This window comes from Paracoccus sp. L-17 (genome assembly GCF_056857655.1).
In genome coordinates, this window is record NZ_JBSXNM010000044.1 from 56,812 (window position 1) to 112,704 (window position 55,893).

Consider the following 55,893-nt stretch of genomic DNA (forward strand, 5'->3'; position numbering starts at 1 on the left):
GATCACCTGGCCCAGCAGGGCGCGATCGCCCATGATCCGGGCCTCGCCGCCCGTCTCGACCGTCATGGCGTGACCGCTTTCCTCGGCCGCGGGCTCGTAGACCTCGGCCATCGTCGCGGCCAGGCCGGCCAGGTCCACCGGCACAAAGCGCGTCCGCGGGCTGCCGCCCTCGATCTGGGCGATGCGCAGAAGCGAATGGAAGATCGCGACGATGCCGTCGATCTCGGCCTCGGCGCGATCCAGCGCCTCTGGCGCGACGCCGTCGGGCAGGTCGTCGCGAACCCGCGCCAGCTGCACCGACAGGCGCTGGATCGGGGTCTTCAGATCATGGGCGATATCGGCCGATACCTGTCGCAGCGCCTCGGTTGATGCCTGCTGCGCCTCGGCCAGCCGGTCGATGCCGCGTCCGACACGCGACAGATCGTCGGCGGGGCCCGGCATGTCCGGCAGGCGCGCCGACAATTCGCCGCCGCGCAGGCGGTCCAGCGTGTGCTCGATCGCGGCAAGTCGGCGGGCCGAACGCCGCGCGCTGAAGATCCCTGCGGCCAGGACCAGCAGGAGCGTCGGCGCCAGCGTGAAGGACAGGACCTGCCCGAAGACCTCGCGGATCTCGTCGAAGGCATCGGCGGACTGACCCAGGGTCAGGATCCCGCCCGGCACCTCGCGGCTCTTGACGATGTAGCGGCTGGAGAAACCGTCACCGCGATCGGCCGGATCGAATTCCCGCAGCCCCGATCCGGGCACCCTGTCCGGATAATTGCCGACAAGGCCGGCGGCGCGGTCGAAGATCACGATCGTGTTTTCCGGATCGGCCCGCGCCGCAAGCCGTCCGACAGCCTCGGCGATGTCCTTCTGGTCGCCCAGTGCGGACAATTCGTCCAGACTGGCATCCAGCCCGGCTTCGGTGGCGTCCAGCAGCGCCCGGTTGGCCAGCCACCAGGTCGCGGCGAAGGTCAGCAGGCTGATCAGCGTGAACAGCGCCACAAGCCGCAGCGTCATCCGCATCGGGGTCGAGCGCAGGATATCCGCCCATTCGGCCCTCATGCCTCGATCCTGTAGCCGGCGCCGCGCACGGTCTTGATCAGTTCGGTCTCGAAGGGCTTGTCGATCTTGCCGCGCAGCCGCGAGATGTGGCTTTCAACCACATTGGTCTGCGGATCGAAGCTGAGCTCCCACACCGCTTCCAGCAGCATGGTGCGGGTCTGCACGCGGCCCTTTCGGCGCAACAGGCATTCCAGCAGCGCGAATTCGCGCGGCAGCAAATCGATCTCGACCCCGCCGCGCGTGACCTTGCGCCGGATCAGGTCCATTCGCAGATCGCCGGCGGACAGGACCGATTCATCATCGCGCATCTGCGGGCGGCGGGCCAGCGCCGACAGCCGGGCCGACAATTCGCCAAAGGCGAAGGGCTTGACCAGATAATCATCGCCGCCGGCATTCAGTCCCTCGATCCGGTCATCGACGCCGCCAAGTGCGGTCAGGAAAAGCGCGGGCGTCAGGTTCCTGGCCGCGCGCAACGTGCGCACCAGCGACAGCCCGTCCAGATCCGGCAGCATGCGATCGACCACCAGAACGTCGAAATCGTTGGTCTGCGCGGTCAGCAGGCCGTCGCGACCGTTGCGGGACAGGTCGACGACATGACCCTCCTGGCGCAGTCCTGCCAGGATGTAGTCCCCTGTCGTGCGGTCATCCTCGATCACCAGAATCCGCATCCGTCCCTCGCTTCCAGCACCTGGCCGGCCCCCAAGGGAGGGGCCGGCGGGTTCATCGTTTCCGACCGAAGGATCAGTCGGCGTCTTCGTCCTGCCCGTCCTGATCCTCGTCCTGATTGGCGACAACCTTGGTCATCGTCCCGTCGGCCGCCATCGCGAAGTCTTGCGTGGTGCCGTCGGACTTGGCAAGTTCCACCTCGATCACGCCGGACTTGGCGTTGTCGTGGTCGGCGCTGATCGCCATCACCTTGCCGCCGCCGCTCTTCTCGGCCATGGCAACCAGCTGGGCCAGCGGTGCGCCAAGCTGCGCGGGATCGGTGATGTCTTCCTTTTCCGCCTTGTCGCCGTCGCCCTCATCCTTGGTCTGGATGACCTTGCCGGTGCTGGCATCGATCTCGACCGAGACCTGCTTGCCCTTGGCGATGGTATCGACTTCGTAGAAGGCGGTGCCCTTGCTCTGACCGAACTCGGCCGCGACCGCGGTGCCGCCGCCGGCCGCCTCGGCGGCGCCGATGGCTGCGGTGATGTCCTGCGAGGCGCTCAGGAAAGCCTGAACCTCGGCCTGGTCACCGCCGTCATTCTTGGCAAAGGCCGCGCCGCCGGCCAGGGCCGTCGCGGACACCGCACCAGCGGTCAGAAGGGTAAGCAGTTTGCGTGTCATCGTTCTCTTTCCTTTCGGTTCGTCGATTGGCGTGATGCCTTTCGATGAACTCAAGCTGGGAAGCCGGCCTGACCATCAAATCGCCGCGCGATTACATCTGCGTAATGTTGAAAGTCGAACCGCGGTCCGGACAGGCAAACGCCCCGCCGAGGGGATCGGCGGGGCGGGATCGGGCAAGCTTGCGGTCCGGTTTCAGGGGGTCGCGGCGGCTTCGCCGTCGACGGTGTCCGCCGAGGCCGGGACGGTAGCGCCGGACCCGATCGCCAGCCGGGCGGCGACGGCGATGACCAGTCCGATCACCAGCGCGGCGACGGCCATGACGGTTCCCAGCCCGATTGCCGCGGCACCTGCCGCCACCATCAGGATCGCCGCGAGGGTCGATTTCAGTCGTTTCATCCGATGCACTCCTTCCGTTCTTGTTGCTGGACTGAGAGATGGGGGCGTCGGGTGATGCCGGGCTGACGCGCAGATTGCAGATCTGTAACCCGGCGGTTACCGCGTGCCGGGCAAGGCCACGACAACATCCCGCCGCTTGCGCTTGCCCGATCCCACGGCGAGGCGCCATCTTTCCCCATGACATTCTGCGCGAGTTCTGACCTTCTGTTCGCCCGAGCACAGATCATCGGATGATTGGCCCATGCATCAACTGACACTGCGCCAGATCGAGGTTGTCCGCGCCGTCATGCTGACCGGCACGATCACCGGTGCCGCCAGGATGCTGAACGTCTCGGCGCCCGGCATCAGCAGGCTCGTCAAGCATACCGAGGAAACGCTGGGTCTGCGCCTGTTCGAGCGGCGCGGCGGGGTCTATGTCCCGGCGGCCGAGGCAGGCGCGATCTTCGACCAGATCGGCCGGGTCTTTCGCGGGGTCGAGAACCTCAACCGCGCCGTGGCCTCGTTGCAGCGGGGCGAGGCGGTGGATCTGTCCTTCGCCTCGGCCCCATCGGTCGCGCAATTCATCGCCGCCCGCGCCGTCAGGCGGGTCAGGCAGCGCTTTCCCGATCTGTTCATCGACCTGAACATCCTGAAGATCGAGGAAACCATCGATTATCTGATGCTGGATCGCGGTGAATTCGTGATGATGAGCACCGCGATCGAGAATGCGGGCATCACCAACGAGATCGCGGCCCAGGGCCGGCTGGCGGCGATCGTGCCCGAGGGTCACGAACTGGCCGGCCGCGATCAGGTCTCGGTCCACGATCTTGTCCGGTTCCCGATGATCGGGGTCGAGCCGAACGACCCCTATGGATCGGTCTGCACCAGGCCGCTGCGCGATGCCGGTCTGCCGGTGCGCTATTCGATGCGGGGACGCTTTGCGCAGACCGTCGTCAGCCTTGTCCGCCACGGCCTTGGCGTTGCCATCATCGACGAATTCTCGGTCGCGGAACTGTATATGCCGGGCGTCGTGCGGCTGAGGCTGATCGAGGAGGCGCCCATCACCATCTATGTCGTCACCAAGGCCGGCCGGGTTCTGTCCGGCTTTGCCGAATATGCGATCCGGCAGTTGCGACGCGAACTGGAACGCGCCACCGAATCGCGCCCATGGGAACAGAAGAGGGCGCGATGAGGCGCAACCATTAACATCATGTTCACGATCCGCATGAATTGGTATTTGCCGTAAAGGTCGGACCTTGGCATGGTCGGACCATGGAGATCCGGGAAAAGCCCGGAGCAAGGGAGGACATCATGACCAAGACCCTGATCAAATTCACCGCCGTGCTGGCGCTGACCACCGGACTGACCGGCACCGCGGTTCTGGCGCAGGACTATCCCGCCAAGGAAATCCAGGGAATCATTCAATGGGGTGCGGGCGGCTCGACCGATACCGTCATGCGCACCGTCACGCCTCAGGCCGAGAAGGTTCTGGGCGGCAAGGTGGTCATGAAGAACATGACCGGCGGCGTCGGCGCGATCGCCACGAAATACGTCTATGCCCAGAAGGCCGATGGATATACCCTGCTGATGGGCGCGGAAAATCCGTTGCTCTACAAGGTGATGGGCCTCGGCGACATCGATTATTCGGAATTCACGCCGATCAACATCCTGGCCCGCGGCGTGCCGATCCTGGTCGCCAACAACGACGCGCCCTTCGACACCTTCGCCGAGATGGTCGAGTATATCCAGGCCAACCCGAACCAGGTCAAGTTCGGCTCGACCGGTCCGGGCGGCGTGCCGTCCGTGGTCACCGCGCTGCTGCGGTCCAAGACCGAGCTGCCTGTGACCGAGGTTCCCTATGACGGCGACGGCCCGGCGCTGACCGCGCTGCAGGGCGGCGCGGTGGACGTCATGCCGGCCGTGCTGGGCGCGGCCATCGAGGGTATCAGGGGCGGCCGGATGAAGGCCATCTCGCTGATCGATACCAAGCCCGCCGAAGCCCTGCCCGAGGTTCCGGCCCTGGGCGAGACCAATCCCGAATATGCCGATTACCTGCCCTGGGGGCCGTTCTTCGGAGTCTTCGTCAAGAACGGCACCCCCAAGGACGTGGTCGCCAAGCTCGTCGATGCCTATGCCAAGGGCGCCGAAAGCGAGGATTTCGTGAAGCTGATGGGCGATCGCGGCTATGTCATCGAAAGCCTGTCGGGCGATGCGGCAACCCAGTTCCTGTCGAAATGGCAGTCGCTTACCACCTGGCTGATTGCCGATGCCGGGCTGGCCAAGAAGTCGCCCGAGGAATTCGGCATCCCGCGGCCCTGATCTGCGGCTCGCGATGCGATCTTTCCCGGCCCACGCGGCCGGGAAAGTCCCTGCAATGACCTTCGGGAGGATCGGTCATGCACGACAAGCGCCACCGCAGCGCGGGCGAGATCGCCTTCAACGCGGTTCTGTTCATCGTCAGTCTGGTCCTGCTGTGGTCGGCCTATGCCATCGCGGGATTCGAATCGCTCAGCTCGCCCGGTGCGCTGCCGATGGCGGTCGCGCTGGCCATGGTCGTCAGTTCGGGCCTGGTCCTGCTGGATGGCTGGCGCCACACGCAGCGCGACCAGACGGGCTTTCTGAAGGACATCCTGCCGCCCGCGGTCATCGTGATGATGCTGTTCATCGCGGGATATGCCCTGCTGCTGGTCCCGCTGGGCTTTCTGCCGACCTCTTTGCTGTTTCTGACGCTCTCGATCCTGTATCTGCGCCGGGGCGGGCTTATCTTCGCGCTGGGCGTGTCGGCCTTTGCGCTGTTGCTGGTCTATATCGTGTTCCGGCTGATCTTTACCGTTCTGATGCCGTCGGGGATCGTCCCCGAGGCCGAGATGCTGGCCGCCTTCGGCCAATTGTTCGGAGGGGCCCGATAATGGAGGCCCTTGGCTATTTCCTGACCCCCTGGCTGGATCCGAAACTGCTGTTCCTGGTCGCGGCGGGCACCTTCGCGGGTGTCTATGTCGGCGCCATCCCCGGCCTGTCGGTCACCATGGCGGTGTCGATCCTGATCGGCTTTACCTTCACCTGGGACGTCTATCCGGCGCTGTGCCTGATGGTCGGCATCTTCATGGGCGGGGTCTATGGCGGATCGCGCACCGCGATTCTGCTGAACATCCCCGGCGCGCCCTCGGCCATCGCCACGGCGCTGGATGGCTATCCGCTGGCGCAGAAGGGATTGGCGGGCGAGGCGATCGGGATTTCCACAGTGATGTCTTTCGTCGGCGGGCTGATCGGCATCATCGTGCTGGCCGTCGCGGCACCCGCGGTCAGCGATTTCGCGCTGACGTTCCAGCCTCGGGACTTCATGCTGCTGGCGATCCTGGGCATCCTGCTGGTCGGATCACTGTCGGGCGAAAGCCTGGTCAAGGGCATCTTTGCCGGCGCCCTGGGGTTGCTGATCGGCACCGTGGGCATGGATCCGCTGACAGCCGAGGAACGCTTTACCTTCGGGTTCACCCAGCTTTGGGGCGGGATCAGCTTCATCGCCGTGATGATCGGCATGTTCGGCGTCAGCGAGGCGCTGGCGCAGTTGCACCATGTCGACAAGACCGCGGTGAAGCAGACCATCAGCCGCATCGTGCCGACCTGGTCCTCGATCCTGAAATACCTGCCGCTGTCGCTGCAAACCTCGTCCATCGGCGTGATCATCGGCGCCTTGCCCGGCACCGGCGGAGACATCGCGGCGCTGATGGCCTATGACCACGCCAAGCGCGTGACCAAGAACCCCGAAGTGCCCTTCGGCCAAGGCGCGCGCGAGGGTCTGGTCGCCCCCGAGACCGCCAACAACGCGGCCGTCGGCGGTGCCTTCATCCCGATGCTGACGCTGGGCATTCCGGGCGATGCGGTGACCGCGATCATGATCGGGGCGCTGTATATCCACGGCCTCAATCCCGGCCCGATGCTGATGATCGATCAGCCGCAGATGTTCTGGTTCATCACCGGCGCGCTGGTGCTGGCCAACATCTTCATGCTGATCTTCGGGCTGACCGGCATCCGCATCTTTACCAGGATCGTGGAAATGCCGCGCACCGTGCTGCTGCCGCTGATCCTGCTTTTGTCCATCGTCGGTGCCTATGCGGTCAACAACGCGATCACCGATGTCTACTGGATGCTGGCCTTCGGGGTGCTGGGCTATTTCATGAAATCCTATGGCTACCAGCTTGGCCCCGTGATCCTGGGCGTGATCCTGTCGCGGCTGCTGGACGAGAACTGGCGCCGGGCGATCATTTCCGAACAGGGCAGCGTCGCGGGCCTGTTCAGGGGCATCGCGACCAGCCCGCTGTCGCTGGTTCTGGCGGCGATGGTGGTGATGATCTTCGTCAGCCAGACCCCGGTCTGGCGCAGGTTTCGCCGCAAGATCGGTCTGGAAAGGATCGAACACGACCAGGACGCCCCCGGCTCGGGCGCGTAGGGAGGCTGGGAATGAAAACGGGCATTGCGACGGTTTCGATCGCGGGCAACCTGCGCGAAAAGCTGGCCGCCATCGCGGCGGCCGGCTTCGACGGGCTGGAGATTTTCGAACAGGATTTCCTGCAGGATGCGGCCAACCCGCGCGAGGTCGGCCGGATGATCCGCGATCACGGGCTGGAGGTGATGCTGTATCAGCCTTTCCGCGACTTCGAGGGGCTTCCCGCCACGCTGCGCGCCCGCGCCTTCGATCGTGCCCGGCACAAGTTCGACCTGATGGCGGAACTGGGCGCCGAGCTGATGCTGATCTGTTCCTCGGTCCATCCGCAGGCGATGGGCGGGATCGACCGCGCCGCCGATGATCTGGCCGAACTGGCCGAGATCGCCACCCGGCGGGGCCTGCGGATCGGCTACGAGGCGCTGGCCTGGGGCCGTCACGTCAACGACCACCGCGACGCCTGGGAAATCGTGCGCCGGGCCGATCATCCGGCACTGGGCCTGATCCTGGACAGCTTTCACACGCTGGGCCGCAGGATCGACCCGGACACGATCCGCCGCATTCCGGGCGACCGGATCTTTTTCGTCCAGCTTGCCGATGCGCCGATGATCGACATGGACCTGCTGTATTGGTCGCGCCATTTCCGCACCATGCCGGGCGAGGGCGATCTGCCGGTGGTGGATTTCATGCGTGCCGTGACGGCGACCGGCTATGGCGGGCCGCTGTCGCTGGAAATCTTCAATGACCAGTTCCGCGGCGGCAGCCCCGAAGGCATCGCGCGCGACGGCCATCGTTCGCTGATCTGGCTGATGGATCAGGTCCGCCGCGCCGAACCGGCGCTGCATGTCGATCTGCCGCCGATCCCGGAAAACCTCGGCGTCGAGGGCGTCGAGTTCATCGAATTTGCCTCGGACGCGGCAGAGGCCCCGGCGCTGGAAGCGGCGCTGACGCGGATGGGCTTTCACCGCGAAGGCGTGCATCGCAACAAGCGCGTCACCGTCTGGCGGCAGGGCGGCATCCGCATCGTCGTGAATACCGAGGAAACCGGCTTTGCGCACAGTTTTTTCCTGAACCACGGCACTGGCGTCTGCGATATCGGGCTGCGGGTCGAGGATGCGCAGGCCACCGTCGTCCGCGCCGCGGCGCTGGACGCCAGACTGTTCCATCAGCCGCCCGGCCCCGGCGAACTGGACATCCCGGCGATTCGCGGCGTCGGCGGATCGGTGCTGCATTTCATCGACGCGAAAAGCGGCCTCGATGATGTCTGGCGGATCGAATTCCAGGCCACCGGCGACAGCGCGACCGATTTCGGCCTGATCCGCGTCGATCATCTGGCCGAGACGATGAATTACGAGGACATGCTCAGCTGGACGCTGTTCTACACCGCCATCTTCGACATGGACCGCCGGCCGATGATCGACGTGGCCGATCCCGACGGGCTGGTGCGCAGCCAGGCCATCGCATCCCGCGATGGCGCCACGCGGATCACCCTGAACGGCGCCCAATCGCACCGCACGCTGGCCGGCGGTTTTCTGGCCGACAGCATGGGATCGGCCGTGCAGCATATCGCGCTGGCCAGCCGCGACATCCTTGCCAGCGCCCGGGCGATGGCGGGCGCGGGGTTCCAGCCGCTGGAGATCCCGGAAAATTACTACGACGATCTTCAGGCGCGCTATGGGCTGGACGACGACCGCATCGCCCGCCTGCGCCGCTGGAACATCCTCTACGAGGCCGAGGGCGAGGCCGAGTTCTATCAGTTCTACGGGCGCCCGCTGACCGGGGGGCTGTTCTTCGAGATCGTCGAGCGGCGCGGCGGGTATGACGGCTATGGCGCCGCGAACGCGCCCTTCCGCATCGCCGCGCTGAAGCGGCTGTTGCGTGCCAAGGACATGCCGCGTGCGTGATCGGGGCTGCCCCACCGGCCTCGCCCCCGCCGGCGCAGCCCCAACCCCGCCGGCCCCCTGCCAAACCCCGACGGCCCCGCCCCGCCTTTCGGCAATGTGTTCCCGGCACGACCCGATCTTGAACCGATCCTGAAGGACAGGAACCGATGATCTCTGGCCATACCAAATTGATCGCCCATCTTGGCGTGCCGACGGAAAGCTTCAAGGCGCCGATGATCTACAACCCCTGGTTCGAGGCCAGGGGCATCGACACCGTGGTCGTGCCGATGGGATGCGAAACGGCGGACTTTCCGGCCTTCATGCCGCTGCTTGCGCGCCTGCGCAACTTCGTGGGCGCGCTGATCACCATGCCGCACAAGGTCGCGGTCGTGGACCTGCTGGATCAGGTCAGCACCGCCGTGCGCATCTGCGGCGCCTGCAACGCCGTGCGCCGCGACGAGGCGGGCGCCCTGATCGGCGACATGTTCGATGGCGAAGGCTTTGTGCGCGGCGTGCTGCGCAAGGGTCGTGCGGTCGCGGGGGCCTCGGTCCTGGTCGTGGGCACGGGCGGCGTGGGCTCGGCCATCGCCGCCTCGCTGGCGGGCGCGGGTGCGGCGCGTCTGGCGCTGTTCGACATCAATGCCGCCTCAGCCGACCGCCTTGCCGCGAAGCTGCAAGAAGCCTGTCCCGCCCTGCGGGTCGAGACCGGCCGGAACGATCCGGCGGGTTTCGACATCGTCGTGAACGCCACGCCGATGGGCATGGCCGAAGGCGATCCGATGCCGATGCCGGTCGAGCGTCTGTCGCCCCGGACCTTTGTGGGCGAGGTGGTCATGAAACGCGAGGAAACCGCCTTTCTGGCCGCCGCCCGGGCGCGGGGCTGCCTGACCCAGATCGGCACCGACATGCTGTTCGAACAGATCCCCGCCTATCTGGAATTCTTCGGCTATCCGACCACAAGCGCGGACGAATTGCGCAGGCTGGCCAGGATCAGATACTGACTGCCGGGTTGCCTGCCGCAAGCGGGTTCTGTTCAATCCCGCCGGCACGGCAGCCTCAGGAGACAGCGCCATGACCCGATCCGAGGGCGATCGCGTCCTGACCGACAGCGACATCGCGGAACTGATCGCATGGCGGCGCGATCTGCATCGCCGCCCGGAACTGTCCGGCGATGAACGGCAGACCGCCGCGCGGGTGGCGGCGGCGATGCGCCATGCCGGGGCGGACCGGATCGCGACCGGGCTGGGCGGGTTCGGCGTCGCCGCGATCTTCGAGGGTTTGTCCAGGGGCTGCACGGTCATGCTGCGCTGCGAGCTTGACGGGCTGCCGATCCAGGAACAGGGGGCGCACGACTGGTGCTCGCAATCGGCGGGCAAGGGGCATCTTTGCGGGCATGACGGGCATATGGCGATCCTGGCCGCCGTCGCGCGCTGGCTGGGGCGGAACAGGCCGCCGCGCGGGCGTGCCATCCTGCTGTTCCAGCCCGCCGAAGAGGATGGATCGGGCGCGGCGAAGGTGATCGCGGATCCGCAATTCGCCGGCCTCGTGCCGGATTATGCGCTGTCGCTGCACAACATGCCCGGCGTGCCGCAGGGTCACGCGCTGCTGGCCGAGGGGCCGATGAACTGCGCCTCGCGCGGCATGAAGATCGCGCTGACCGGCCGCACCGCCCATGCCTCGCAGCCCGAACACGGCGTCTCGCCGGCCATGGCGCTGGCCGCGCTGGTCCCCGCGCTGACGGCGCTCGGGTCGGGCGGCCAGCAATCCGATCCCGCCTTCTCGCTGGTCACGATCACCCATGCCCGGCTGGGCGAGCCGGCATTCGGCATCGCGCCCGGCGAGGCGGAATTGCGGGCGACGCTGCGCACGCAGAGGGATGAGGGGATGGCCCGGCTGGTCGCGGCAGCCGAACGCACCGTTGGACAGGCGGCCGCCACCGCGGGACTGGCCCATGCGATCACCTGGCACGACGTGTTCCACCATTGCCAAAACGACCCCGAGGCGACCGCGATCCTGTCGCGCGCGCTTGCCGCCGAAGGGTTCGTTGTCGGCTCGAATGGCCTGCCGATGCGCGCCTCCGAGGATTTCGGCCGTTTCGGCGGCTGTTCCCGCGCCGCCATGTTCCTGCTGGGCGCGGGCCGCGATGTCGCCAGCCTGCACAATCCCGATTACGATTTCCCCGATGACCTGATCGAACCGGGCGCCCGCATCTTCATCCGTGCGCTGAGCGAGGTGCTGGGCTGAGCCAGGCTACAGCCGGAAACCCAGGGCCTCGATCTGCCGGGCATAGCCTTCGGACGCGCGCAGTCGGGCCAGCCTTTCGGCATGGCGGACCGTGATCAGATCCTGGGCCGCGCGCACGGCGGGCTGTTCCATCAGCGCCGCGCACAGCGCCCGCACCCGGCCCGCCATTTCGGCCGCGCCCTCGTCGCGCAGGCTGTTCTGATCATAGGTGCGGAAATAGGCGTCGTCATATTTGCCGTGATTGTTCAGGATGTCGCCGCGCAGCCGGCGCATCAGGAATTCCTCGCCCGATTTCACGCCGTAGTGGTTCAACTGCGCCAGATCATAGCCGGCCTCGTCCATCTTCTGCTTCCATGCGATCCTGCGCCCGTTCAGCACCTCGCCCGAGCCATTCACCCAGCGCAGCTGCTTTTCGTCGGTCTTGAGGTATTTCGGCTTCAGATGCGGGCGGTGAATGGCCAGCTTCATCCATGGCTGATGGGTATAAAGGGTCTTGACGCCGTAGCCCTTGGCAAAATCGTCGTCGGCGGCGGCGGTAAAGCGCGTGGTCACGAAATCGTCCCGATAGCGGGCCTGCCCGTTCGATCCGAAAAAGCGCCACGTCACCGGCATCGCCGTCGCGCCGTTGGTCTTGATCACGTCGATCAGCGAATCGACCGAACCATCGCCCGTCCTGATCTGCAAGAATTCGTCGAGGTCGATCAGCAGGTGCCAGTCGGCACGGGCGAATAGCGGGTGGTTGCCGATTCGCGCGATCCCGCGCGGTTGCGGCGGCTTGTCGCGCCAGGCGCCGTTATCCAGCCGTGACAGCAGCCCCAGCCCGGCCAGCGCGTCCAGCATCTCGTCGGTGCCATCGCTGCAATCATTGGTCAGAAAAAGGATGTCGGTAAAGCCCAGCAGGTGATGATAGGCGACCCATTCCAGCAGATAGGGGCCTTCGTCCTTGGCCATCGTGGTCAGCACCACATTTCCGTGGCGCGAGGTATTGGCGGGGATCGGCAGGTTTTCCTGGCGCCGCGCGAGGTCGGCGAAAAACGTCGTTTCGTCGATCCGGTCCAGCTTTTCAAGCGGTCCCGCCCTCTTGCGCGCGACGGTCCTCGTGGCCTCGGCCTCGATCGCGTCGTAGTCGACAAAACCTTTCCGTTCCAGATAATGACCGATCCAGGATTTGCGCGGTGGCACCCCGCCGCGCGCCTTGCGGGTATGCTTGCGCATCCAGCGCGAATAAAGGTGGACGGCCAGCGCGCCGCCGTCCTCGATCAGTTCGCGGGCTCGGGCGTGATTGACGTTCTCGATCAGCAGCTTGCGTTTCTGGAAGCTGATCGGGAAAAACACATCGCTGGGCTGGGCATAGATGATCTCGCCGGTTTCCTGCGCAAAGTGCGTCAGCGCCCGGGGACCGGTCGTGCCCCAGGGCAGGGTGCCCAGATCCATGTCGCCGCCGCGATCGCGTTCAGCCTGCATCCGTCCGCGACGGTGGCCGGGCAGCCAGGGCGGAATCGGATAATCGGAGGTGAGGAATTCGGCCAGCAGATCCTTGGTCCGCGATTCGGGCGGAAATCCCATGACGGCATTGCCCAGCAGCAGCTTGTCGTCGCGTTCATGGCCGAGAAACCAGGTCATCCCGGCGCGGAAGGGCTGCATTGCGATGACATCGGTATCGACCCAGACGCGCGGCGTGTCGCGCACCATGACGGCGCGGAAGACATCGGCATGGATCGCGGGGCTTTTCGCCTTGGCATGGACGATGATGTCGTCATTGGGCCAGATCTCGCGGGCATCGCGCAGCACCGCGCCATCGGGCAGGTTCGGCACATGGCCGTAGGTATAGAGAACGAAATCGTGACCCAGTTCGACAAAGCTGCGGATCGAGGCGATTTCCAGCCATGACAGCGGCCCGTCGATCCACAGCGATCCGATCTGCGCAAGCTGGTCTTGGGTGCCATCAGGCGGCATGCGCTGGTCCTTCTGCTGTGTTCTCGTGCCCGGCCCGGTCGGAATTTGCCTACCATCGCTTTGTGGACCGGTCTTTCCACGGGGAACAATTTCAGCCGCCGGCGCTTCCGCCTGTCATGGTTCGCCAGGGCGCGATTTTGTCGATCCTTTCCGACACTGATGGGCCATCGAGACAAGTTCAAGCCCTGCCTTCGGCACCTATCCGCCCGGTCAGTTTTTGCGGTGTTTTCCTACCGCGCGAGACTCGGCTCTTCGCGCTATGGTTGCGATCTGCTCACCCCTTTTGATGAAGGAGGCTGCCATGCCCCGCGTACCGTCTTTCGGCATTTCAGCGGATCGCAAACCCGTCTTCGCGCCCGACGACATTCTTGCCAGCGACCGCTGGTCCGACTTCGACAAGGAGGCGATCGTGCTGGAGGCGATCGTCATCGACAACAATATCTCGGGCAGCGATGCGACGCTGCAGGTCCGCGCCCATGACGGCATGAACTGGACCATCGAACTGGGCCGCCGCGCCCGCAACATGGCGGCGGGGCTGACCCCGGCGCAGGCGTTGCCGGGCGATCCCGTCTCGGTCCGCGGCCGCCGCCTGCACCGTTTCGGCGAGAACCGGATCAAGGCGATGCACCTGACCATTGCCGGGCGTGATTTCGATCTCTATCCGGCCAGTCTCGAGGCATCGTGATCCCGCAGGGCCGCATGCCGGGCCGCGATGGAAACTGACCAGACGGCAGGCCGCCTCACGCCCCGACTGCGCGCCGGTCGCGTGGCCGGGGCGGCAGATCGGTCCCGTGTGACACCAGCGCCTCTTTCCAACCGTGCGCGCAGGCACTAGCTTGCCGCCATGCGCTGGACAATCCCGAATATCCTCACCCTTCTGCGGCTTGCCGCGGCGCCCGCCGTGCCGCTGATGTTTCTCTATTTTCATCGGCCCTGGGCCGATTGGGCGGCGCTGGCGATCTTTCTGGTCGCGGCCGTGACCGACTGGTTCGACGGCTATCTGGCCCGCGCCTGGAAACAGGAAAGCCGGTTCGGCGCGGCCATGGATCCGATTGCCGACAAGGCGATGGTGGTCATCGCCATCATCGTCATCACCGGTTATTCCGGCATGAATCCCTGGCTGATCCTGCCCGCCACGGTGATCCTGTTCCGCGAGGTCCTGGTGTCGGGCCTGCGCGAATTCCTGGGCGCGCAGGCGAAGCTGCTGAAGGTTACCAAGCTGGCCAAGTGGAAGACGACCTTCCAGATGGTCGCCATCGCGGTCCTGTTCCTGGGCACGGGGCTTGCCTTTGTCGAACACGGCGAGCCGCCGCTGGTGGGCGAGGGCAGGCTGCCCTGGTCCGACAGCTGGTCCGATCTTGCCAATCAGGTCGGGCTGGTGCTGATCTGGATCGCGGCGGTGCTGACCGGTTGGACAGGTTGGGATTATTTCGTCAAGGCGCTGCCCTATCTGAAGGATCCCGCGCATGATGCTTGATGTCCTTTATTTCGCATGGCTGCGCGAACGGATCGGCCAGCCTCGCGAGCGAATCGAGACCCGGGCCGCGACCCTGCGCGATCTGGTCGCCGAACTGGCCGACCGCGACGAATGGCACGCGTCGGCCTTTGCCGACATGGGCGCCGTGCGTTGCGCGATCGATCAGGAACTGGCCGATCTTGATGCGCCGCTGGACGATGCCCGCGAGGTGGCCTTTTTCCCGCCCATGACCGGGGGCTGACCCGTGTCGGCGCGTGTCCAGGCCGGTCCCTTCGATCTTGCCGCCGAGATGGAGAATTTCGGTCGCGGCGCCGGCGCCGTCGTCACCTTTACCGGCATCGTGCGCGACGATACCGGCCGGATGCTGGCGTTGGAGCTGGAATATTATCCCGGCATGACCGAGCGTGTGCTGGCCGAATACGGCGCCAGGGCCGCCGCCCGCTTCGGCCTTGCCGACTGGAAGATCATCCACCGCCATGGACGCCTGAACCTGGGCGAGCCGATCATGATGGTCGCCACCGCCGCCCGCCACCGTCGTGCCGCCTTCGAGGCCGCGGATTATCTGATGGACTGGCTGAAATCCCGCGCCCCCTTCTGGAAGCGCGAGATCGGCCCGGACGGCGCCGGCGCATGGGTCGCGGCGAAAGACAGCGACGAGGATGCGCTGAAGCGGTGGTGACCTTCGGCCTGCCGATATCCAGCCGCTTCGTCCGCCCGTGATCGCGGTCGCGCAATCGCAGATCGCGCAGGCGCTGGATGCGCTGGCCGACCGCGCGGAAGGTCCGATCTTCCTGCCTGCCAACCTGCTGGAGCGCGGCATCGGTGGCGATCATCCGCGCGCCCTGCATCTGTGGCGCAATGCAGGCTGGACCGCCTTCCTCGGCCTGTCGAATGCCGGCGTCTGCTTTCCGCAGATGCGCGATGCCGATTCGCAGGACTGGGACGCGCTGCCCGCGGTGCTGAAAAATCTTTCCATCACCGGTCTCAACGGCGAGGCCGCGCAGATTGCCCGCATCCTTGCGGCGCTGCGCCTCGACCGTCATCCGACGCGCCTCGACCGGATCGAACCGTGTTTCGCCCTGGCGCTGAACGATCTGCGGATGCCCGACGCGGCCAGACTTTCGATTCGCGCGCCGCGCAAGGCGGAACTGCCGCTTCTGATCGACTGGCGCGCGGCCTACCGGATCGAAATCATGGGTGACGACCCTGCGCAGGCGCGCGACAATGCCGTGGCCGAACTGCCGCTGTGGCTGGCCAGGGATTCGCTGCGGCTGGCCACCCGCGACGGCCAGCCGGTCGCGCTGACCGGTTTCAACGCGCGGCTGCCCGAGATCGTGCAGGTCGGCGGCGTTTATGTTCCCCCGACGCTGCGCGGTCAGCGTCTTGCCCGCCGCGCGCTGGCCCTGCACCTGGCCGAGGCGCGCGCAGCAGGCGCCGGCCGCGCCTTCCTGTTCGCGGCGTCGGAGGCTGCCGCCCGCACCTATACCGCGATCGGCTTTGTACCGGCGGGGCGGATGCGGATCGTGATCTTCGAACAGCCCGCCGAGGTCGCGCCCCGATGCGGCCGCTGATCCGCCCCGAGATTGCCGCGTGGCTGTCGCGCTGGTCCGAGGTTCTGGTCGCCGGCGCCATCGCGCTGGCGGGCCTGTGGCTGACGCTGCGCGGCGGCTGGTTCTTCGCCGCGCTCGGGCTTGCGATGCTGCTGGTCGGCGCGTCGCTGGCCATCGGCGCCCGGCGCAGGCTGCCCTTTCGCCGCCCGATCGAGGCGCCTGGCGTGGTCGAACTGATCGAGGGCGCGATCCGCTATTACGGGGCGACCGATCCGGGCGGCGAGATCGCGCTGCGCGATCTGGTCGAGATCCGCCTTTTGCGGCTGAACGGGCAGGCGCATTGGCGGCTGCGCAGCGCCGGAGGCGAGGCGCTGCTGATTCCCGTCGATGCCGCCGGGGCCGAGGTCCTGGCCCACGGCTTTACCGCGCTTCCGGGCCTTGACATGGGCGCCGTCTCGCAGGCGCTGGCGCATGTCAGCGAACAGCCCGACGCGACGCGGCTGGTCTGGCGCAGGTCCGATCACGGCGGGTTGACTTGACGGTCCGCTGTTGCCACCTGTGACCGACCGGCAATCCGCGAAAGGTCCGTCCGATGTCGATACCCCAGCAGGGCGGTGGCCCGATCGAAAGCCGCGATCAGCTTGCCGCCTATATCGCCTCGGGCGAGAAGCCGCGCGAGGCCTGGCGGATCGGCACCGAGCACGAGAAATTCGGCTATTGCAAGGATCACAAGCTGCCGCTGCCCTATGAGGGCGATTGTTCGGTCAAGGCGATGCTGACCGGCCTGCAGGAACGCTTCGGCTGGTCGCCGGTCCTAGAGCAGGGCAAGATCATCGGGCTGGAACGCGACGGCGCCAATGTCAGCCTGGAACCGGGCGGACAGCTGGAATTGTCCGGCGCTCCGGTCGAGAACATCCACCAGACCTGCGACGAGGTGAACGGCCATCTGGCCGAGGTGAAATCCGTGGCCGATGATATGGGCGCGGGCTTCATCGGTCTTGGCGCCGCGCCGATCTGGTCGCAGGAGCAGATGCCGATGATGCCCAAGGGGCGCTACCGGCTGATGACCGACTACATGGGCCGGGTCGGCACGCTGGGCACGCAGATGATGTATCGCACCTGCACCGTGCAGGTGAACCTGGATTTCGCCAGCGAGGCCGATATGGTCCAGAAGCTGCGGGTCGCGTTGTCGCTGCAACCGGTGGCGACGGCGCTGTTCGCCAATTCTCCGTTTCTGGACGGCAAGCCCAACGGGATGAAAAGCTGGCGCGCCCATATCTGGCAGAACCTTGACGAGGCGCGCACCGGGATGCTGCCCTTCGTGTTCCAGGACGGCTTCGGATACGAGGCATGGGTGGATTACGTCCTCGATGTGCCGATGTATTTCGTCTATCGCGACGGTCGTTATCTCGATGCTCTGGGCCAGTCCTTCCGCGATTTCCTGAAGGGCGAATTGCCGGCCCTTCCGGGCGAGATTCCCACGCTGTCGGATTGGGCCGACCACCTGACGACGGTTTTTCCCGAGGCGCGGGTCAAGAAATTCATCGAGATGCGCGGCGCCGATGGCGGGCCGTGGCGCAGGCTATGCGCGCTGCCGGCGCTGTGGGTCGGGCTGACCTATGACCAGCAGGCGCTGGACGCGGCCTGGGATCTGGTCAAGGGCTGGGACCACGAGACGCGCGAAGGGCTGCGCCGGGCGGCCGGACGCGAAGCGTTGCAGGGCGAAGCCGGCGGCATCCGCCTGCACGATCTGGCGCGCGAAGTGCTGGCCATCGCCGAACAGGGCCTGAAGAACCGCGCGCGGCAGGGCGCCGGCGGGCTGATCCCCGACGAGACGCATTTCCTGAACGCGCTGAGGGAAAGCGTCGAGACCGGCCGCGTTCCGGCGGACGAATTGCTGGCGAAACATCACGGCGAATGGCAGGGCGATCTGTCACGCATCTATGCCGAATACTCCTACTGACGATTGCGTGATCGCGCATCGCGTGTCACGCTGATCGGATTGTCAGCCCCGGAGTATTTGCAGATGCGCGATTTCTTCATCCGGTCGATGGAATGGATCGTCAACATATTCATCACGCTGGGCGCGATCGCGGTGGTGGTCAGCGGCCTTGTGGTGATGTTCAGCGATCAGGGCGGCTTCCTGCGCGGCCTCGCGGTTCTGTTCGGCGGCGCGATCTATCTGATCGTCGTGGGCGGGATCATCTATCTGGGGCTGGGCATCCACAACAACACCCGCCGCACCGCCGAGGCGGTCGAAGCACTGGTCAGCCGCCAGACCCCCTGAATTGCCGCCGGCGCGTCTGGCCCGGCTTTCGCCGTCGTCCGAAACCCTGCAGGGTTCGCGGTGGGCCGGCCGCCATCCGCCTTCCGATCGGCGCCGCGGCGCACGACAATATGACCTCATTCGCCGCCCGCCTTGCTTGAAACGGGCGGCAAGCGGTGGCAGGTCGGAAGCAAAGCAAGAAGGGGGCAGGCGATGCGGGCGGATCTGATGACATGGGTGCAGCGGCTGGTCGGTCTGGTCTTCGTGATCGGCCTGATTGCGCTGTCGGGGGCGGTCTTCGTGCAGATCCGTCAGTCCGAAGGCATTCCGCCGCTGTCGGTCTTCATGGGTCTGGTCGGTCTGTCGGTGCTGATTCTGCTGGCGGGGGCGTGTCTGTCGCTGATCTCGCTGGCCGGATCGGCCCGGCGCGGTGCCGATGCATTGCAGAAACTGGCCTGGCAGGGCGGCGGGATCAGCCCTGCCGCCGTGGCCTCTGCCACCACCACCAGCGCCGCATCGCGGCCGTTCACCACCGCTCCGATGGCCGACATCGCGACCCAGCCAGAGCCGCAGCCGCAGGGCCCCGTCGCCCCATCGCGGCCTCTGCGCCCGTCCGGCCGCAGATTGGTGGCCGAGCGCTAGAACAGGATGATCCTGTTCGTGAATCGGCTGCGTTGCGCTGCATGTATTCCGGGCTGGCGAAGAAACGGAGTCGGAACAGGGTTGCATCGGGAATCCGCCGAAGGATTCGGATGAGCGTCGCCTCGATCCAGGCGGTGACGCGGGCAAAGAAAAAACCCCCGCGCGATTGCATGGGGGTTCGTTCGTCTTGTCTGCGTTGAAGCCTTAGAAGCCGCGCGCAATCCGCTCGATGTCGCCGCGGCACAGACCGATATCGTCCAGCTCGCGATCCGACAGGCGGCTCAGCTCGCGCCGGGTCATGCGGGTGTCGTTCCACCCCGAGACCAGCGCGGCGATGCGTGCGACGACGTTGCCAACACCTCCGACAGCAAGGCTGCGGTTCGTTTCTATGGCCGACATCATATCACCTGCATTTCCAGTTTGCCCTCTCACAGGGCAGTGTTTCGGATGCCGGGTAGATAGGTCGCGCAAAGGCGGAATACCAGCCATGCGTCCCGCAAGGCCGATATGCAAGAAACGCAGGGATTAAAGCGGCTTGGGCGGTCCCGATGGTCGCAAAACGGTCACGGAATGTCGCTATGCCGGGTTCTTTTTCTGCCTGTCTGCGCGCCAGTCCCCCAGGGCGGCCTGCCACAGCGCGATTGCCGCAACGGCAGCGGTATCCGCGCGCAGGATCCGGGGGCCCAGGCTGATTCGGTCGACAAAGGGCGATGCCGCCAGACGCGATCGCTCGGCTTCGGAAAACCCGCCCTCGGGACCGATCAGGATGGCCCACGACCCCTGCGGCAGACCGGCCAGCGTCTCGGCCGGGCCCGCCATTGCCTCGTCCGCCCACAGGATACGGCGCGCGCCATCCCATCCGTCCAGAAGCCGCGCAAGGGGCTGAAGATCCGCGACCGGCGGCACGAAGGTACCCCCGCATTGTTCGGCCGCTTCGATGGCGTGGGCTTGCAGACGGTCCTGCCGGATGCGTTCGGAATTGGTGAAGTCGGTCTGCACGGGCAGGATGCGGGCAACGCCCAGTTCGGCGGCCTTTTCTACGATGAAATCGGTGCGTGCCTTCTTGATCGGCGCAAACAACAGCCACAGATCGGGCGGATCGCGCTGCGGGGCGGTCTGTTGGCCGACATCCAGCGTTCCGCCGCGCTTGCCCGCCTGCGCGATGCGGGCCGCGAATTCGCCATCGCGGCCGTTGAAGACCGCGATTTCCGCGCCCGCGCCCAGTCGCATGACCCCCGACAGGTAATGCGCCTGCGCGGGCGCCAGCGGCACGGCTTGCCCGGGCGCCAGCGGGTGATCTATGAACAATCTGATCCTTGCCATGATGGGCCAGACGCTATGCAAAGCCGGACCGAAAGGCCAGATGCCGTCATCGACGCGCCGAAGGGCAACTGGGTGGACCGATACGCGCCCGAGCGCTGGCGGCCCTGGCTGCGCCTCAGCCGGGCCGACCGGCCCATCGGGACGTGGCTGCTGCTGCTGCCCTGCTGGTGGGGCGTCGGGCTGGCGATGATGTATGATGCGCCGCGGCTCTTCGATCTTTGGATCGTGATCGCCTGCGCCATCGGCGCCTTCGTCATGCGTGGCGCGGGCTGCACCTGGAACGACATCACCGACCGGGACATCGACGCGCAGGTCGCCCGCACCCGGTCGCGGCCCCTTCCCTCGGGCGCCATCAGCCTGCGCGGCGCCTATCTGTGGCTGCTGGCACAGGGGCTGGTCGGGCTGGCGATCCTGCTGACACTGGGCCCGGCGGCGATCTGGATGGGCGTCATCTCGCTGGCGCTGGTGGCGATCTATCCATTCGCGAAACGCTTTACCTGGTGGCCGCAGATCTTCCTGGGTCTTGCCTTCAACTGGGGGGTGATGCTGGCCTATGCGGCCCATGCGGGCCAGGTCGATCTGGCCCCTGTCGTGGCCTGGCTGGGCGGCATCGCTTGGACCATCTTCTACGATACGATCTATGCCCATCAGGATGTCGAGGATGACGCCCTGATCGGGGTCAAATCCACCGCGCGCCTGTTCGGCAGAAACAGCCCCCGCTATCTGGCGCGCATCGCGATGCTGGCGGTCGCCCTGCTGGGGCTGGCCATCCTGCTGAGCCATCGCAATCTCTTGATCGCCGCTATCGGTCTGGCCGGCTTTGCCGCGCATCTGGCCTGGCAGCTGAAGAATTTCAAGCCGGATCATGGTGATAGCTGTCTTCGCCTGTTCCGGTCGAACCGCGATGCCGGGCTGATCCTTGCGCTGTTTCTCGCCCTTGCCGGGCTGAGCTGATTGCACGCCCGGCGGGCCGACGCTAGAGGGATGCGACCCGCAACAGCCGAAGGCCCATCGCATGGCACCCTTGCGCCGCAGGATTTCCCCGACTTTGGCCACGATCCTCGTCCTCGCTCTGGCGGGCGGGCTGAGCTGGTGGGGCGCGCGATCCACGGCGGCTTTCATCGAAGATCGGTCGTTGCAGGATGTCCAGGTCGCGCTGCGCAGCGCAGGATATGACTGGGCCGGGGTCGAGACTGACGGGTTGCAGGTGCGGCTGACAGGCACCGCGCCAAGCGAGGTGGACCGTTTCCGCGCCATGACGCAGGCCGCCACGGCAGTCGATTCCAGTCGCATCCTGGATCAGATGACCGTCGCCGCCGCCGAGGCGCTGGACCCGCCCGATTTCAAGGTCGAATTGCTGCGCAACCCGCAGGGCATTTCGCTGATCGGGCTGGTTCCGGCCTCGACCGACCGCAACGCGCTGCTGCGGTCGCTGCGCAGCGAAACCTCGGCGCCGAAAGTGACCGACCTGCTGGAGACCGCCGATTACAAGCTGCCCGAGGGCTGGCAGGCGGCGCTGGATTACGGCATCCAGGCTGCCCAGATGGCCGGCAGCGCCAAGATCTCGATCCAACCGGGCGCGGTGACGGTGGCCGCGATCACCGACAGCCGCGCCGAAAAGGGCCGGCTGGAAACCGCGCTGAAACGCGCCGTGCCCAAGGGCGTCAGGCTGACCAGCCAGATCACCGCGCCGCGTCCGGTCATCGCGCCGTTCACGATGCGATTCGTCATCGACGGCGACGGCCCCAGGTTCGAGGCCTGCTCGGCCGCAACCGAAGACGGGCGACAGCGGATCCTTGAGGCGGCGCTGAGCGCGGGGTTGCAGGGCAAGCCGGGCTGCACCCTGGGCCTTGGCGCACCAAGCCCGGATTGGGACGAGGCCGCCGAGCAGGCCATCGCGGCGGTGGCGCGGCTGGGGCAGGGAACGGTCACGATTTCGGACGCCGACGTGGCTCTGACCGCGCCCGAGGCGGTGACGCAGGTGCGCTTTGACGAAGCGGCCGGTCGGCTGGAACAGGCCCTGCCGCGCGTCTTTTCGCTTCATGCCGAACTAGAGCGTGAATCCGGGCAGGATGCCGGGCCGGCGGAATTCATCGCCGCGCTGAGCGGCGACCGGGCGCTGTCGATGCGCGGCCGGATCGCCGACGTGCCGATGCGCGAGGCGGTGGACAGCTTTGCCCGCGCCCGCTTTTCCGAGGTGGACAGCAGCCTGCGCAGCGATGCGGCGGTGCCGGATGGCTGGACGGTGCGCGTGATCGGCGCGCTGGAGGCGATGGCCGTTCTGGAAAGCGGGACCGTTCAGGTCACTCCCGACATGCTGCGGATGGCCGGCACCTCGGGCGATCCGAATGCCGCCGAAAATGCCGCGGCCGCCCTGTCGAACCGGATCGGGGCCGGCGCGCGCTATGCCCTGTCGATCCGCTATGACCGCCGGCTGGACCCGGCGCTGGACCTGCCCGATGGTCAGGAATGTGTGCGGCGGCTGAACCTGATCATGTCCGAATCCGAGATCGGATTCGAGCCGGGCAAGTCCACCATCGCGGGCGATCCGCAGCCGACGCTGGCGCGGCTGGCCGAGGCGATGACCGAATGCGCGGATTTCCAGATCGAGGCCGGCGGGCATACCGATGCGCAGGGATCGCAAGGGTTCAACGCCGATCTGTCGCGTGCCCGTGCGCAGGCGCTGGTGGCGGCGATGGCCGAGGCCGGGATCGACACCGCCAACCTGACCGCACGCGGCTATGGCGAAAGCCAGCCCATCGCCAGCAACGACACCGAGGCCGGGCGCGAGGAGAACCGGCGCATCGAGTTCCGTCTGTTGTCGGAGATGCCGATCCGCAATACCCCGCTGCCGGTGCCGATCCTGCGCGAGGGTGTCACCAGCGAGCCGGTCGCGCCGCTGCAGGGACCGCCCGCGCCGGACATCGCGACCTCCTCGGGAATGGCGCCCGAAGGCGGCGCGGCCACGTCGATCGATGCCGTTCAGGGACCGCAAAGGCCGCAGGCGGGCGAAAGCCGTGCGGTTCCGGCGACCGTCGGGGTCAGCGAACAGGTTCCGGCACTGGACGATCGCGACGAAACCGTTAGGCTTCCGGTTCAGACGCCCGGCGCCGACACGCCCCGCCCCTCGCCCCGGCCCGAGGATGCCGCGACATCCGCGACCGGGCAGGAACAGCAAGACACCACCCCCGCGCCATAGCGAAAACCAGAGCGACCAGAACCAGAGCGCATGAACCGAACCGAATTCATCACCGTCACCGCCATCATCCTGTTCGGCGCCTTCCTGCTGGGCTGGATCGCAAGCTGGATCGTCCATCGCCTGACCCGGCGCACCCGTGCCGACATGTCCGAATTGGACCGAATGGCCCAGCAATTGCACGATACCGAAGAACAGCGCGACCAGGCCGTCGCGCGCCTGGAAGAGGTCGAGGCAGACCTGTCCAGCCGCCTTGCAGGGACCGAATCGGAACTGCAGGCCGCGATGGACGGGCTGCGCGAAAGCCGCGCCGAGGTCGAGGAACTGCGCGACTATATCGAGCGGAAACTGGTCCGCCGCTGAGATCGGTCGCGCAAGCCGGCGAGCCGTGCCGCCGATCCTCGCCCTGCGCGCCCGTCGTCCCAACCCGGCCTGCCGGCGTGCTGAACAAGGCGATGCGCATCAGGATCGCGCCTTTGCGACAAGGGCGGCAGCCGCCGATCGCGATCGTGACGCGCCCGCCGATCGGGCGGTTAGCGGAACATGACCTTGATGTGCAGGGAATGGCTTCTGCTCGACTGCTTTTCACCCAATGGATGCAGCCAATGTTTCAAGAAGGCAGGATACGTTTCGACCTGGAATCATACCGCTTTAGACCGCAGCCCGCCTGCGCGCCTCTGCCCTGATGTTGAAATAGTTTCCCGTCAGGATCAGCGTCGCGCCCAGGATGACCAGAGGTCCGATCGGCTCGTCGTAAAACACCATGCCGACCAGCGCGATCACCGGCAGGCGCAGGAAATCGAACGGCATGACCAGCGTCGCGGGCGCCAGCCGCAGGGCGTTGGCGATGCAGAAATGCGCCGTCAGCCCGGCCCCGCCGATCAGCGCGATCCACAAGGCCGTCTGGCCCGAGGGCAGGGCGACATCCCCGTCCAGCCCGGCAAGGAGAAAGCCCAGGACGGCCTGCATGACCGTCATCCACCACAGGATGCAGGCGACGCCGACCCGCGCGGTCAGCTGCTTGGTGAGGATATAGGTCAGCGCGAAACCCACCGCGCTGCCCGCCGCCGCGATCAGGCCCGGTGTCAAGGGCGCCGCGCCCGGCCGCGCCACCAGCAGGATACCCGCGAACCCCAGGGCGGCGGCAATCATCCGCGCCTGCGTCCACCGTTCGCCCAGAAAGAAGCGCGACAGCACCAGCGCCCAAAGCGGCGCGGTGAATTCCAGCGCGAAGACCTGCGCCAGCGGGATCGAGAAGATCGCGAAGAACCACAGGTTCTGCGCCGTGAAATGACAGATGTTGCGGGCCAGGTGCAGCCCCGGATCGCGCAGGTTGACGACATGCCAGCGGCCGCGCAGCGTGATCAGGCCGCCGACGATCGCGATCCCGACCAGCGAGCGCCAGGCCATGATCTCGAACGTGTCCAGCGACAGCGACACCGCGCGCCCGGCCACCGCCATCGAGGTGAAGGACGCGACCGCACCCAGCATCCAGACCGCCGCGACCAGCGGATTGGCCGGGTGCGGCGCCGGAATATCGGCCCGCGCGCTCATCTCGTGATCTCCGGCATCGGCCCGCATCCCCCTGGCCCGCATGGCTAGCGCGGCCTTGCAGCCGATGCAATCAGGCCGGCCCGGCCGGCCGGCGGGTCATCGTCAATGTGACCCATTCGCCCAGATCGTCGCGCCGGTCCAGCGCAAATCCCGCCGCCTCATAGGCCGCGATGACATCTTGCCCCTGATCGCCGAGGATCCCGGACAGGATGATCTTGCCGCCGGGCGACACATGGCGCGCCATTTCGGGCGACAGATCGATCAGCGGTTGTTTGAGGATGTTCGCCAATACCAGATCGAAGGGCGCGGCCTGTTCCAGGATCGGATGATCGAAACCCGTGGCCTCGATACATTCCACCCGGCCGTCCAGCCCGTTTGCGATCACATTGGCCGCCGCGGTATCGACCGCCACGCGGTCGATGTCGCCGGCCACGACCGTGACCGGCCAGATCCGTGCCGCCCCCATCGCCAGAACCGCCGTGCCGCAGCCGATATCGGCAATCCGATGCGCCTGGTAGCCGTCATCGGCCAGCCGGTCCAGCGCCTCCAGACAGCCCTTGGTGGTGCCGTGGTGGCCGGTGCCAAAGGCCATCGCGGCCTCGATGCACAGGGCCTCGACGCCCTGGGGCACCTTGTCGGCATCATGGGCACCATGGACGAAGAAGCGACCCGCCTCGACCGGTGTCAGTTCGCGCCGCACATGGGCCACCCAATCGACCTCGGGCAGTTCCGAGATCACGAAAGGCTCGGCCCGCCATGCGGCGGCCAGCAGCGCCAGGGCCACCTCGTCCGGGGCTTCGAGGAAATAGAGCCCGACCTCCCAGCGATCCGATCCGTCCTCGATCTCGAACACGCCGGCGCCGACGGGTTCGGGGGTCAGATCCTCGCAGGCCTCGGCCAGCGCCTCGGCGGGTTCGCGGCCGGCAAGATGGGTCAGGGCGGTGAAGGTGGGCATCAGATCGGGTCCGGGTTGGGCAGGGACGCCTCTACCCCTGTCCCCTTCAACCCGCAATAACCGTCGGGATTCTTTTCCAGATATTGCTGATGCGCCTCGGGGGCCGGCCAGAACGCGCCCTTGTCGATGATCTGCGTGGTGATCTTGCCAAAGCCCTCGACCGCCAGCCGGTTGCCGTAATCGATCTTCGAGGCCTCGGCGGCGTGTCGCTGGCTGGAATTGAAGACCATGATCAGGCTGCGATATTGCGGGCCAACATCGTTTCCCTGCCGGTCGCCCTGCGTCGGATCGTGGTTTTCCCAGAACAATTGCAGCAGATGATCGTAGCTGATCAGCGAACTGTCAAAGACCACGCGCACCACCTCGGCGTGGCCGGTATCGCCCTTGCAGACCTGCTCATAGGTCGGGTTCTCGGTCGAGCCGCCGGCAAAGCCTGCCTCGGTCAGCCAGACACCGTCCTGTTGCCAGAACAGCCGTTCGGCCCCCCAATAGCAGCCCATCCCGAAGATCGCCTGATCCAGGCCGTGCGGCACCTCGGCATCCATCGGCCGGTTGAAGATCGCATGAGTCGTCATCGTCGCATCCTTCTGATCGTTGTGCCATAACGCGCCTGCCCGCGCGCCGGTTCGCCGCGACAAGGCGCGATCTTTCCCCTGCCTTCAACCCCCTGCGAGGCGCGACGGCCCCGTGGCGTCGCGCCGGAAGGTGCAGGCCAGGACATGGCCAGCGGCGCGCGGCGGTTCAAGCCGCCTGACGGTTCCACCGGAAGCGGCGATGCCGCGGCCGCTAGCGGCGCGGATGCGCCGCGCGATAGACCGCCATCAGGTGCGCGTCGTCCACGCCGGTATAGACCTGCGTGGTGGACAGGCTGGCATGGCCCAGCAATTCCTGGATCGTGCGCAGATCGCCGCCGGCGGCCAACAGATGTGTGGCGAATGAATGGCGCAGGGCATGTGGCGTGGCACTGGGCGGCAGGCCCAGCGACGCCCGCGCCCGTCGCAACGCCCCGGCGATCTGGTCCTGTCCCAGGCGCCCGCCGCGCACGCCCCGGAACAGGGCCTGATCGGGCGCCAGCCGCCACGGGCATTGCGCCAGATAGGTTCCGACCGCCGCGCGCGCGGCCGGCAGGATCGGCACCTGCCGCTGCCGGCCTCCCTTGCCGGTGATGGTCAGCGCCTCGCGAAAGGGCCAGTCGCGCCCGTGCAGCGCCAGCGCCTCGGAAATCCGCAATCCGCAACCCCAGAGCAACGTCATCACCGCCACGTCGCGGGCCGCGACCCAGGGGCTGCCATGCCCGTCGGCCACGACTTCCAGCGCGTCCCGCGCCTCGGCCGGCGACAGCGGCCGGGGCAGCGACCGGGCGTATTTCGGGCTGCGGCTGGACAGCGCGGGCGACAGGTCGAACCCCTCGCGATCCGAGATCCAGCGCAGAAAACTGCGCACCGCCGATTGCCGCCGCGCAAGCGACCGTGGGCCCAGTCCCCGCGCCCGTTCGGCGGCGGCAAAGGCCCGCATGTCGGTCTGTCGCAGCGCGGCCAGCGATTTCGGCGTGGCGGGCGCGCCCTGATGGCCACCCAGGAAGGCCAGGAAGGCCAGCAGGTCGGCACGATAGGCCCGGATCGTATGATCGGAGCGGTCGCGCGTCGCGGCCTCGGTTTCCAGCCAGCGCGCCAGGGCCGCCGCCATGGCGGGGGCAAGGGCCAGCGGGCCGGGCGCCGCGGTCACGATTTCAGGCGGCCCAGCAGGATCAGCCGGAACACCTGCCCGAAAAAGCGCAGCAGGTCGGTGCCCTGCGCGGGCATGAAGCGCGCCGGATCGGCGCTGCCCATGACCAGCATCGCCCGCGGCCGCCGCGCGCCCAGATCCAGCGGCAGCAGCGCCTCGGACGCCACGTCGCGGCCATGGATCGGGCGGGTGATGGGCGAGGCCGGTCGCAGCACGATGTCGTCGCCGCGCGGCACCCGCCTTCCCGCAGTGACAATCCGGCCCAACGCGCCTTCGGGGGCGATCACCACATCCTCGGGCAGATGCGCGATCTCGGGTTCTTCCTCGACCACCAGCCGCAGGGTTTCGACCCGCAGCAGCGGCGCGATATCGGCCTGGAGACTGTCCACCAGCTCGGTCAGATCGGCCGATTCCATCAGCCCGACCACGGCGCGATGAACGACCGCCGTGCCCGACTGGTTGTCATAGGCGGCGGCGATGACGTTCTCGTGCTGCGACTCGAGCCGGTCCAGCCGGGTCTCCAGCGCCTCCATCGCACGGCCGCGAATGTCGATCACGTTCTCGCCGATCTCGGATTCGCGGGCGGCGACCAGCGCCCGCATCAGGTCGCGATCGGCCAGCAGGATTCCCGGATCGGCCAGCAACCGGTCTCGGGTTTCCGGATCCAGACCCGGATCCTGCTGTGCCTCGGCGGTCGATTCGACGCTCATTCTGCCCCTTTCCGCCGCCTTGCCGCGGCTGTTTCAGCCGATCTTCTGACCGGTCTTTTCCCAATCGGCAGTGAACTGCTCCAGCCCCTTGTCGGTCAAGACGTGCTTGGCCATCGCCTTGATAACGGCCGGAGGTGCGGTAATCACGTCACTGCCGATCTTGGCGACCTCGATGATGTGATTGACCGAACGGATCGAGGCGGCGAGGATCTGCGTCTCGTAGCCGTAATTGTCATAAATCTCGCGGATATCGGCGATCAGGTCCACGCCATCCAGGTGAATGTCGTCCAGCCGCCCGATGAACGGGCTGATGAAGGTTGCCCCGGCCTTTGCCGCCAGGATCGCCTGGGCGGGGCTGAAGCACAGGGTGACGTTGACCATCTGGCCTTCGCTGGACAGCGCCTTGCAGGCCTTCAGCCCGTCCCAGGTCAGCGGCACCTTGACGGCGATGTTGTCGGCGATCTTGGCCAGGTGCTTGCCCTCGCGGATCATGTCCTCGGCCTTCTCGGCGACGACCTCGGCGCTGACGGGTCCGTCCACGATATCGCAAATCTCGCGGGTGACCTCTTCGATGTTGCGGCCGGCCTTCAGGATCAGCGAGGGATTGGTGGTGACGCCGTCCAGCACACCCAACTCATTCAACTCCCTGATGGCATCCACATCGGCGGTATCGACAAAGAATTTCATGGCCCGGCTCCTCTGATAGGCTACGGGCCGGGTGATAGCGCAAAAGCCGTGGCCCGGAAAGGGGCGGCGGGCCGCGCCCGGGAATGGCGCGAAGGGCTGCGGCCGTCCGCGGGCGGGCGCAGCCATGATCGTGTCAGGCCATGCATGATCCGGGCATGCCTTGCATGCGATGTCACGCGCATGGCGGCGTCCGGGCGCCGGTCCCATGGGGCGGATGGGCGCGGCCGGGGCGGGGCTGATACAGTGCGGGCCGACCGCAAGCCCTGGACGGTCGAGAACCCCTTGCAACCTGCATTCCCCGACGTCTTTATCGCGCATGATGCCCGACCCCGCCGCCTTCCTCGCCCCCCGATCCCGCATCGCGGTCCTGACCTGCGAGCCGGTCGGCGTGCTGGACTACCTCGCCCCCGAAGACGGCGTGCGGCAGGGTGCGCTGGTGCTGGTGCCGCTGGGGCCGCGCCGCGTTCTGGGCCTGGTCTGGGGCGAGGGCAGGGGCGATTTCGACCTGGCCAAGCTGCGCCCCGTGGCCCGGATCCTCGATGCCGAACCGTTCCGGCCGGGGTTCCTCGACTTCCTCAGCCGCGCCGCCGACTACACCCTGACCCCGCCGCCGCTGATGCTGCGCATGGCGACCCGCGCCCCCGACCTGGACCAGCCGCCCGCCGCGCGCCGGCTCATCGTGCCCGCCGGCGATCCGCCCGCGCGCATGACCGAGGCGAGAAGCCGCGTCATGGACGTCATCGCCCGCCACGGCGGCGCCGGTTTCGCGCCGTCCGAACTGGCCCAACTGGCCGGTGTCGGCACCTCGGTCGTCAAGGGCCTGGTGGCACAAGGCACGCTGGCCGAGATCCAGGCTCCTCGCGATACCCCCTATCCGCGCCTCGATCCCGGTCGGCCCGGCAAGCCGCTGGCCCCCGATCAGCAGGCCGCCGCCGACACCCTGCGCGCCGCCATCCGCAAGGGTGGCTATGGCACCACCCTGCTGCGCGGGGTCACCGGATCGGGCAAGACCGAGGTCTATCTGGAAGCCGTCGCGGAATGCCTGCGCGCCGGTCGTCAGGCGCTGGTCCTGCTGCCCGAGATCGCGCTGTCGGCGGAATTCCTGGACCGGGTCGAGGCGCGTTTTGGGGCGCGGCCCGGCGAATGGCACAGCGGTATCACCCGGACCGAACGCCGCCGGTTGTGGCACATGGCGGGCCGGGGCGAGGTCGGGCTGGTGGTCGGCGCCCGCTCGGCCCTGTTCCTGCCCTTCCACGATCTGGGCCTGATCGTCGTCGACGAGGAACATGACAGCAGCTACAAGCAGGAGGATGTGGTCTATTACAGCGCCCGCGACATGGCGGTGCTGCGCGCCTCGATCGCGGGGGCGCATGTGGTTCTGGCCTCGGCCACGCCCAGCCTGGAAAGCTGGGTCAACGCGGCCAGCGGCAAATATGCCCGGCTGGACCTGCGAAGCCGCTATGGCGAGGCGGAACTGCCCGACATGGCCGCCATCGACCTGCGCGCCGAGGAGATGCCGGCAGGACGCTGGATCTCGCCCACGCTGGAAGGGGCGGTCAAGACGCGGCTGGCCCGCGGCGAACAATCGCTGCTGTTCCTGAACCGGCGCGGATTTGCCCCGGTCACCGTCTGCCGCGCCTGCGGCGAACAGATCGGCTGCCATCAATGCGACGCGCGGATGGTCGAACACCGTTTCCAGAACCGCCTTGTCTGTCATCAATGCGGCGAGACGCGCCCCATCCCGACCGCCTGCCCCGCCTGCGGGGCCGAGGGCAGGCTGGCCCCGATCGGCCCCGGCGTCGAACGCATCGCCGAAGAGGTCGCCGCGACCTTCCCCGACGCCAGGGCGACGATCCTGTCATCCGACCTGTTCCATTCGGCCCGCGCGCTGAAGGACACCATCGCCCGGATCGCCGATGGCGATACCCAGATCATCATCGGCACCCAGATCGTCGCCAAGGGCCACAACTTTCCCCGCCTGACGCTGGTCGGCGTGATTGACGCCGATCTGGGCCTGCAAGGCGCCGATCTGCGCGCGGCCGAGCGGTCCTTCCAGCTGATGCGGCAAGTCGCGGGCCGGGCCGGTCGCCAGTCGGGTGCCGCGCCGGGCCTTGCGCTGCTGCAGACCCACCAGCCCGGCCACGCGGTGATCCGCGCCATCCTGTCGGGCCATGACGAGGCTTTCTGGGACGCCGAGGCCGCCGGCCGCCAGGCCGCCGGGATGCCGCCCTTCGGCCGGCTGGCGGGCGTGATCCTGTCGCATCCCGACCTTGGCGTGGTCAGCGATTTCGCCCGCCACCTTGCCGCCCATGCCGGACCTCTGGATCACGCCGGCGCCGAATTGTGGGGTCCGGCGCCCGCGCCCATCGCCCGCATCCGGGGGCGTCACCGGATGCGGATGCTGATCCACGCCCCGCGTCAGGCGCCGCTGCAAGCGGCCATCGCCGACTGGCTGGCGCCGCACAAGCTGCCGACCAACCTGCGGCTGGCGGTGGATATCGACCCGCAAAGCTTTCTGTAGGCCGCGCGCCGCGGTTCAGTTCTTCAGCACGATGCAGTTGCCGCCCAGCCGTTTCAGCCTGATGCAGAAGGCATAGGCCTCGCCCCGGCTTTCATAGCCGATCTGGGCGGTATAGACGGGCTGCGCGATTCCGCTCAGGCGCTTTCTGACATAGCCCACGCGCCTGCCATCCAGAAGCGGGCGCAGCGTCCGGTTCAGCCGCGCCACCTGTCCCTGCGCGACCGCGCGGCTGCGATGGCTGGCGACGATCACGCCCCAGGGAAAGACGCGCGGCTCGACGACGAATTCGCGCAGGCCGCGATTGCCGGCCAGCGATTCGCAGGCCGGCCGGAACGGCCGGTCGGGATCCAGAGCCAGCTTCAGGTCCGCCGTCTCGGGCGGATTGTCGCGCCAGCGCCATGCGTTGAATCCGGTGATCGCCTCGACATAGTCCTGCGTCTCGTAGGGCAGCACGGTTTCGCTGGCAATGAACCGCGCCGCCCGTGCCTCGCCGCCGTTATAGGCAATCGCGGCCAGCCCGATATTGCCCGTCATGTCCGTAAGATAGCGAAGATACCACGCCGCCTTGAAGATCGCCTGGGCCGGGTTGAACGGATCGTCCAGATCGTAAAGCCGGGCGGTTTCAGGCATGAATTGCGCGATCCCCATCGCGCCGACCGGACTGATCGCGCCCGGCTCGAACCGGCTTTCCTTCCACAACAGGCGGGCCAGGAAATTCGGATCCAGCCCGCGCTGCGCGGCATTGCGTTCCACCAGCTTGCAGACATCCGCCACATAGCGGGACCGCCGCACGCAATCGCGGCCGTCATCGGTGCAGCGGATCTCGTCGCTTTGCCGGGCCGGGGGGCGGCCGTGGACGGCATCGACGGCGGGCCGGGCGGCGACCGGGGCGGTTGGAAGAAGCAGGATCGCCAGGATCGCAAGGATGCGCGTCACGACAATCTCTCTTTCCGAAAGGAGCCTGCCTTGCGGCCCGGACTCAGCCCTTCTTCGCCTTCTTGCGGGTCTTCTTCAGTTCGACCGCCGCCTCGGCGATCTCGATCTTGGCCTTGTCGGCGGCGCGTTCGGCCTTGCGGGCGGCCTTTCTGGCGTCACGCGCGGCCTGCTTTTCGGCTTTCTTCGCATCCCTTTCGGCCTGCCGGGCGGCCTTGCGTTCTGCGGTGCGGGCCTTTTTCTCGGCCTCCATCTGGGCCAGCCGCGCGGCCTTGCGTTCGGCCTTGCGCGCAGCCTTGCGCGCGGCCTTGCGCAGTGACTTCGCTTCGTTTGCGGCCGCCGTCGAGGCGTCGGGCGCGACCGTCGGGGCGGGCGGTTCGGCCGGGGCCGCGGGCTGGGCGGCGGGTGCCGGTGCCGGTGCAGATGCGGGCTGGGTCGCGGGCGCCTTGGCCTTCGCCACGCGGCGCGAGCCTGTGCGCAGGTCGGTCTTGCGGGTCTCGGCCTTGGCTCGCCCTGCCGGTTTGCGCGTGCTCGACGCGGGGGCGCGGCGCGCGGCCGACGATGCCACAGCGCGCGACGGCTTGTCCCCGGCGGGCTGCTGCCCTGCGGCCTTGGTAGCGGGCGCCAGGGGCAGCTTGCGCTTGCGCCGCTCGAGGTGAAGCCGACGCAGGGCCGTGGCCAGAAGATCGGCCGCACCGGGCCGGCCCTCGGTGACCGGGCCGCTGGCCCCGGTCATCTCGGCCTCGATCTCGGCTATCGCGCGGTACAGCGCCGCATCCTTCAGCGCGCCGATCGCCGGGGCGCGGCTGGCCGCGACCAGCGCGACCTGACCCGGCGTCAGGATTTCCTTTTCCAGCTTGGTGTAATTCGGCATCGCAATCCCCTGGATCCGGCGCAATCCGCTTCGGAGGGTGCGAAAATTCGCGTCCCTTTGCAACGGCAAAGACCCCGGCGCGGTGCCGGGGCCTTGCAAGACGTCGCGTCGCGCGGCCGCCTCAGTATGCGAAGCCCATGCTGTCGACCGGCGCAACGCCGCTGGCGGTGATGACGGTGGTCGTCGGCGCCCCGCCCGCCGTGGCGCCGGGAACGCCGGCATCGGCCGCCGCCATGCCACCACCCTCGGGCTGGACGTAACCCTCGGGCGTTTCGCGCATCGGGCCTTCGATGCGCAGGCTCTCGGCCTGGCTGCGCACCTTCACCTTGGTGCCAAGTTCGACCTGGTTGAACAGATCCATGACATCCTGGTTGAACATGCGGATGCAGCCGGCCGAGGTGGCCTTGCCGATCGAGGACGGATCCATCGTGCCGTGGATGCGGTAATAGGTGTCGCGGCCGCCCTCGTAGAGATACAGCGCGCGCGATCCCAGCGGGTTGTCCAGCCCGCCCGACAATCCGCCGGCGAACTGGCTGTAAAGCTCGGGTTCGGTGCGGATCATGTTGTCGGTCGGGCGCCAGTCGGGCCATTCCTGCTTGCGCCGGATCGTCGCCGTGCCGCTATAGCCCTTGCCGGCGCGGCCGACCGCGACGCCATAGCGCATCGCCACGCCGGGCGCGGTGACATAATAGAGAACCCGCGCATAGGGATCGACGATGATCGTGCCGGGGTCTTCCGGACCGTTATAGGCGACCTGCTGACGCTGGTTGCGTTCGGTCAGATAGGCGGCGCGAACGGCCGGGATATTGACCGGCTCGCCCTGCGGCCCGGTATCGGTGCGGGCCTGATAGACCGCCGGAACCGGCGGACCGGCCAGCAGCGAGGCGGATGTCGTCTGGGTCGTGGGCGCGCAGGCGGCAAGCCCAAGGGCAATCGCCGAAGCAAGGGAAACGAGGCGCAGCATGCGTTCAATCCTTCATTTGTCGCGGACCATCGCCGGCAGAGGCGCGGCCGCAGGCAGCAAGAGTTCGTTCCGGATGTCACCGCCGGCGGCAGAACCGGCCGTGATTCCTGCATGAGGTCATCAGCCCGCCCCATGCGAACAGCGTCAACCCATGCACATTCCGATCAAGCCGATTCGGCCGGTCTTGTTGCCAATGGGCGTCATCTCGATCAAGTTTTTACGAAAAGGGAACAAATCAGCGTGCGTTTGGTTTCACGCAAGTGCGAGAATATGAACGCGAACTTTCAGAAAGGCAGAGTCCAATGGGTCTTATCGTTGCATTGATCGTCGGGGCCATCGCCGGGTGGCTGGCCGGTCTCATGGTGAAGGGGCACGGCCAGGGCGTGCTGATGAACATTGTGGTGGGCATTGTCGGCGCGGTCATCGCGGCCTTCCTGTTTCCTGCGATGGGGCTGGCCATCGGTGCCGAAGGCTCGATCATCGGCTCGATCATCTACGCCACCATCGGCGCGGTCATTCTGTTGCTGATCATCCGGCTGGTGAACCGGGCCTGACCCCGCGGGGGCGGCAACCTCACCGATGTCTCGATTCCCCCGGCCCCTCTTGGCGCCGGGGGCTTTCGCTTGGGGCCACGTCCTTCCGTCTCCGATTTCCCGAGCCCGGCGCAGATCGGCGAAAGGCCGGATCGCGTCGCAGCCTGCGATCCGCTTCGGACCGCATTGCCGTTCCGGGCCGGTCTGACTAGGCTGCGGGCAAACCCGATACAGGCAAAGTCTTGTCCGAGCCCACCGCGCCCCGCCCCTCGGCCCTCGCGCCGTTCCGCCATCGCGACTTCCGCATGCTCTGGAGCGCGACCCTGGTGTCCAATTTCGGCGGGCTGGTCCAGGCGGTCGGCGCGGCCTGGCTGATGACGCAACTGACCGACAGCGCGACGCTGATCGCACTGGTCCAGGCCTCCAACACGATGCCGATCATGCTGCTTGCCATCGCCTCGGGCGCGCTGGCCGACATCTTCGACCGCAAGACGCTGCTGGTCGCGGCGCAATGCCTGATGGCGGGCGTGTCGGTGATCCTGGCCATCGTTGCCTGGCAGGGCTGGCTGACGCCGTGGATGCTGTTGGCCTTTACCTTCCTGATCGGGGCGGGGCAGGCTCTTTACAATCCGCCCTGGCAGGCCAGCATGGGCGATCTGGTGCCGCGCGCCGACCTGCCCTCGGCGGTGACGCTGAATTCGGTTGGCTTCAACATGATGCGCAGCGTCGGCCCGGCCGCGGGCGGGATCATCGTGGCCGCCTTCGGTGCCGCCGCCGCCTTTGCCGTCAATGCGCTGAGCTATGTTCCGCTGCTGGCGGCGCTGAGCCGCTGGAAGCCCGGCATCGCCCCGCGCAACGCCCCGCCCGAAGCCTTCGGCCCCGCCGTCGCGGCGGGCCTGCGCTATGTCGCGCTGTCGCCCAACCTGATGCGGGTGATCCTGCGCGGCGCCCTGTTCGGCTTTGCCGCCGTCTCGGTGCTGGCGCTGCTGCCGCTGGTCGCCAAGAGCCAGCCCCAGGGCGGCTCGCTGCTGTTCGGCTTCCTTCTGGGTTGCTATGGGCTGGGCGCGATCGCCGGCGCGGTGCTGAGCCCGCGCATCCGCGCGCGCCACGACAACGAGATGATCGTGCGTCTGGCCTTCGCAGGCTTCGCCGGTTCGGCCATCGTGCTGGGGCAGACCGGTTCGCTCTGGCTGCACGCGCTGGCCATGCTGCCTGCGGGCGCGTCCTGGGTGCTGGCGCTGTCGCTGTTCAACGTGACGGTGCAATTGTCCACGCCCCGCTGGGTCGTGGCGCGCGCGCTGGCGCTGTATCAGACCCTGACCTTCGGCGGCATGGCGGCCGGATCCTGGGTCTGGGGCAGCGTCGCCGGGGCCGAGGGGACCGGCACGGCGCTGACCCTTGCCGGCTTCGTGCTGCTGTTCGGCGCCCTCATCGGCGTCTGGTTCAAGGCCCCCGAATTCGGCACCGCCGATCTGGACCCGGTGAACCGCTTTCGCGAACCGGCCCTGCGGCTGGATTTGCGTGGGCGATCGGGGCCGATCATGATCATGGTCGATTACCGCATCGCGCAGGACGACGTGGCCGAGTTCCTGCGCCTCATGCGCCAGCGGCGCAACATCCGCCGGCGCGACGGAGCCCGGAACTGGGCCCTTCTGCGCGATCTGGAACATCCTGACCTGTGGTCGGAAAGCTATCACATCGCCACCTGGGACGAATATGTCCGCCACAACCTGCGCCGCACCAAGACCGATGCCGAGGTCACGGTCGCGCTGCGCGCGCTGCACCGGGGCGAGGGCGATCCCGTCGTGCACCGCATGATCGAACGGCACAGCGTCAGTCAGCGGGATGACGTGCCGCTGATGGGCAAGATCGAGGTGCCCTGAAAGACGGGGAAAGAGGGGAAAGAAGATGAGACTTCAGGACAAGGTGGCCATCGTCACCGGCGGCGGCTCGGGCTTCGGGGCGGGGATCGCGCGGAAATTCGCGGCCGAGGGCGCGCAGGTCGTGGTGGCCGACATCAACGAGGCTGCCGCCCGCGAGATCGCGGCCCGGATCGGCGGCCGGGCGATCCGGGCCGATGTGGCGGATGCGGGCAGCGTCGGGGCGATGGTGGCCGAGGTCATCGACGCCTATGGACGGATCGACGTGATGGTGAACAATGCCGGCGTCACCCATCTGCCTACCCCGATGGAAGAGGTTTCCGAAGCCGATTTCGACCGGGTTCTGGCGATCAACTGCAAGTCGATCTATCTGATCGCGCGCAAGATCGTGCCGCTGATGAAGCAGGCCGGGCGGGGCGCCATCGTGAACGTGGCCTCGACCGCGGGGGTTTCGCCGCGGCCGAAACTGAACTGGTACAATGCCTCGAAAGGCTGGCTGATCACCGCAACCCGCGCCATGGCGGTGGAACTGGCCCCTTTCGGCATCCGGGTGAACGCGCTGAACCCGGTCGCGGGCGAAACGCCGCTGCTGAAAAGTTTCATGGGCGAGGACACGCCCGAGATGCGGGCTAAATTCCTGTCCACGATCCCGCTGGGCCGCTTCTCGACACCCGAGGATCTGGGCAACGCCGCCTGTTTCCTGGCCTCGGACGAGGCCTCGATGATCACCGGCGTCGCGATGGAGGTGGATGGCGGCCGTTGCATCTGATGGCGCGGCCGGCGTTTTGCACCCCGGCGGGTTATTCGCCGTTCAAAGCAGGCGGTTCGCCTTTCCCCGACCCTGGCAGCATATGAATTGTCTTGCGGTTCGGGCGGGGATGCCGATGACCGCCCCCGAAGCAGGCGCCTCATCCCGCGCGGATGAGGCGTTTTCCATTTTGCCTTGGTCGTGAAATATCCCCGGGGAGTCCCGAAGGGACGGGGGCGGAGCCCCCTTTTTTGTCTACACCTCGTCGCGCCAGCGGTTGACCAGCGGATAGCGCCGGTCCAGCCAGAAGGCCCTGGTCGAGATACGCGGGCCGGGCGCGGCCTGATAGCGTTTCCATTCGCTGACATAGAGCAGCGTTTCCACCTTCCTGACGGTTTCGGCGTCAAAGCCCCGGGCGACCAGATCCTTCAGGGCCAGATCCTTTTCGACCAGCCCTTCGAGGATCGCGTCCAGCACCTCGTAGGGCGGCAGCGAATCCTGATCCTTCTGGTCGGGGCGCAGCTCCGCCGAGGGAGGCTTGTCGATGATCTGCGGCGGAATCACCTCGCCCTCCGGACCCATCATCCAGTCGCGGTGATTGGCGTTGCGCCAGCGGCAGGTCTCGAACACGCGGGTCTTGTAGAGATCCTTGATCGGGTTATAGCCGCCGGCCATGTCACCGTAGATCGTGGCGTAGCCGACCGCGACCTCGGACTTGTTGCCCGTGGTCAGCAGCATCTCGTTGAACTTGTTGCTGATCGCCATCAGCATCACGCCCCGCAGGCGGGACTGGATGTTTTCCTCGGTGGTGTCGGGCGCGGTGCCGGCCATCAGATGGGCCAGCGCATCGGTCACCGCGTCGCGGGCCCCTTCGATATGGACGGTATCGAGCCGCGTGCCCAGACGCCGTGCACAATCGGCGGCATCATCCAGGCTGGCCTGCGAGGTGTATTGCGATGGCAGCATCACGCAGCGGACGTTTTCCGGCCCGATCGCGTCGGCGGCGATGGTGGCCACCAGCGCCGAATCGACGCCGCCCGACAGGCCCAGCACGACCTTGCGAAAGCCGGATTTGCGCAGATATTCGCGCAGGCCCAGCATCATCGCCTGATAATCCTGTTCCCAGGCATCGGGTTGCGGCGCCATCAGGCCCGGCTGGGCCTGCCAGCCTTCGCCCGTGCGGATGAAATCGACATGGGCCAGCATCTCGGTGAAGGGCGGCAACTGGACCGCCTTCCTGCCGCCGGGATTCAGCACGAAGCTGGCGCCGTCATAGATCTGGTCGTCCTGGCCGCCCACCATGTTGACATAGACCAGCGGCAGGCCGGTTTCGATCACGCGACCGACCATGTGGCCCATGCGCAGATCCAGCTTGTCACGATGATAGGGGCTGCCATTCGGCACGATCAGGATCTCGGCCCCGGTCTCGGCCAGCGTCTCGGTCACGTCGGGATACCAGCCGTCCTCGCAGATCGGCGATCCGATGCGGGCGGGTCCGACCGGATAGGGGCCGCTGATCGGGCCGCTGTCGAACAGGCGCAATTCGTCGAAAAGCTGCTTGTAGGGCAGGTGGTGTTTCAGCACGCGGGCGACCAGCTTGCCCTGCCTGAAGACGAACCAGGCATTATAGAGACCGTCGCCGTCGCGCCACGGACCGCCGATGGCCAGGGCGGGACCATCCGCACAATCCGCGCCCAGCCGCATGATCCGGGCCATGGCGTCTTCGGTGAAGGCGGGTTTGAGCACCAGATCCTGGGTCTGGTAGCCGGTGATGAACATCTCGGGCAGGGCCAGCATGTCGGCGCCGGCCTCGCGCGCGGCCTGCCATGCGTCGCGTGCCTTGGCGGCATTGCCGGGCAGATCGCCCACGGTGGCGTTCAACTGGCCGATGGTCAGGCGGAAACGGTCGGTCATGGCGTGGCCCCGGGCTTCTCTCGCGCCCGTGATAGGGGATGGCGCCGGAAAGGGAAAGTCGGGCTTTGCGCGCGGCGCGGCCATGGGTTAGACCTTTGGCAAAAGACGAAGGGCGTGGCGATGAAACGGGCAGCGGCAGCGGCGACGGCGGGTGCATTGGCTTTGGCGCTGATGGCGGGCGCAAGCGGCGCGGATGCGCAGGTCGTCACCAAGCAATACGATGATGGCGGTGTCTACGAAGGCACGTTCCGCAACGGCCGTCAGCACGGGCAGGGCACCTATACGCTGCCCAACGGCTATGTCTACGAGGGCGACTGGGTCGAGGGCGAGATCCGGGGGCAGGGCAAGGCCACCTTTCCCAACGGATCGGTCTATGTCGGCCAGTTCGTCAAGGGCAAGCCCGAGGGGCGCGGCAAGATCACCTATCCCGATGGCGGCACCTATGAGGGTGACTGGATCGCCGGCGAGATCACCGGCGAGGGGGTGGCGCGCTACGCCAATGGCAGCGTCTACACGGGCCAGTTCGTCAAGGGACTGCATCAGGGCAAGGGCACGCTGACCCAACCCAACGGCTACAAATACGAGGGCCAGTGGAATGCCGGCGTCAAGGAGGGGCAGGGCCGGATCACCTATCCCGACGGCGCGGTCTACGAAGGCGGGATGCTGGCCGGACAGCGGGCCGGCAAGGGCAAGCTGACCATGGCCGACGGCATGGTCTATGACGGCATCTGGGCGGCCGGGCAAATGTCGGGAACGGGGGTGCTGGTCCAGGCCTCGGGCGACCGATACGAGGGGCAGATGCAGCGCGGCCAGCGCGAGGGCCAGGGCGTTGCGACCTATGCCAATGGCGATGTCTATGACGGCAGCTTCAAGGCCGACCGCCGTCACGGCAAGGGCACCTTCACCGGCACCGATGGCTATGTCTACAGCGGCGACTGGGTCGAGGGCCGGATGGAGGGGCAGGGCCAGATCACCTATCCCGACGGTTCGGTCTATGTCGGCCAGATGAAGAACGACCGGCCGGACGGGTCCGGCAAGATCACCTATCCCGACGGCTCGACCTATGAAGGGCAGTGGGCCGAGGGGGTGATCGAGGGTGAGGGCAAGGCCCGCTATGCCAACGGCATGGTCTATGAAGGCAATTTCAGGAACGCGCGCAATGACGGGCAGGGGCGCATGTCCTATCCCGACGGCTATGTCTATAACGGCGCCTGGAAGGACGGCCAGCGCCATGGCGAGGGTCAGGCGACCTATGCCGATGGAACGGTCTATACCGGTGCCTTCGTGGCTGGCCTGCGCGAGGGTCAGGGCAAGCTGACCACGCCGGACGGCTTCGTCTATGAAGGCGGCTGGAAGGCGGGCGAGATCGACGGTCAGGGCGTTGCGACCTATGCCAATGGGGATCGCTACGAGGGCCATTTCGCGGCCGGCAAGCGGCAGGGCCAGGGCGTGATGCGCTATGCCAGCGGGCAGGTTGCCGCCGGCGAATGGGAGGACAACCGCCTGATCGACGCCCAGCCCGCCCCGGCCAAGGGCGAGGCGGGCGGCGGCGGCGCAGCCTCCGGCGATGCCGAAGCGCCCGCGCCCGAAGGATGAATGGTCCCCCTCCACCGAGGTTTGTCCGCCCCGCGGGCCGGGCGCCTGTCGGCCCTGCCGCTTCGCCGGATCGCGATCAGCGAATCGCGAAGGGCTGCTGGAACGACAATTGCCGCTGCGCCAGGCTGGGCGGGGCGGCGGGGCAGCGCGCCCTGCGGACCGCGCGCAGAACCTGCTGATCAACGCGCGCGTCGCCCGAGGAGCCGTTGAGCGACGCGCCTTGCACGCGCCCGTTCCGGCCGACGACGAAATTCACCGCCATTCGTGCCCCGCGCCCGCCCGACACGCGAGAGACGCTGCGCGCCATGCAGGCGCCGATCTGCTGCCGCCAGCTTGCCTCGATCCGGGCCAGTTGCTGCGGGCTGATACCGCCGCCGCCGCCGGTAGCCTCAGGGCTGGCCTGCATCTGCCCGCCCTGACCCGCCTTTGCCGGCACGGCCTGCCGTTGCGGATCGCGCGGCTCGGGCTGCACCTGCCGCCGCGGTTCCGGCTGTGGCGTCGGGCCGGGACGGGCGGCCGGGCGATCCGAGGCGGTCAGCGTCAAGGCCGACGCGGCCTCGATAGCGGGCGGCTGCAAGGGTCGAAGGTCGGGCAGCGCCGTGCTGTCGATCTGCGCCGCCGGTTCCACAGGCGGCGGGGGCAGGTTCGGGCGGAGCTCGGGCGGGGGTGTCGTCGCAGATTGCGGCATCGCGTCCGCCACCAGCGGCGGTCCGGCGGCCCGCGGACGAATCGGCGCCTCCTCTGGCGCGGCTGGCTGGACGGTGTCGGGGACGGGCTTCGTCTGAACCTCGGGCGGGGCCGACCATTGCGACACCATCTGCCGGATCGCGGGACCGCCCGCCGACAATCGCGCAGGCGCCGCCGCGTCCCGCGCCTCGCCCCGCGCGGCGTCGCGCGGCAGCAGCATCGCGCCCGCCGAGACGTGCAGCGCGGCTGCAATGGTGATGAATCCGGCCATCTCGAGAAATCTGCGCACCAGCGTCAGCCCCCGCCGACCACGAGCCGCAGGTCCGCATCAGAAGCGGTGCGAAGGCGTTTCAGCAGGCGTGCGATCCGGACCCCCTCCACCGCCTCGTCGGCGCGGATTTCAAGCGGACCGTCATCGGTCCGCGCCGCGATCAGCGGCCAGACCGCCTCGCCGCGCGCCGCATCATAGGCCAGTTCGCCCCCGGCCGAGACATAGAGAACGCCCCGGGCCTGCGCGGGGATGTCCGATCGGCTGTCGGGCGGTGTCACATCGAATGGCGGCGCCGGCGCGATCTGCGCGGTGAGCAGGAAGAAGATCAGCAGCAGGAAGACGACATTGATCATCGGGATGATCGATTCGCCGCGGCGCCTGCGGGGGGGCATGTCGATGCGCACGGGCCTATTCCACAAGGATCAGGTCGTCAAATCCCGCGTCGCGCAGCAGGTCCATGACCGACACGACACGCTGAAGATCGGCGCCCGGCGCCGGCCGCAGGATCACCGCGCCGCCATCCTGGGGCATCAGCGGCGCCAGCGCCGCGGCAAGATCGGCGGCTGCGACCGCTACGCCGTTCAACGCCAGATCATCGGCGCCGATCCTGACCAGCCGCGGCGCGCCCTGCCATGCGCTTTCGCCGCCGCCGGCCCCGCCGGCGATGGGCAGGACCGTATCCATGCCGAAACGCGACGATAGCATGAAGAAGATTAGCAGCAGGAAAACGACGTCGATCATCGGCGTCAGCGACATGCGCCGTGGATGCCGGCGCGGCCCGAAATCGAAGCCGCCGGTCATTCCGCCGCCTCGAACAGCCGGGCGGCGGGGCGGCCGGGTGCCGGCCTACGCACGAAGATCCGCGTCGCCAGATCCTCGAGATCGGCCTGCAACCGGTCGGCCACCGATTCGAACCAGCTCAACGCCACGCCAGCCGGAATCGCCACGGCCATGCCGGCGGCGGTGGTCAGCAGCGCCTCCCAGATGCCGCCCGCCAGATCCGCGGGATCGGCCCGGTTGCCCGAGCTTTGCAGCACCTGGAAGGCCGCGATCATGCCCAGCACCGTGCCCAGCAGACCCAGAAGCGGCGCGATGGTCGCGATCAGTTCCAGCGCCCGCAATCCCTCGCGCGCGCGATACAGGGTCTGGCGGGCAATGCGGGTGGTTTCTTCGCGCGCGGCCTTTTCGCCGATGGCCGGATCCAGCGAGGTGCCTATCGCCGCCTGCGCCACGCGCGCGCGCGCCGAGGGGCGGTTCCTCACCGCGGCCAAAGCCTCGGCATGGCGGCCCTGCATCCACAATTCCAGCGCCCGGCGCGAATGGCGGCCGCCCCAGACGCCCAGACGCCACAGCGCCCACAGCTTCCACAGGATCACCGCCAGCGTGGCGACCGACAGCGCCGCGATCAGCCACATCGTCCAGCCGCCATCGCGGATCAGGCCGATCGGCGGCAGCGCGGCAAGGCTCGATCCTAGATCGGACATGACTCAACTCCGGTTCGGGGCAGGATTGGCGGAAAACCTGCGCGGGGCAAGCGGAACACTGGCCTTTCAAGTCGCGCTAGGGTTTTCGACTAAATTTGTCAAGTAATGCGGCGCGCGCATCGGCGGGGTCTTGCAGCGGCTCATGGCTGCGGGCAGGCTTACGCGATGGAGCGTTTTCCCGCGATCATCCTGGCCGGAGGCCGCGCCACCCGGATGGGCGGCGGCGACAAGCCGCTGCTGGATCTGGGCGGTCGGCCGATGCTGGCCCATGTCATCGTGCGGCTGTCGCGGCAATGCGGTCCGCTGGCGCTGAACGCCAATGGCGATCCGGCGCGATTCGCCGCGTTCGGCCTGCCGGTTCTGGCCGATGACCTGCCCGGATTTCCCGGTCCGCTGGCGGGGATCCTGGCGGGGATGGAATGGGCGGCGGCCGTCGGGGCGGCCAGCGTGGTCAGCGTCGCCGCCGACACCCCCTTCTTTCCCGCGGATCTGGCCACGCGCCTGGCGCGCGCGCGGACGGATGCCGGGCCGGTCATCGCCGCCACGCAAGATGCCTCGGGCGCGCTGGCCGATCATCCGACCTTCGGCCTCTGGCCCGTCGCGCTGCGCGATCCCCTGCGCCGGTTCCTGAAGGCGGGACAACGGCGGCTGCGCGATTTCGCTGCGCGTCACGATGCCGGACGCGCGGTCTGGAAAACGGCCGCGATCGATCCCTTCTTCAACATCAACACACCCGAGGATCTGGCGCGGGCCCGCGCCGGCCCCGGCGAAAGGAGCTCCGGATGACGAAACGCGGAATCGATCATGTCGCGCTGACCGTGCGCGACCTGCCCGGCATGGCGGATTTTTACCAGGCGGTCATCGGCCTTGCGCCGCTGGGCGGCGACGGCGAAACCCGCCGGCTGGGCGCGGGCGGGCGGCTGCTGCTGGAACTGCGCGCCGATCCGGCCGCGAAACCGCGCGATCCGCGCCATGCGGGGCTGTTTCATACCGCCTTCCTGCTGCCCGGCCGCGCCGATCTGGCGCGCTGGTTGCGTCACGCGGAAAGCACCGGAACACGGTTGAGCGGGGCCAGCGATCATGGCGTCAGCGAGGCGCTGTATCTGGATGACCCCGAGGGCAACGGCATCGAAATCTATCGCGATCGTCCCGCGGACCAATGGAATCGCGACGGCGACCGGATCGGGATGTTCACCCGCCGGCTGGATCTGGACGATCTGGCCGGCGTGGCGGACGGGCCGTGGCGGGGGGCGCCCGAAGACAGCCTTGTCGGCCATGTCCATTTGCAGGTGGGCGAACTGCCGCCGGCAGAGGATTTCATGCGGGGCGATCTGGGGCTGAACCGGACATTCGAGGCTCCGGGCGGGGCCTGGTATGGCTGGGACGGCTATCACCATCATCTGGCCTGCAATGTCTGGAACAGCCGCGCCGCCGGCCACCGCGATCCGGCGATGGCCGGACTGGCCGAGGTGGTGCTGGCCGATCCGGCGCGTTCGGGCGCGGTGATGACCGATCCCTGGGGTACGCGCTTTCGCGTCGTCTGACGCTTGCAACCCGGCAGCGCAGGACCGAGGCTGAGCAAGGCGAAATATGCGACGGAAGGGCCCGGCGATGGCGATCAAGACCGCTCAGGATATCCACGATTTCTGGTTCTCGGACCAGATGCGCAGCCACTGGTTCAAGAAGTCGGACCAGATCGACCGCCGGATCATCCAGCTTTTCGGCGAAACCTACGAGGCGGCGCATGGCGGCCGGCTGGACCACTGGATGCGGGATCCGCAGGGGGCTCTGGCCCTTGTCATCGTGCTGGACCAGTTCCCGCGCAACATGTTCCGCGGATCGGGGCGCAGCTTTGAAAGCAACGATCTGGCGCTGCGGCATGCGGGCGCCGCGCTGGATCATGGTTTCGATCAGCAGGTGGAGGCGACCGCGCGGCAGTTCTTTTACCTGCCCTTCATGCACAGCGAGGATCTGCAGGATCAGGATCGCGCGGTCAGGCTTTACGAGGCTCTGGGCGACGAAAGCTCTTTGCGGTTCGCCCGCCAACATCGCGAAATCATCGCCCGCTTCGGCCGCTTTCCGCATCGCAACGCGGTCCTGGCGCGCGAATCGACACCGGACGAGACCGAGTTCCTGAAAACCCATCAGGGGTTCTGAACCGCGACGCGGGCGCGAAACGCCTGCGCCGGAAACGAAAAATCCCGCCGCTCTTGCGAACGGCAGGATTTTTGTGGTGCCCAGGAGAGGACTCGAACCTCCACGCCTTGCGGCACACGGACCTGAACCGTGCGCGTCTACCAGTTCCGCCACCTGGGCAGGTGGTGAGCGGGGTCTCTAAAGCCAGTCGCCGAGGGCGTCAATGGGGCCGCGCGAAAATTTTCGCCGCCGCTTCACGTCGCCGCGCGGCCCGGACCGCGCCGGGCAGGCTGCGGCTTGTCGGCGGGCGCCGGCTTGGCTATTGATCGCAGCGACAGGCGGCACGAAGGAGGCAGCGCTCATGGCGAAACTGGTCACGATCTATGGCGGGTCGGGCTTTGTCGGCCGACAGGTCGCGCGGCTGATGGCCAAGCGCGGCTGGCGTGTGCGGATCGCCGTGCGCCGACCCGACGAGGCGTTGTTCACACGCACCTACGGCGCGGTCGGTCAGGTTGTGCCGGTCCTTTGCAACATCCGCGACGAATTGTCGGTCCGCGCCGCGATGTCGGATGCCGAGGCGGTGGTCAATTGCGTCAACATCACGCAGGCGCAGGGCAAGAGCACCTTCGACAATATCTTTGATGAGGGTGCGTCCCATATCGCGCGAATTTCGGCCGAGACGGGGGTGGCGCGGATCGTCCACATTTCGGGGATCGGCGTGGATCCCGACTCGGACAGCCGCTATGTCGCAGCCAAGGCGCGGGGCGAGGCGGCGGTGCTGGAACACCGGCCCGATGCAGTGATCCTGCGGCCCTCGGTGATCTTCGGGTCCGGCGACAACTTCTTCAACCGCTTTGCCGCGATGTCGCGGCTGGGGCCGGTCATGCCCATCGCGGGGGCGAGGACGCGGATGCAGCCGGTCTTCGTCGATGACGTTGCACTGGCCGCGACAAAGGGCGCCACCGGAGAGGCGGAACCCGGAATCTATGAACTGGGTGGCCCCGACGTGATGACCCTGCGCGAAATCGTCGCCCGGACCCTGACCGTCGTTCACCGCCGCAGGCTGGTCCTGAACATGCCGTTCTGGATCGCCCGGATCGGTGCGACGATGCTGGACGGGGCGCAATACGTGTCTGGCGGGATGTTCACCAATACCGTGCTCAGCCGCGACCAGCTTGCGCTGTTGCGTCAGGACAATGTCGTTTCGCCAGAGGCCAGAGGTCTGAAGGATCTGGGAATCCAGCCGACCGCCGTCGAGGCGGTGCTGGACGATTATCTTTGGCGCTTTCGCCCGTCCGGGCAATATGACGCGATCAAGGATTCCGCCAAGAACCTGCGGAGCCTGTGATGGAATCCGATCCGATTGGCGCTGCGGTCCTCGGGATTCTCGAGGGCCTGACCGAATTCATCCCCGTTTCCTCGACCGGCCATGTCCTGCTGGCCGGGTATTTCCTGGGCTTCGCCTCGCCCGGCCGCGCCTTCGAGGTGATGATCCAGCTTGGCGCGGTGCTGGCCATCCTCAGCGTCTATTCGGCGCGGATCTGGTATTACCTTTCCACAGCACCGCGCGACGCCAGGTCGCGCCGCTTCATCGCGGCGGTGCTGCTGGCATTCGCTCCGGCGGTGGTCGTCGGCGTCGCGGCCTACGATATCATCAAGAAGGTCCTGTTCGAGACACCCGTGCTGATCGCCGTCATGCTGATCCTGGGCGGAATCGTGCTGCTTTTCGTCGATCGCTGGGCAAAAAACCCGCGCTATCAACGGGCCGACGAGTTCCCGCTGTCGATGGCCTTCAAGATCGGTGTGATCCAGACCCTTTCGATGATCCCCGGTGTCTCGCGGTCCGGTTCGACCATCGTCGCGGCGCTGCTTCTGGGGGCGGACCGGCGATCGGCGGCCGAATTTTCCTTTTTCCTGTCCATGCCGACGATGCTGGGCGCCTTCGTCTATGACTTCTACAAGAATCGCGATGTGCTGGACGCGGCGGCGATGGGGGACATCGCCATCGGCTTCGTGCTTGCCTTTCTGACGGCGGTCCTCGTCGTGCGGTGGCTGCTGGGTTACGTCTCGCAGAACGGTTACGCGCTGTTCGCCTGGTGGAGAATCGTCGCCGGAAGCCTTGTCCTGCTGGCGCTTGCGGCTGGTAGGTAAGTGTTACTGACCCAAATCCGGCTCGGTTTGGTCAGGTTTTGTCGTGCAGGGGCAGAAATCTTCAATTTAGGTCAGTGTAACTGACTTTTATTTCCCGCGCCCTTGGTTTATGCGGGCTGCGGGAGTTTCTGTCTTTGGAAGGTTGCGCAGCCATGGCCACGCAGAAGATGTTGACATTCGTCTCGACCCCGCGCGAGATGCCGGAAAAGCGCGCCGCGGCGGAACGGGCCGAGGATTTTCACGAAATCTACCGCGAATACGCCGCCGCCAAGGCTGCCGAGCAGGCCGGGCGATGCAGCCAGTGCGGCGTGCCCTATTGCCAGAGCCATTGCCCGCTGCACAACAACATCCCCGACTGGTTGCGGCTGACCGCCGAGGGCCGTCTGGAAGAGGCTTACCGAGTCAGCCAGGCCACCAATACCTTCCCCGAAATCTGCGGCCGCATCTGCCCCCAGGACCGGCTGTGCGAGGGCAATTGCGTGATCGAGCAATCCGGCCACGGCACCGTCACCATCGGCGCGGTCGAGAAATACATCACCGATACCGCCTGGGACCGGGGCTGGGTGACGCCGTCGGTCCCGCGTCGGGAACGCGCCGAAAGCGTCGGCATCATCGGCGCGGGGCCGGGCGGCCTTGCTGCCGCCGACATGCTGCGCAAGCAGGGATTCCAGGTCACCATCTATGACCGTCACGACCGCGCGGGCGGGTTGCTGACCTATGGCATCCCCGGCTTCAAGCTGGAAAAGGACATCGTCATGCGGCGCAACAAGCTGCTGGAGGAAGGCGGCGTCGAATTCGTGCTGAACTGCAATGTCGGCGAGGATATCAGTTTCGACGCGATCCGCGGCAAGCATGATGCGGTCCTGATCGCCACCGGCGTCTACAAGACCCGCGATCTGGACATCGACAATGCCGAGGCTGGCGGCGTCGTCCGCGCCATCGACTATCTGACCGCGTCCAACAAGGTCGATTTCGGCGACGACGTCCCCGATTTCGAGGATGGAGAACTGAACGCACGCGGCAAGCGCGTCATCGTCATCGGCGGCGGCGACACGGCCATGGATTGCGTCCGCACGGCCATCAGGCAGGGCGCGCAATCGGTGAAATGCCTGTATCGCCGCGACCGGGCGAACATGCCCGGCAGCCAACGCGAGGTCGCCAATGCCGAAGAGGAGGGCGTCGAATTCGTCTGGCTGACCGCGCCCGGCGCCTTTGCCGGCCATGTGACCGGCGAGGCCGCGGCGGCGCAGGAACGCGACGTGGACGGCCTGCCCCAGATCGCCAGCGTCCGGGTCCGCAAGATGCGGCTGGGCCAGCCCGATGTCAGCGGCCGTCAATCGCCCGAACTGATCGAGGGCGCCGATTATGACGAGCCCGCCGATCTGGTCATCAAGGCGCTTGGCTTCGAACCCGAGGAACTGCCCCGGCTGTGGGGCGTGGACGGTCTGGAGGTGACACGCTGGGGCACGATCAAGGCCGATTTCCAGACCCACCTGACCTCGGTCCCCGGCGTCTATGCGGTGGGCGACATCGTGCGCGGGGCAAGCCTTGTGGTCTGGGCGATCCGTGACGGGCGCGAGGCGGCCGAATCGATCGCCAATTTCCTGACCGGCGAGCAGCGTGTCGCCGCCGAATGAGCGAGGTATCAGGGATGCAACGGACAAGCACGGAATGGACCGGGAAATCCACGGCGGCTGTCGCGCGGGTCGGCGCGCGGCGTGACGACGGGCGGGGCGCGCTGACCTGGCTGGCGGCGCTGATTCTGCTGGCCGGGTTTCTGGCCGCGATTCCACTGCCGGGGCGGGCCGCGATCTATACCCCGCCGCAAGGCTGCCGGCTGGATTACACGGTCCAGAACCGGGGCTGTTCGGTCGTGCAATATTACCGCTGCGACGCCGATCCCAAGGGCGATCAGCGCAGCGCCACCTTTGGACAGGAGGGGCTGACCCACCTGTCCCATATCGACGACCAGACCCGCTGGCTTGAAAGCACCGATCCCCAGACCGGTCTGCAGGACGTGCTGGAAAAGGGCGCCGCCGACGATGCCAGCTTCGACACGTTGCTGAACACCGGTTATGACGATTTCGATTTCTGGACTGTCTCGAACACGGGCGAAAGGCTGCGGCACGTCGGCTTTGACGAACTGACTGGCGAAACCGTCACCATCGACGGGGTCACGCTGGAAAAGACCCGCTTCCAGCTGACCACCTTCAGCGAGAGCGGCGAGGTTCTGATCGAACGCAAGGGCCAGCAGTTCATCAGCCGCAAGATGCGCCGTTTCTATGGCGGCATCGAGCAGCAGCGCGACTGGACCGGGCAGCAACTGAACACCGATGACAGCCCCGTGCTGTTCAGCTTTCCGGGCGAAAAGGGCTTTGGCGACACCACGCCGCAATTCGACTGCGATCAGCTGATGACTGGCCTGCTGTCTTCCGAGGACGACGCATGAGCGGGCGGCAACGGGGCCATTGCCTGTGTGGCGCGGTCACGATCGAGGCCGTCCTGTCCGATGAGATCAGCGGCTGCCATTGCGACAATTGCACCCGCTGGTCGGGCGGCATCCAGTTCGGGATCGAGGCGACGGATCTGACCGTGACGGGACCGGTCAAGACGCATCGCTCGTCTCGGTTGGCAGAGCGGGCCTGGTGCGATATCTGCGGCTCGGCGCTGTGGTTCCGCTATGTCGAGGGGCACGATGCCGGCTATCACGAAGTCATGCCCGGATTGTTCCCCAATGCCGGCGGCGCGCGGCTGACGCGCATTGTCTATGCCGATCGCGCGCCCGACGGATATGCGCTGGCGGGCGATCATGCGCGGATCACGCGCGCCGAATACGAATCCGAAAATCCTCATCTGGAGGCTCCGCAATGACCGAGTTTTCGCCCGAGTGGCAAGCCGAGGAACAGGCCCGCCGCGACCGGATGGCCGCAAGCGGCCTCTATCGCGCCGAGGACGAACATTCGTCCTGCGGGGTGGGCTTCGTCGTCGATCTGGACGGCAAGCCCAGCCGCAAGGTCGTGCAGCACGGCATCGATGCGCTGAAGGCGATCTGGCATCGCGGCGCGGTCGATGCGGATGGCAAGACAGGCGATGGCGCCGGCATCCATGTCCAGATTCCGGTGCCCTTCTTCTATGACCAGGTTCGCCGCACCGGGCACGAGCCCGACAACGACAAGCTGATCGCGGTCGGTCAGGTGTTCCTGCCGCGGATCAATTTCGCCCAGCAGGAAACCTGCCGCACCATCGTGGAATCCGAGGTTCTGCGCATGGGCCATTATATCTATGGCTGGCGCCACGTGCCGGTGAACACCGCCGTTCTGGGCGAAAAGGCCAATGCCACCCGCCCCGAGATCGAACAGATCCTGATCCGCTGCGAGAAGGACATCGACCATGTCCAGTTCGAACGCGAATTGTATATCATCCGCCGCCGGATCGAGAAGGCCGCGATCGCGGCCCAGGTGACGCAGCTTTACTTCTGTTCGCTGTCCTGCCGGTCGATCATCTACAAGGGCATGATGCTGGCCGAACAGGTGGCGGAGTTCTATCCCGACCTGAAGGACGAACGCTTTGAATCGGCCTTCGCGATCTATCACCAGCGCTATTCCACCAATACGTTCCCCCAATGGTGGCTGGCCCAGCCCTTCCGGATGCTGGCCCATAACGGCGAAATCAACACCCTGAAAGGCAACCTCAACTGGTTGCGCAGCCACGAGATCCGCATGGCCAGCAACGCCTTCGGCGAGATGGCCGAGGATATCAAGCCGATCGTGCCGGGCGGGTCGTCGGATTCGGCGGCTCTGGATTCGGTGTTCGAGGTGATGGTCCGTTCGGGCCGTTCGGCGCCGATGACCAAGACCATGCTGGTGCCCGAAAGCTGGTCCAAGGCCACCACCGACATGCCGAAACCCTGGGCCGACATGTACGCCTATTGCAACGCCGTGATGGAGCCGTGGGACGGGCCCGCGGCGCTGGCCATGACCGATGGTCGCTGGGTCTGCGGCGGGCTGGATCGCAACGGCTTGCGGCCGATGCGCTATGTCGTCAATGGCGACAACCTGCTGATCGCCGGCTCCGAGGTCGGGATGGTCCCGGTCGACGAGGCCAAGGTCCGCGAAAAGGGCGCGCTTGGGCCGGGCCAGATGATCGCCGTCGACATGTGGGAGGGCAAGCTTTACCACGATGCCGAGATCAAGGACCGCTTGGCCGGAAGCCAGCCCTTTGGCGAATGGATCGAGAAGGTCGTCGATCTGAACGACATGATGCGCGAATTGCCCGAACGGGCGCGGTTCGGCGGCGAGGATCTGCGCCGCCGCCAGAAGGCCGCCGGTTATACGCTGGAAGAATTGGAACATGTCCTGGCGCCGATGGCCGAGGACGGCAAGGAATCGATCGCCTCGATGGGCGACGACACCCCGCCGGCGGTGCTGTCGAACCAGTACCGGCCGATGAGCCACTTCTTTCGCCAGAACTTTTCCCAGGTGACGAACCCGCCCATCGACAGCCTGCGCGAAACGCGGGTGATGAGCCTGAAGACCCGGTTCGGCAACCTCAAGAACGTGCTGGACGAAAGCAGCGCGCAGACCGAGATCCTGATCCTGGAAAGCCCGTTCATCGCCAATGGCGAGTTTTCCGAGATGGTGAAGATGTTCGGCGAGAACGTCACCCATATCGACTGCACCTTTCCCGATGACGCGGGGCAGGACGCGCTTGGCGAAGGGCTGGCCCGGATCCGGGCCGAGGCCGAGGATGCGGTGCGTTCGGGCGCGGGCCACCTGGTGCTGACGGATGAACATCAGGGCTCGGACCGGGTCGCGATGCCGATGATCCTGGCGACCAGCGCGGTCCATTCCTGGCTGACGCGCAAGGGGCTGCGGACCTTCTGTTCGGTCAATGTGCGCAGCGCCGAATGCATCGATCCGCATTATTTCGCGGTATTGATCGGATCGGGCGCGACCACGGTGAACCCCTATCTTGCACAGGATTCGATTCAGGACCGGATCGAACGCGGCCTGCTGGAGGGCAGCCTGATCGACAACATGCGCCGCTATCGCGACGCGGTGGACGCGGGTCTTCTGAAGATCATGGCCAAGATGGGCATCTCGGTCCTGTCTTCCTATCGCGGCGGCCTGAACTTCGAGGCCGTGGGCCTGTCGCGCGCGATGGTCGCGGAATATTTTCCCGGAATGCACTCGCGCATCAGCGGCATCGGCCTGCACGGGCTGCAAGCCAAGATCGAGGCGCTGCACCAGAAGGCGTTTCACGCCGAGAATGTCGAATTGCTGCCGGTGGGCGGCTTTTACAAGCTGCGGCGGTCGGGCGAAAAGCACGCCTGGGAAGCCAATACGATGAAGATGCTGCAACTGGCCTGCGAAAAGGCCAGCTATGACATCTGGAAGCAGTTCAGCGCCACGATGCGGGCCAATCCGCCGATCCATATCCGCGACCTGCTGGACATCAAGCCGCTGGGCAAGGCGGTGCCGCTGGAAGAGGTGGAAAGCATCACCTCGATCCGCAAGCGCTTCGTGACGCCGGGCATGTCGCTGGGGGCGCTGTCGCCCGAGGCGCACATGACATTGAACATCGCCATGAACCGGATCGGCGCAAAGTCGGATTCGGGCGAGGGCGGCGAGGATCCGGCCCACAGCCAGCCCCTGTCCAACGGCGACAATCCCTGCGCCAAGATCAAGCAGGTCGCCAGCGGCCGCTTCGGCGTGACGGCGGAATATCTGAACGCCTGCGAGGAACTGGAAATCAAGGTGGCCCAGGGCGCCAAGCCCGGCGAGGGCGGGCAGCTTCCGGGGATGAAGGTCACCAAGCTGATCGCGCGGCTGCGTCATTCGACGCCGGGCGTGACACTGATCTCGCCGCCACCGCATCACGATATCTACAGCATCGAGGATCTGGCGCAGCTGATCTATGACCTGAAGCAGATCAATCCGCGCGCCAAGATCACCGTGAAGCTGGTCGCCTCTTCCGGTGTCGGCACCATCGCGGCTGGCGTGGCCAAGGCCAAGGCGGACGTGATCCTGATCTCCGGCCATAATGGCGGCACCGGGGCCAGCCCTGCGACCTCGATCAAGTTCGCCGGCCTGCCCTGGGAAATGGGGCTGACCGAGGCGCATCAGGTTCTGGCCATGAACCGGCTGCGCGAACGGGTGACGCTGCGCACCGATGGCGGCCTGCGCACCGGTCGCGACATCGTCATGGCGGCGATGATGGGGGCCGAGGAATACGGCATCGGCACCGCGGCCCTGATCGCGATGGGCTGCATCATGGTCCGCCAGTGCCAATCCAACACCTGCCCCGTGGGTGTCTGCACGCAGGACGAGAAATTGCGCGCCATGTTCACCGGCAGCGCCGACAAGGTGGTCAACCTGATCACCTTCTACGCGCAGGAGGTGCGGGAAATCCTGGCCAGCATCGGCGCACGTTCGCTGGATGAGGTGATCGGCCGGGCCGATCTGCTGACCCAGGTCAGTCGGGGCGCAGCGAATCTTGACGATCTGGATCTGAACCCGCTTCTGATCACCGTCGATGGCGCGGACAAGATCGTCTATGACCGCACCAAGCCGCGCAACGCGGTTCTGGACACGCTGGATTCCGATATCGTCAAGGACGCCGCCCGCTTCTTCGAGGATGGCGAGAAGATGCAGTTGTCCTACGCGGTTCGCAACACGCTGCGCACCATCGGCACGCGCACGTCCAGCATGATCGTGCAGAAATTCGGGATGCGCAACAACCTGCAGCCCGACCACCTGACGGTGCGGCTGACCGGCAGCGCCGGGCAATCGCTGGGCGCGTTTGCCGCGCCGGGGCTGAAGCTGGAAGTGTCCGGCGATGCCAACGACTACGTCGGCAAGGGCCTGTCCGGGGGCATTATCACCGTGCGCCCGCCGATGGCCTCGCCGCTGATCGCGGCCGAGAACACGATCATCGGCAACACCGTGCTTTATGGCGCGACGGCAGGCTATCTGTTCGCGGCCGGCCGCGCGGGCGAGCGTTTCGCGGTGCGCAATTCCGGAGCCCATGTCGTGATCGAGGGCTGCGGCAGCAATGGCTGCGAATACATGACCGGTGGCGTCGCGGTGATCCTCGGCAGCATCGGCGCCAATTTCGGCGCCGGCATGACCGGCGGCATGGCCTATCTGTATGATCCGCAGGGCGTTGCGCGCGACTACATCAACACCGAGACGCTGGTTCTGTGCCCGCTGACGCAGGACCATTGGGAGACTGAACTGAGGGGCCTGATCGAGCGGCATCTGAAAGAGACCGGTTCGCGCCGCGCCGCCGACATCCTTCAGGACTGGGATCGCGAGAAGGCGCGTTTCCTGCAGGTCTGCCCCAGGGAAATGCTGGCCCATCTTCCGCATCCGATCGAGGCGGACGACGCCCCGCGCGCGGTGCCGGCGGAATAGCCGGCTCGTCGCCCGCCCGCGCCGCGCGACCGGTCGTGGCCGCCTTTCCGACCCTGGCGGGAACCCGCGCCAGGGCGGCGGGTTGCTGTTGCAGGCGGGCTTGCCAAAGCGGAGGATCTTTCGATGTCAGAACTGATCGCCATCGCGTTCGACGACGAGACAACCGGTTTCGAATTGCGGACCGAACTGGTCAAGATGCAGAAGGAATACCTGATCGAGCTTGAGGACGCGGTGGTCGTGACCCGCCCGTCCGAGGATGATATCCAGTTGCATCAGGCCGTGAACCTGACCGCCGCCGGCGCGGTCGGCGGCGGCTTCTGGGGCGCGCTGGTCGGACTTGTGTTCCTGAATCCGCTGCTGGGGGCGGCCGTGGGCGCGGGGGCGGGCGCTCTGGCCGGACGTTTCAGCGACATCGGCATCAACGACGAT

At 66.9% G+C, this 55,893-nt stretch carries 55 protein-coding genes and 1 tRNA gene (2 of these 56 cut by a window edge); 34 read left to right on the forward strand and 22 right to left on the reverse strand.

Annotated elements, in window-relative coordinates; translation table 11 throughout:
- The 4 genes from AC13CR_RS14650 to AC13CR_RS14665 all read right to left on the reverse strand — a co-directional run.
- Positions 1-1,044, reverse strand: the 5' portion of a protein-coding gene (locus tag AC13CR_RS14650; RefSeq protein ID WP_292956651.1) for a sensor histidine kinase. The gene continues 294 nt to the left of window position 1, outside the view; only the first 1,044 of its 1,338 coding nucleotides appear in the window; its start codon is at positions 1,042-1,044; the stop codon falls past the left edge of the window.
- Entirely contained in the window at positions 1,041-1,712 is a 672-nt protein-coding gene (locus AC13CR_RS14655) for a winged helix-turn-helix domain-containing protein (RefSeq protein WP_292956654.1), read from the reverse strand. The genes AC13CR_RS14650 and AC13CR_RS14655 overlap by 4 nt, the downstream gene beginning before the upstream one ends.
- Positions 1,713-1,785: 73 nt before the next feature.
- A complete protein-coding gene (locus tag AC13CR_RS14660) occupies positions 1,786-2,373 on the reverse strand; it encodes a PepSY domain-containing protein (protein ID WP_292956657.1) in 588 nt (195 codons plus the stop codon).
- Between the two features lie 192 nt (positions 2,374-2,565).
- Entirely contained in the window at positions 2,566-2,769 is a 204-nt protein-coding gene (locus AC13CR_RS14665; RefSeq protein ID WP_292956660.1) for a hypothetical protein, read from the reverse strand.
- A gap of 241 nt (positions 2,770-3,010) precedes the next feature.
- On the opposite strand from AC13CR_RS14665, the gene AC13CR_RS14670 reads away from it, so the two are divergent.
- From AC13CR_RS14670 to AC13CR_RS14700, 7 genes are all read left to right on the forward strand, one after another.
- On the forward strand, positions 3,011-3,940 hold the full coding sequence (locus tag AC13CR_RS14670) for a LysR substrate-binding domain-containing protein (RefSeq protein WP_292956663.1): 930 nt from the start codon (positions 3,011-3,013) through the stop codon (positions 3,938-3,940).
- A gap of 119 nt (positions 3,941-4,059) precedes the next feature.
- Entirely contained in the window at positions 4,060-5,067 is a 1,008-nt protein-coding gene (locus AC13CR_RS14675) for a Bug family tripartite tricarboxylate transporter substrate binding protein (RefSeq protein ID WP_446232607.1), read from the forward strand.
- 77 nt (positions 5,068-5,144) lie between these two features.
- Positions 5,145-5,657 carry a tripartite tricarboxylate transporter TctB family protein gene (locus AC13CR_RS14680; RefSeq protein WP_292956672.1) on the forward strand — a complete coding sequence of 171 codons (513 nt, stop codon included), beginning with the start codon at positions 5,145-5,147 and terminating at the stop codon, positions 5,655-5,657.
- The gene (locus tag AC13CR_RS14685; protein WP_292956675.1) at positions 5,657-7,195 is read left to right on the forward strand and encodes a tripartite tricarboxylate transporter permease; all 1,539 of its coding nucleotides are present in this window, start codon (positions 5,657-5,659) and stop codon (positions 7,193-7,195) included. The genes AC13CR_RS14680 and AC13CR_RS14685 overlap by 1 nt, the downstream gene beginning before the upstream one ends.
- 11 nt (positions 7,196-7,206) lie before the next feature.
- On the forward strand, positions 7,207-9,093 hold the full coding sequence (locus AC13CR_RS14690; RefSeq protein ID WP_292956678.1) for a bifunctional sugar phosphate isomerase/epimerase/4-hydroxyphenylpyruvate dioxygenase family protein: 1,887 nt from the start codon (positions 7,207-7,209) through the stop codon (positions 9,091-9,093).
- A gap of 146 nt (positions 9,094-9,239) precedes the next feature.
- Positions 9,240-10,073, forward strand: coding sequence for a shikimate dehydrogenase family protein (locus tag AC13CR_RS14695; protein WP_446233763.1), 834 nt, complete (start codon positions 9,240-9,242; stop codon positions 10,071-10,073).
- Positions 10,074-10,143: 70 nt separating this feature from the next.
- Complete coding sequence (locus tag AC13CR_RS14700) at positions 10,144-11,316, forward strand: amidohydrolase (protein ID WP_292956683.1); 1,173 nt, start codon at positions 10,144-10,146, stop codon at positions 11,314-11,316.
- A gap of 6 nt (positions 11,317-11,322) precedes the next feature.
- On the opposite strand, the gene AC13CR_RS14705 is transcribed toward AC13CR_RS14700, so the two are convergent.
- Positions 11,323-13,272 (reverse strand): glycosyltransferase family 2 protein, encoded by a 1,950-nt coding sequence (locus AC13CR_RS14705; protein ID WP_446237380.1) that lies wholly within the window; start codon positions 13,270-13,272, stop codon positions 11,323-11,325.
- A 301-nt stretch (positions 13,273-13,573) separates the two neighbouring features.
- On the opposite strand from AC13CR_RS14705, the gene AC13CR_RS14710 reads away from it, so the two are divergent.
- The 9 genes from AC13CR_RS14710 to AC13CR_RS14750 all read left to right on the forward strand — a co-directional run bounded on the left by AC13CR_RS14710 (position 13,574) and on the right by AC13CR_RS14750 (position 19,207).
- The gene (locus AC13CR_RS14710) at positions 13,574-13,957 is read left to right on the forward strand and encodes a hypothetical protein (RefSeq protein ID WP_292956689.1); all 384 of its coding nucleotides are present in this window, start codon (positions 13,574-13,576) and stop codon (positions 13,955-13,957) included.
- Between the two features lie 159 nt (positions 13,958-14,116).
- Positions 14,117-14,749 (forward strand): CDP-diacylglycerol--glycerol-3-phosphate 3-phosphatidyltransferase, encoded by a 633-nt coding sequence (pgsA, locus tag AC13CR_RS14715; RefSeq protein ID WP_292956692.1) that lies wholly within the window; start codon positions 14,117-14,119, stop codon positions 14,747-14,749.
- Positions 14,742-14,990, forward strand: a complete 249-nt coding sequence (gene moaD, locus AC13CR_RS14720; RefSeq protein ID WP_292956804.1) for a molybdopterin converting factor subunit 1 — start codon at positions 14,742-14,744, stop codon at positions 14,988-14,990. The genes pgsA and moaD overlap by 8 nt, the downstream gene beginning before the upstream one ends.
- 3 nt (positions 14,991-14,993) lie before the next feature.
- Entirely contained in the window at positions 14,994-15,428 is a 435-nt protein-coding gene (locus AC13CR_RS14725) for a molybdenum cofactor biosynthesis protein MoaE (RefSeq protein ID WP_292956695.1), read from the forward strand.
- A 37-nt stretch (positions 15,429-15,465) separates the two neighbouring features.
- Complete coding sequence (locus AC13CR_RS14730) at positions 15,466-16,320, forward strand: GNAT family N-acetyltransferase (RefSeq protein ID WP_335661266.1); 855 nt, start codon at positions 15,466-15,468, stop codon at positions 16,318-16,320.
- A complete protein-coding gene (locus AC13CR_RS14735) occupies positions 16,308-16,838 on the forward strand; it encodes a hypothetical protein (protein WP_482900862.1) in 531 nt (176 codons plus the stop codon). The genes AC13CR_RS14730 and AC13CR_RS14735 overlap by 13 nt, the downstream gene beginning before the upstream one ends.
- 53 nt (positions 16,839-16,891) lie before the next feature.
- The gene (locus AC13CR_RS14740; RefSeq protein WP_292956704.1) at positions 16,892-18,262 is read left to right on the forward strand and encodes a glutamate--cysteine ligase; all 1,371 of its coding nucleotides are present in this window, start codon (positions 16,892-16,894) and stop codon (positions 18,260-18,262) included.
- A 3-nt stretch (positions 18,263-18,265) separates the two neighbouring features.
- Positions 18,266-18,586: a hypothetical protein gene (locus tag AC13CR_RS14745; protein ID WP_482900863.1), complete on the forward strand. Its 321-nt coding sequence runs from the start codon at positions 18,266-18,268 to the stop codon at positions 18,584-18,586.
- Between the two features lie 192 nt (positions 18,587-18,778).
- Entirely contained in the window at positions 18,779-19,207 is a 429-nt protein-coding gene (locus AC13CR_RS14750) for a hypothetical protein (protein WP_292956709.1), read from the forward strand.
- Between the two features lie 204 nt (positions 19,208-19,411).
- Here the strand turns inward: AC13CR_RS14750 and AC13CR_RS14755 are convergent, their stop codons facing one another.
- Positions 19,412-19,606, reverse strand: a complete 195-nt coding sequence (locus AC13CR_RS14755; RefSeq protein ID WP_292956712.1) for a DUF1127 domain-containing protein — start codon at positions 19,604-19,606, stop codon at positions 19,412-19,414.
- A gap of 177 nt (positions 19,607-19,783) precedes the next feature.
- Positions 19,784-20,530 (reverse strand): 16S rRNA (uracil(1498)-N(3))-methyltransferase, encoded by a 747-nt coding sequence (locus tag AC13CR_RS14760; RefSeq protein WP_292956715.1) that lies wholly within the window; start codon positions 20,528-20,530, stop codon positions 19,784-19,786.
- 15 nt (positions 20,531-20,545) lie between these two features.
- On the opposite strand from AC13CR_RS14760, the gene ubiA reads away from it, so the two are divergent.
- The 3 genes from ubiA (at position 20,546) to AC13CR_RS14775 (ending at position 24,089) form a co-directional block, all read left to right on the forward strand.
- Complete coding sequence (ubiA, locus tag AC13CR_RS14765) at positions 20,546-21,484, forward strand: 4-hydroxybenzoate octaprenyltransferase (protein ID WP_292956718.1); 939 nt, start codon at positions 20,546-20,548, stop codon at positions 21,482-21,484.
- A gap of 61 nt (positions 21,485-21,545) precedes the next feature.
- Complete coding sequence (locus AC13CR_RS14770; RefSeq protein WP_292956721.1) at positions 21,546-23,729, forward strand: OmpA family protein; 2,184 nt, start codon at positions 21,546-21,548, stop codon at positions 23,727-23,729.
- Positions 23,730-23,759: 30 nt separating this feature from the next.
- Entirely contained in the window at positions 23,760-24,089 is a 330-nt protein-coding gene (locus AC13CR_RS14775) for a hypothetical protein (RefSeq protein WP_292956724.1), read from the forward strand.
- A gap of 288 nt (positions 24,090-24,377) precedes the next feature.
- Here the strand turns inward: AC13CR_RS14775 and AC13CR_RS14780 are convergent, their stop codons facing one another.
- The 6 genes from AC13CR_RS14780 to fsa form a co-directional block, all read right to left on the reverse strand.
- Positions 24,378-25,322 (reverse strand): DMT family transporter, encoded by a 945-nt coding sequence (locus tag AC13CR_RS14780; protein WP_335661260.1) that lies wholly within the window; start codon positions 25,320-25,322, stop codon positions 24,378-24,380.
- Positions 25,323-25,350: 28 nt separating this feature from the next.
- Complete coding sequence (locus AC13CR_RS14785; RefSeq protein ID WP_292956727.1) at positions 25,351-26,235, reverse strand: 50S ribosomal protein L11 methyltransferase; 885 nt, start codon at positions 26,233-26,235, stop codon at positions 25,351-25,353.
- A complete protein-coding gene (msrA, locus tag AC13CR_RS14790; RefSeq protein ID WP_292956730.1) occupies positions 26,235-26,810 on the reverse strand; it encodes a peptide-methionine (S)-S-oxide reductase MsrA in 576 nt (191 codons plus the stop codon). The genes AC13CR_RS14785 and msrA overlap by 1 nt, the downstream gene beginning before the upstream one ends.
- Positions 26,811-27,021: 211 nt before the next feature.
- On the reverse strand, positions 27,022-27,921 hold the full coding sequence (locus tag AC13CR_RS14795) for a tyrosine recombinase XerC (RefSeq protein ID WP_292956809.1): 900 nt from the start codon (positions 27,919-27,921) through the stop codon (positions 27,022-27,024).
- Positions 27,922-27,956: 35 nt separating this feature from the next.
- On the reverse strand, positions 27,957-28,670 hold the full coding sequence (locus AC13CR_RS14800) for a DUF484 family protein (RefSeq protein ID WP_292956733.1): 714 nt from the start codon (positions 28,668-28,670) through the stop codon (positions 27,957-27,959).
- Positions 28,671-28,703: 33 nt separating this feature from the next.
- Positions 28,704-29,357, reverse strand: a complete 654-nt coding sequence (gene fsa / locus AC13CR_RS14805) for a fructose-6-phosphate aldolase (RefSeq protein ID WP_292956736.1) — start codon at positions 29,355-29,357, stop codon at positions 28,704-28,706.
- Positions 29,358-29,676: 319 nt separating this feature from the next.
- On the opposite strand from fsa, the gene AC13CR_RS14810 reads away from it, so the two are divergent.
- On the forward strand, positions 29,677-31,878 hold the full coding sequence (locus AC13CR_RS14810; RefSeq protein ID WP_414692500.1) for a primosomal protein N': 2,202 nt from the start codon (positions 29,677-29,679) through the stop codon (positions 31,876-31,878).
- Positions 31,879-31,893: 15 nt separating this feature from the next.
- Here the strand turns inward: AC13CR_RS14810 and AC13CR_RS14815 are convergent, their stop codons facing one another.
- The 3 genes from AC13CR_RS14815 to AC13CR_RS14825 all read right to left on the reverse strand — a co-directional run bounded on the left by AC13CR_RS14815 (position 31,894) and on the right by AC13CR_RS14825 (position 34,649).
- Positions 31,894-32,814, reverse strand: coding sequence for a lytic transglycosylase domain-containing protein (locus tag AC13CR_RS14815; RefSeq protein ID WP_292978698.1), 921 nt, complete (start codon positions 32,812-32,814; stop codon positions 31,894-31,896).
- 43 nt (positions 32,815-32,857) lie between these two features.
- Positions 32,858-33,685, reverse strand: a complete 828-nt coding sequence (locus tag AC13CR_RS14820; RefSeq protein ID WP_292956745.1) for a hypothetical protein — start codon at positions 33,683-33,685, stop codon at positions 32,858-32,860.
- Positions 33,686-33,806: 121 nt separating this feature from the next.
- A complete protein-coding gene (locus AC13CR_RS14825) occupies positions 33,807-34,649 on the reverse strand; it encodes a L,D-transpeptidase (protein ID WP_414692170.1) in 843 nt (280 codons plus the stop codon).
- 302 nt (positions 34,650-34,951) lie between these two features.
- Here AC13CR_RS14825 and AC13CR_RS14830 point away from each other — a divergent pair, with 302 nt between their 5' ends.
- The 3 genes from AC13CR_RS14830 (at position 34,952) to AC13CR_RS14840 (ending at position 37,831) form a co-directional block, all read left to right on the forward strand.
- The gene (locus AC13CR_RS14830; protein WP_292956748.1) at positions 34,952-35,203 is read left to right on the forward strand and encodes a GlsB/YeaQ/YmgE family stress response membrane protein; all 252 of its coding nucleotides are present in this window, start codon (positions 34,952-34,954) and stop codon (positions 35,201-35,203) included.
- A gap of 221 nt (positions 35,204-35,424) precedes the next feature.
- Positions 35,425-37,065, forward strand: coding sequence for an MFS transporter (locus tag AC13CR_RS14835; protein WP_292956751.1), 1,641 nt, complete (start codon positions 35,425-35,427; stop codon positions 37,063-37,065).
- Between the two features lie 25 nt (positions 37,066-37,090).
- Positions 37,091-37,831, forward strand: coding sequence for a glucose 1-dehydrogenase (locus tag AC13CR_RS14840; RefSeq protein WP_292956754.1), 741 nt, complete (start codon positions 37,091-37,093; stop codon positions 37,829-37,831).
- 234 nt (positions 37,832-38,065) lie between these two features.
- Here AC13CR_RS14840 and AC13CR_RS14845 read toward each other — a convergent pair whose 3' ends face one another.
- Positions 38,066-39,724 carry an NAD+ synthase gene (locus AC13CR_RS14845; protein ID WP_292956757.1) on the reverse strand — a complete coding sequence of 553 codons (1,659 nt, stop codon included), beginning with the start codon at positions 39,722-39,724 and terminating at the stop codon, positions 38,066-38,068.
- A 120-nt stretch (positions 39,725-39,844) separates the two neighbouring features.
- On the opposite strand from AC13CR_RS14845, the gene AC13CR_RS14850 reads away from it, so the two are divergent.
- The gene (locus tag AC13CR_RS14850; RefSeq protein WP_292956760.1) at positions 39,845-41,320 is read left to right on the forward strand and encodes an MORN repeat-containing protein; all 1,476 of its coding nucleotides are present in this window, start codon (positions 39,845-39,847) and stop codon (positions 41,318-41,320) included.
- Between the two features lie 76 nt (positions 41,321-41,396).
- On the opposite strand, the gene AC13CR_RS14855 is transcribed toward AC13CR_RS14850, so the two are convergent.
- From AC13CR_RS14855 to AC13CR_RS14870, 4 genes are read right to left on the reverse strand one after another with little or no spacing between them, the layout of a single operon-like run.
- On the reverse strand, positions 41,397-42,278 hold the full coding sequence (locus AC13CR_RS14855) for an energy transducer TonB family protein (RefSeq protein ID WP_292956763.1): 882 nt from the start codon (positions 42,276-42,278) through the stop codon (positions 41,397-41,399).
- Positions 42,279-42,301: 23 nt separating this feature from the next.
- Positions 42,302-42,670 (reverse strand): biopolymer transporter ExbD, encoded by a 369-nt coding sequence (locus AC13CR_RS14860; RefSeq protein ID WP_335661254.1) that lies wholly within the window; start codon positions 42,668-42,670, stop codon positions 42,302-42,304.
- Positions 42,671-42,686: 16 nt separating this feature from the next.
- On the reverse strand, positions 42,687-43,079 hold the full coding sequence (locus AC13CR_RS14865) for an ExbD/TolR family protein (RefSeq protein WP_292956769.1): 393 nt from the start codon (positions 43,077-43,079) through the stop codon (positions 42,687-42,689).
- Positions 43,076-43,762 carry a MotA/TolQ/ExbB proton channel family protein gene (locus tag AC13CR_RS14870; RefSeq protein WP_292956772.1) on the reverse strand — a complete coding sequence of 229 codons (687 nt, stop codon included), beginning with the start codon at positions 43,760-43,762 and terminating at the stop codon, positions 43,076-43,078. The genes AC13CR_RS14865 and AC13CR_RS14870 overlap by 4 nt, the downstream gene beginning before the upstream one ends.
- A gap of 165 nt (positions 43,763-43,927) precedes the next feature.
- Between AC13CR_RS14870 and mobA the strand changes: the two genes are divergently transcribed.
- The 3 genes from mobA (at position 43,928) to AC13CR_RS14885 (ending at position 45,919) form a co-directional block, all read left to right on the forward strand.
- The gene (mobA, locus tag AC13CR_RS14875; protein ID WP_292956775.1) at positions 43,928-44,548 is read left to right on the forward strand and encodes a molybdenum cofactor guanylyltransferase MobA; all 621 of its coding nucleotides are present in this window, start codon (positions 43,928-43,930) and stop codon (positions 44,546-44,548) included.
- Entirely contained in the window at positions 44,545-45,306 is a 762-nt protein-coding gene (locus AC13CR_RS14880) for a VOC family protein (RefSeq protein WP_292978253.1), read from the forward strand. Before mobA ends, AC13CR_RS14880 begins: the two co-directional genes overlap by 4 nt.
- Before the next feature lie 67 nt (positions 45,307-45,373).
- Positions 45,374-45,919: a DUF924 family protein gene (locus tag AC13CR_RS14885; protein WP_292956780.1), complete on the forward strand. Its 546-nt coding sequence runs from the start codon at positions 45,374-45,376 to the stop codon at positions 45,917-45,919.
- Between the two features lie 74 nt (positions 45,920-45,993).
- Here the strand turns inward: AC13CR_RS14885 and AC13CR_RS14890 are convergent.
- A tRNA-Leu gene (locus AC13CR_RS14890) sits at positions 45,994-46,078 on the reverse strand.
- A gap of 181 nt (positions 46,079-46,259) precedes the next feature.
- On the opposite strand from AC13CR_RS14890, the gene AC13CR_RS14895 reads away from it, so the two are divergent.
- The 7 genes from AC13CR_RS14895 to AC13CR_RS14925 all read left to right on the forward strand — a co-directional run.
- On the forward strand, positions 46,260-47,246 hold the full coding sequence (locus AC13CR_RS14895) for a complex I NDUFA9 subunit family protein (RefSeq protein WP_292956783.1): 987 nt from the start codon (positions 46,260-46,262) through the stop codon (positions 47,244-47,246).
- Positions 47,246-48,049, forward strand: a complete 804-nt coding sequence (locus AC13CR_RS14900; RefSeq protein ID WP_414692171.1) for an undecaprenyl-diphosphate phosphatase — start codon at positions 47,246-47,248, stop codon at positions 48,047-48,049. Before AC13CR_RS14895 ends, AC13CR_RS14900 begins: the two co-directional genes overlap by 1 nt.
- 152 nt (positions 48,050-48,201) lie before the next feature.
- The gene (locus AC13CR_RS14905; protein WP_292978254.1) at positions 48,202-49,686 is read left to right on the forward strand and encodes an NAD(P)-dependent oxidoreductase; all 1,485 of its coding nucleotides are present in this window, start codon (positions 48,202-48,204) and stop codon (positions 49,684-49,686) included.
- A 14-nt stretch (positions 49,687-49,700) separates the two neighbouring features.
- Positions 49,701-50,498 carry a hypothetical protein gene (locus AC13CR_RS14910; protein WP_293767081.1) on the forward strand — a complete coding sequence of 266 codons (798 nt, stop codon included), beginning with the start codon at positions 49,701-49,703 and terminating at the stop codon, positions 50,496-50,498.
- Positions 50,495-50,920, forward strand: a complete 426-nt coding sequence (locus tag AC13CR_RS14915; RefSeq protein WP_292978170.1) for a GFA family protein — start codon at positions 50,495-50,497, stop codon at positions 50,918-50,920. The genes AC13CR_RS14910 and AC13CR_RS14915 overlap by 4 nt, the downstream gene beginning before the upstream one ends.
- Positions 50,917-55,464: a glutamate synthase large subunit gene (gene gltB / locus AC13CR_RS14920; RefSeq protein ID WP_292978169.1), complete on the forward strand. Its 4,548-nt coding sequence runs from the start codon at positions 50,917-50,919 to the stop codon at positions 55,462-55,464. Before AC13CR_RS14915 ends, gltB begins: the two co-directional genes overlap by 4 nt.
- A 123-nt stretch (positions 55,465-55,587) precedes the next feature.
- Positions 55,588-55,893: the 5' portion of a DUF1269 domain-containing protein gene (locus tag AC13CR_RS14925; protein WP_292952674.1), read on the forward strand. 222 nt of this gene lie beyond the right edge of the window; the window shows 306 of its 528 coding nt (coding positions 1-306); the start codon lies at positions 55,588-55,590; the stop codon falls past the right edge of the window.

Coding starts and splice junctions, on each gene's coding strand:
- AC13CR_RS14655 (WP_292956654.1), bottom strand. CDS start 1,712: ATGCGGATTCTGGTGATCGAGGATGACCGCACGACAGGGGACTACATC.
- AC13CR_RS14660 (WP_292956657.1), bottom strand. CDS start 2,373: ATGACACGCAAACTGCTTACCCTTCTGACCGCTGGTGCGGTGTCCGCG.
- AC13CR_RS14665 (WP_292956660.1), bottom strand. CDS start 2,769: ATGAAACGACTGAAATCGACCCTCGCGGCGATCCTGATGGTGGCGGCA.
- AC13CR_RS14670 (WP_292956663.1), top strand. CDS start 3,011: ATGCATCAACTGACACTGCGCCAGATCGAGGTTGTCCGCGCCGTCATG.
- AC13CR_RS14675 (WP_446232607.1), top strand. CDS start 4,060: ATGACCAAGACCCTGATCAAATTCACCGCCGTGCTGGCGCTGACCACC.
- AC13CR_RS14680 (WP_292956672.1), top strand. CDS start 5,145: ATGCACGACAAGCGCCACCGCAGCGCGGGCGAGATCGCCTTCAACGCG.
- AC13CR_RS14685 (WP_292956675.1), top strand. CDS start 5,657: ATGGAGGCCCTTGGCTATTTCCTGACCCCCTGGCTGGATCCGAAACTG.
- AC13CR_RS14690 (WP_292956678.1), top strand. CDS start 7,207: ATGAAAACGGGCATTGCGACGGTTTCGATCGCGGGCAACCTGCGCGAA.
- AC13CR_RS14695 (WP_446233763.1), top strand. CDS start 9,240: ATGATCTCTGGCCATACCAAATTGATCGCCCATCTTGGCGTGCCGACG.
- AC13CR_RS14700 (WP_292956683.1), top strand. CDS start 10,144: ATGACCCGATCCGAGGGCGATCGCGTCCTGACCGACAGCGACATCGCG.
- AC13CR_RS14705 (WP_446237380.1), bottom strand. CDS start 13,272: ATGCCGCCTGATGGCACCCAAGACCAGCTTGCGCAGATCGGATCGCTG.
- AC13CR_RS14710 (WP_292956689.1), top strand. CDS start 13,574: ATGCCCCGCGTACCGTCTTTCGGCATTTCAGCGGATCGCAAACCCGTC.
- pgsA (WP_292956692.1), top strand. CDS start 14,117: ATGCGCTGGACAATCCCGAATATCCTCACCCTTCTGCGGCTTGCCGCG.
- moaD (WP_292956804.1), top strand. CDS start 14,742: ATGCTTGATGTCCTTTATTTCGCATGGCTGCGCGAACGGATCGGCCAG.
- AC13CR_RS14735 (WP_482900862.1), top strand. CDS start 16,308: ATGCGGCCGCTGATCCGCCCCGAGATTGCCGCGTGGCTGTCGCGCTGG.
- AC13CR_RS14740 (WP_292956704.1), top strand. CDS start 16,892: ATGTCGATACCCCAGCAGGGCGGTGGCCCGATCGAAAGCCGCGATCAG.
- AC13CR_RS14750 (WP_292956709.1), top strand. CDS start 18,779: ATGCGGGCGGATCTGATGACATGGGTGCAGCGGCTGGTCGGTCTGGTC.
- AC13CR_RS14755 (WP_292956712.1), bottom strand. CDS start 19,606: ATGTCGGCCATAGAAACGAACCGCAGCCTTGCTGTCGGAGGTGTTGGC.
- AC13CR_RS14760 (WP_292956715.1), bottom strand. CDS start 20,530: ATGGCAAGGATCAGATTGTTCATAGATCACCCGCTGGCGCCCGGGCAA.
- ubiA (WP_292956718.1), top strand. CDS start 20,546: ATGCAAAGCCGGACCGAAAGGCCAGATGCCGTCATCGACGCGCCGAAG.
- AC13CR_RS14770 (WP_292956721.1), top strand. CDS start 21,546: ATGGCACCCTTGCGCCGCAGGATTTCCCCGACTTTGGCCACGATCCTC.
- AC13CR_RS14775 (WP_292956724.1), top strand. CDS start 23,760: ATGAACCGAACCGAATTCATCACCGTCACCGCCATCATCCTGTTCGGC.
- AC13CR_RS14780 (WP_335661260.1), bottom strand. CDS start 25,322: ATGCGGGCCAGGGGGATGCGGGCCGATGCCGGAGATCACGAGATGAGC.
- AC13CR_RS14785 (WP_292956727.1), bottom strand. CDS start 26,235: ATGCCCACCTTCACCGCCCTGACCCATCTTGCCGGCCGCGAACCCGCC.
- msrA (WP_292956730.1), bottom strand. CDS start 26,810: ATGACGACTCATGCGATCTTCAACCGGCCGATGGATGCCGAGGTGCCG.
- AC13CR_RS14795 (WP_292956809.1), bottom strand. CDS start 27,921: ATGGCGGCGGCCCTGGCGCGCTGGCTGGAAACCGAGGCCGCGACGCGC.
- AC13CR_RS14800 (WP_292956733.1), bottom strand. CDS start 28,670: ATGAGCGTCGAATCGACCGCCGAGGCACAGCAGGATCCGGGTCTGGAT.
- fsa (WP_292956736.1), bottom strand. CDS start 29,357: ATGAAATTCTTTGTCGATACCGCCGATGTGGATGCCATCAGGGAGTTG.
- AC13CR_RS14810 (WP_414692500.1), top strand. CDS start 29,677: ATGCCCGACCCCGCCGCCTTCCTCGCCCCCCGATCCCGCATCGCGGTC.
- AC13CR_RS14820 (WP_292956745.1), bottom strand. CDS start 33,685: ATGCCGAATTACACCAAGCTGGAAAAGGAAATCCTGACGCCGGGTCAG.
- AC13CR_RS14825 (WP_414692170.1), bottom strand. CDS start 34,649: ATGCTGCGCCTCGTTTCCCTTGCTTCGGCGATTGCCCTTGGGCTTGCC.
- AC13CR_RS14830 (WP_292956748.1), top strand. CDS start 34,952: ATGGGTCTTATCGTTGCATTGATCGTCGGGGCCATCGCCGGGTGGCTG.
- AC13CR_RS14840 (WP_292956754.1), top strand. CDS start 37,091: ATGAGACTTCAGGACAAGGTGGCCATCGTCACCGGCGGCGGCTCGGGC.
- AC13CR_RS14845 (WP_292956757.1), bottom strand. CDS start 39,724: ATGACCGACCGTTTCCGCCTGACCATCGGCCAGTTGAACGCCACCGTG.
- AC13CR_RS14850 (WP_292956760.1), top strand. CDS start 39,845: ATGAAACGGGCAGCGGCAGCGGCGACGGCGGGTGCATTGGCTTTGGCG.
- AC13CR_RS14855 (WP_292956763.1), bottom strand. CDS start 42,278: ATGGCCGGATTCATCACCATTGCAGCCGCGCTGCACGTCTCGGCGGGC.
- AC13CR_RS14860 (WP_335661254.1), bottom strand. CDS start 42,670: ATGCCCCCCCGCAGGCGCCGCGGCGAATCGATCATCCCGATGATCAAT.
- AC13CR_RS14865 (WP_292956769.1), bottom strand. CDS start 43,079: ATGACCGGCGGCTTCGATTTCGGGCCGCGCCGGCATCCACGGCGCATG.
- AC13CR_RS14870 (WP_292956772.1), bottom strand. CDS start 43,762: ATGTCCGATCTAGGATCGAGCCTTGCCGCGCTGCCGCCGATCGGCCTG.
- mobA (WP_292956775.1), top strand. CDS start 43,928: ATGGAGCGTTTTCCCGCGATCATCCTGGCCGGAGGCCGCGCCACCCGG.
- AC13CR_RS14880 (WP_292978253.1), top strand. CDS start 44,545: ATGACGAAACGCGGAATCGATCATGTCGCGCTGACCGTGCGCGACCTG.
- AC13CR_RS14885 (WP_292956780.1), top strand. CDS start 45,374: ATGGCGATCAAGACCGCTCAGGATATCCACGATTTCTGGTTCTCGGAC.
- AC13CR_RS14895 (WP_292956783.1), top strand. CDS start 46,260: ATGGCGAAACTGGTCACGATCTATGGCGGGTCGGGCTTTGTCGGCCGA.
- AC13CR_RS14900 (WP_414692171.1), top strand. CDS start 47,246: ATGGAATCCGATCCGATTGGCGCTGCGGTCCTCGGGATTCTCGAGGGC.
- AC13CR_RS14905 (WP_292978254.1), top strand. CDS start 48,202: ATGGCCACGCAGAAGATGTTGACATTCGTCTCGACCCCGCGCGAGATG.
- AC13CR_RS14910 (WP_293767081.1), top strand. CDS start 49,701: ATGCAACGGACAAGCACGGAATGGACCGGGAAATCCACGGCGGCTGTC.
- AC13CR_RS14915 (WP_292978170.1), top strand. CDS start 50,495: ATGAGCGGGCGGCAACGGGGCCATTGCCTGTGTGGCGCGGTCACGATC.
- gltB (WP_292978169.1), top strand. CDS start 50,917: ATGACCGAGTTTTCGCCCGAGTGGCAAGCCGAGGAACAGGCCCGCCGC.